The sequence below is a fragment of the Mesorhizobium sp. B2-1-8 genome, assembly GCF_006442545.2.
GTDB lineage: Bacteria > Pseudomonadota > Alphaproteobacteria > Rhizobiales > Rhizobiaceae > Mesorhizobium.
Genome location: NZ_CP083953.1, coordinates 452,208 through 494,461 on the forward strand (window position 1 = coordinate 452,208; position 42,254 = coordinate 494,461).

Genomic DNA, 42,254 nt, shown 5'->3' on the forward strand with positions numbered 1-42,254 from the left:
ACATTGCCCGCGTTGCGCCCGTCGATCCTTGTCGCACTTCTACTTCGTACCATCTTTGAGTTCCGTAGTTTCGAGAACGTCTACGTGCTGACGGGTGGGGGGCCTGGTGGGTCGACCAACCTGATCTCGATGTTCACCTATGCGCTCACGTTCAGCCAATTCGATTTCACGCTCGGTGCTGCCGCATCATGGGTCATGCTTGTCGCGTCGCTCTGCCTGTGTGCTATTCCGATCATGATATTCCGCCTGCGGGAGAAGGTCTGATGTCCGGCGTCAATGGGCGTTCAGCTATGCGCAAGTACAGAAAGACACTCGGTCAGGCGGGCGTCTATGCGGGGTTGCTGTCGATGACCGTGATCTTCCTGTTCCCGATTCTCTGGATTCTCGGAATCTCGTTCAAGACGCGCCAGCAGATCTTCACCAACCCGCCGTTGTTCTTCTGGGAGCCGACGCTCCAGAACTACCAGCAGGTGCTTAAGACCGCAGCCTTCTTTCCCGCCCTGTTTCAGAGTCTTCTGATCTCCGGCGGAACGGTTCTTCTGTCGCTCGTCGTCGGCGCTCCGGCCGCCTATGCAATGGCGCGAATTCCGTTCCGAGGCCGAACCACGGTATACTACTCGCTGCTGATGATGCGGATGCTGCCGCCAATGGCCGTGCTGATCCCGATGTTCTTCCTGTTTGATGCCTTCGGGTTGAAGAACAGCAGTCTCGGCGTGATCCTGGCCTACACGACTTTCAGCCTTCCGCTGGTGGTCTGGGTGATGCGAAACTTCTTCGAGGAACTCCCCGTAGAGATCGAGGAGAGTGCCGCTATCGATGGGGCCAGCCGCTGGACGACTTTCCTTCGTATTGTCCTTCCGCTGTCGCGGCCCGGCCTGGTGGCTATCGGTCTGCTCTCGCTCCTGATGGCATGGAATGACTTCTTGTTTGCGGCTGTTCTCACAAATAACGCGACTCAGACACTACCCGTACTGCTTGCAAGTTACTCAACTGCCGACAGTGGCGTTGATTGGGGGCAGCTTGCTGCCGCAGGAATGTTGGTAGTTTCGCCGGTGTTGTTGATATCTGTATTGGCACAACGGCATCTCGTTGCAGGATTGTCTGCAGGTTCAGTGAAAGGGTGAGGAGGATAAATTGGAAAAGCTCGGAAAATCATCGATAAATATTACCCGTCGTAGGTTCTTGCATGGATCGGCTGCGGCCGGTGCAGGCCTTCTCGCGGGCTCGATGCTCTCGACTTCGGCGCTGGCGCAGGCAAAGCCAGACAAGCTCGTGGTCGCCGCACTGATGATTAAGTGGCGCCGCACGCTTGAAGAGGAAGTCGGCCCGGCGTTCGAAAAGGAGACGGGCATAAAGGTCGAGTTCGAGTTCCTGCCGTACGACGCTCTTGCGACGCGCATCAAGACGCAGCTTGACGCGAGCGACGGTAGCCTGGATGTGGCACAGTTCGACACCGTCATGGTCAACTGGGCGGCACCGCAGCTGGCGGACTTCAACCAGCTCATCAAGGAATACGGCGCGGACGGCTACAACTGGGACGATTTCCTCCCGGCGGCCAAGGATGCCTTTACAGTGGATGGGAAGATCGTTGCGGCGCCGTACCGGTTCCTCTCGACGATCCTCCACTATCGCCCCGACTTGCTCGAGGCAGCTGGCATCACCGCCGCTCCGAGCACCTTCGAGGAGTTCCAGAACGCCGCGATCGCGGTCACCGAGAAGTTCGGCGGTGAGAAGTTCGGCCTTGGCATCTACGGTCGCGAGTCCGAAGCCATGGTGCGCGGCTGGAACCCCTTCCAGCTCTCCTCTGGTGGACGCGACTACAATCTGGCCACGAAGGAAATCCTCATCAACAAGCCAGAATCGGTGAACTCGCTGCAGTTCTATGCCGATCTCGTCAATAAGCACAAGGTAACCCCCCCCGAAGCATCGACCTGGGAATATGACGGCCTTGTCGCCGGCGGCCAAGCCGACCGGTTCGCTATGATGGTCGCGCTTGCTCCCAACGGCACCCTGCTTGACGATCCGGAAGTCTCGAAGACGGCTGGCAAGTGGGCCTGGTCAACCGTCCCCGGCGCGACCGACCCATCCCAGAGCATGGGCTGGAGCGGCGGTTGGGGTATCGGCGTTGCCGAAGCTTCGGCAAACAAGCGCTGGGCGTTCGAATTCGTCAAGATGGCGACGAACGCGATCAACCTCAAGAAGTCGGCATTCGACGGCAACTCGCCGCCTCGCAAGTCGAACCTTGCTGATGCCGAAATCGTCTCGAAGCTGAAGTGGAGCAAGGCCTTCTCCGAGCAGAACGCTGTGCCAATTCCGATGCCAAACGACCCCGTATTCGCGACCTGCGATCAGCAGATACGGCCACATATCTCGCGCGCACTCTTGGGGCAGGCAACTGCCCAGGAAGCGTTGGATGCAGCTGCGAAGGAATGGCACAGAACATTCCAGCGGGCCGGATTGCTCTAAAGGAACGCAGCCATGCTAGCTAAGATCAAACCCGTCATCGATTGCGACATCCACCCGGCAGTTCCGGGTACTTCTGCGCTCATACCGTTCATGGATGAGTACTGGCAGGAGCAGTTCCGCAATCGTGAAATCGACGGCTTGGAGCTCGCCAGCTATCCGCCAAATTCGCCGTTGGCGTGCAGGCCCGACTGGCGGACTCCAGGTGAAAAGCCTGGTCTTAGTCTCGAACGGTGCCGCGAGGATGCTCTCGACACGTTCACCGTCGAGTTCGCGATCTGCAATCCATTGTATGGCGGGCAGGTGGCCATGAGCGATCTCATGGCTGCCGCCCTCTGTACCGCAACCAATAAATGGATGGCGCAGGAGTGGCTCGACAGAGAACCGCGCTTGCGCGCATCCATTGTCGTCCCGACCCAGAATCCCGAACTGGCGGTTGAGGAAATCGAACGTTGTGCGAGCGACCATCGCTTCGTGCAGGTTCTACTGCTTGCGGGCAACGAACTCACGCTCGGCAAGAACCGGTACTGGCCGATCTATAAAGCCGCTCAGCGTCACGGCCTGCCTATCGGCATCCACGCGGGCAGCATGTACCGCTATCCGACCACCTCCTGCGGCTGGCCATCCACCTTCACGCAGGACTACGCCCACGGAACGCAGTTGTTCTCGGCACAGCTTCAGAGCCTCATAATGGAAGGCGTTTTCGGGAAATTCCCGGACCTGACCTTCGTCATGATCGAATCGGGCGTGGGCTGGGTTCCGTCCTATCTCTGGCGCGTTACCAAGACCTGGCGGGGCATTCGCGGCGAAGTGCCTTGGGTCAAACGTTCGCCTTCCGCGGAGGTGCGTGATCGTGTTCGCTTCACGATCCAGCCTTTCGACGGGCCGACGAACGCTGAGGATGTCGAGCGCCTTGTCAATCAGCTGGGCTCAGAGGACATGTTGCTGTTCTCGTCGGACTACCCGCACTGGCAGTTTGACGGTGATAGTCCGATGCCCCAGGGAATTCCCGCCCGCCTGCACGAGAAGATTACCCGCGAAAATCCGCTCAAGACCTATACAAGACTAAAGGGATAAAAAGATGTCCAGCACACCTGCAGTTGACCCCAAGGGGTCAGTAGTGATGGCGGATAATGGCGTCGTGGACTGCGACATCCATCCGTCTCCCCGGGACGGCAACGCGCTTAAGCCCTACCTGCCGCAGCGCTGGCGCGACCATCTCGACGTTTTCGGCGATCCCCAAAACGGCCCGTATGCAGCACAAAGCGATGCCTATCCGCGGTACGTGCCGCATACGGCGCGCCGCGACGCCTGGCCGCCGGTCGGCGGGGCTCCGGGCTCGGATGTGAACTTCATGCGCGAGCAACACTTAGACAAAAACAACATAACGCTAGGCATCCTGGAGCCGCTCGGCCTCGGCAACTCGGCGCGTAACCTTGATCTCGGAAACGCGGTTTGCACGGCCGTCAACGACTGGCAGGTTGCGGAGTTCGTTGATCGGGAGCCGCGCCTCCGCGCGTCCGTCCTCATCGTGCAGGATGACGCCGATGCCGCTGTCGCGGAAATCGAGAGGCGTGCGTCGGACTCGGCTTTCGCTCAGGTGCAACTGCCGTCCCTGACCACGGAACCGCTGGGGCACCGTCGCTACCGCAAGATCTTCGGTGCGGCTGCCCATCACGGTTTCCCCGTAGGCATCCATGTCGGTGGCCCGAGCGGCGCGCGTACGTCGAGCGGCTGGGGCTCCTATTACAACGAAGAACATTTCGCGCTAATCTTCTCGATGCAGACGCAGGTCATCAGCATGATACTGGAAGGCGTATTCGAGGATTTCCCCGACCTTCGCGTCATCTTGATCGAAGGTGGCGCAGCCTGGTCGATCAGCCTCGGTTATCGTCTGGACCGGCTCTGGAAGACGCTACGCTCCGAGCATCCGCAGATCAAGCATCCGCCGTCCTCCTACCTGCGCAAGCACTTCTATTTCTCATCTCAGCCCGTCGAGGAGCCGGATGATCCGAACGATTTGCTCGGCCTCTATGAGCAGATCGGCTGGGATCGTGTGCTGTACGCTAGCGACTACCCGCACTGGGATTTCGACGATCCCAAGTATGCATTCAAGGCAGACATCCCGGACGACAAGCGGGCCATGTTACTGCGCAAGAATGCCAAAGGCCTCTACCGGTTGCTCTGACGCGCCTCAGTGCGGATCTGAGGACGCCCGACGCATTGATGCGTCGGGCCGGTCTGCAGTGACCCCGACGAGCGCGGGCGTTGTCGGTTTATGGTGACTAGGGGGCGGAGCTGGCACCTTTCACATCTGCCTCGTGGTTAGCTTAGAAGGAAATCTTATGAACTGGGTTCGCGTCGCATCTATTGACGATGTACCGGCAGGCGAGATGTTGGGCCTTACCGTCCAGTCGCGACGGGTCGCGATCTTTCACCTGGAAACAGGCGAGTTGCGCGCAACCACGAATGTCTGCACGCACGAATTTGCAGTTCTTACGGACGGCTGGTTCGAGGGGTGCGAAGTCGAATGTCCACTTCACGCTGGCCGGTTCGACGTCCGGACCGGGAAGGGACTTTGCCCTCCGATCGCCAGGGACCTCATTGTCTATGAAGTAAAGCTTGAGGGCAGCAATATCTATGTCGCGTTGCCCGAAGCCGAAGCGTGATTGGCACCTAATGAAAACGCATATTGTGATCGGCGCCGGCCAGGCCGGAGCGCACGCTGCCGTCTCGATGCGGCGGGCAGGCTTCGACGGGCGCATCGTTCTGCTGGGAGACGAGCTCGTCCATTCCTATGAACGCCCTCCTCTCTCAAAGTCGTTCATCACGGAACTGGAAAGCGAGCGGATCGCAAACTTCTTTCCACTTTCCCACTATCTCAACGAGAAAGTACAAGTCCTCGCGGGTGTAGCCGCGGAAGCCATCGACCCAGCGGCCGGCGCAGTCAGCCTGGCGTTTGGCGGCAAGATACCCTTCGACAAGGTGATCCTCGCGACCGGCAGCCGGCCGCGCACGCTGTCGGTGCCGGGCAGCGATCGCGTCCTGACCCTCAGGACGTTTGCGGATGCCGTACAGATTAAGAAGGCCTTCACCTCCGGCCGCAAGGTAGTCTGCATCGGCGCGGGGGTAATCGGCCTGGAACTGGCCTCGGCGGCCATTTCGCGCGGATGTCAAGCCACCGTTTTGGAAGTCGGTGACCGCGTCATGGCCCGCTCTCTCGACAAGGCCGCTTCCAGGACAATCGAAGCGATGCACCGCGATGCAGGTGTCGAGTTTGCCTTCGGACACTCGGTTGTTGCCGTCGAGCCACACGCTGTGGTCACCGATGTCGGTCTAAGGATACCGGCTGACGTCGTCGTTGCGGGGATTGGTGTCGATCGCAATGTCGCGCTTGCTCAATCGGCGGGAGTCTCTGTCGGCAAGGGCGTTTTGACAGACGCATCGGGACGGACGAACATCGATTGTGTTCTCGCTGCTGGTGAGGTCGCGGAGTTCTACTCGGAGCGCGAGGGCGCGCATGTTGTCCTAGAGACGTCGCGTCATGCCCAAATGCACGGCACGCTCGTTGGCCAGGTCGCGGCGGGCCAGGAACTAGCCTATGACGACGTTCCGTGGTTCTGGAGCGATCAGCATGGTGCAAACATTCAGGTCGCGGGCAGCCATCGGGCGGCTGGGTCGACGGTTTATCGCGGCGATCCGCTGAGCAAGAGCTTCTGTGCGTTCTACCTGAATTCGCAATCTGCGGTCGTCGGCGCTTTCGGCCTTAATGCGGGCCGCGATGTCTCCGCCGCCCTTCGACTGATACGCAGTGGAGCTGCCGCGGATCCGGAGATACTTGCGGATATCACCATTACGTCTGGGAAGCTCGTGTCGGCGCCCCGCGCCTGAGCGTCGTGCACTTGCGCATGGCCAGCGGAAAGAGAGAACGATAGATGGCAAGTGTTGCAGCAAAGAACGTTGTCAAGAAGTATGGATCCGTCAACGTCCTGAAGGGCGTATCCCTTGACGTATCCGACGGCGAGTTTGTCGTCCTCGTTGGTCCATCGGGATGCGGAAAGTCCACACTGCTTCGTATGATCGCCGGACTGGAGGAAATTAGCGAAGGCGAAATTTCCATCGGGGGGGAAATTGTGAATGACTTCCTCCCGAAGGAGCGCAACATAGCGATGGTTTTCCAGAGCTATGCGCTCTACCCGCACATGTCCGTACATGAAAACATGAGCTTTTCGCTGAAGCTGAAGGGGGGCTCCAAGAACGAAATTGACCAGAAGGTCGGCCGTGCGGCGCAGATCCTCGGGCTTGAAAAGCTCTTGCACCGGCGACCGCGCGAGCTGTCCGGGGGACAGCGCCAGCGCGTGGCGATGGGTCGGGCAATCGTTCGTGACCCGCAAGTCTTCCTGTTCGATGAACCTCTGTCGAACCTCGATGCAAGCCTGCGCGTCCAGATGCGTTCGGAGATCAAGGAGTTGCACGAGCGGCTCGGCACGACGATGATCTACGTAACACACGACCAGATTGAGGCGATGACGCTCGCCGACAGGATCGTTGTCATGCGCGACGGCCTGATCGAACAGATCGGCACGCCGCTCGAATTGTACGATAGCCCGAACAACAGGTTTGTTGCTGGATTTATAGGCTCGCCGGCGATGAACTTCATCAGCGGCGAAATGACCGATGGCGGCTTCAAGACCAGTTCGGGCATCTTCTTGCCGTGCGATACGTCAAAGCGGTCTGCGGTCACCTATGGCATTCGTCCGGAACATCTGCATCTCCATCAGGAAGGCGTCGAGGTCAGCGTAAGCCTCATCGAGCCGACTGGCGCGGAAACCCAGGTTGCCGCCCATCTGGGCGACGATCCCATCATAGGCGTGTTCCGGGGGCGGGTCTCCGCGCAGCGCGGGAGCGTCATGTGGGTCAAGGCTGATCTGGAATGCGTCCACCTGTTTGACAGCGCCGGGAAGCGGGTCTGAGGCAGCACGCCAGCCTTGCCGGGGCGATCGGGTCTCAGGGCCGGCAATGCCCATCGACCCTGACTACTCGCGCGTGCCCCATCCGGTTCTGACACCCAGCCGACGAGCACCTTAAACGGTGCCAGCCTTTGTCAGTGGTCGCTTCTCATGATCGATCCGTTGCGTGCTTGATATTCAAGAAGGTCGGTTCGGTACTTTTCCGAATGTTCGAGATGGCGCGCCATTTCGTTGGCCATAGCTTCCGGCTCGCCGCGTTCCAACACATCAATAAGCTGACGGTGTTCTTCGACCTCCTCTTGCCAGTTGGCGATGAAAGGCAAGAACGGAACCTGATTTCGTTTAAGCACTTGCATTATCAGCTCATAGATGGATGACAGCAGGCGGTTGCGTGCTGCCTGAACAATCAGGAAATGAATCTCAAGGAACCTGGGCCAGGGCAAAGCGGCGTTTGCTTTCGCCTGACTCTCAATGTGCTCGAGATTAGTACGCATCCGCTTGATCTCGCGCCGCGTGACGCTCTCGGCCGCAAGCTGACAGGCTGCAAGTTCTACGATACGCCGGACTTCATGTACCTCCTCGTGCGAAGGATCCCGCAAGGCGCGAAGAACGGCATCGAACTCGCCGGATGCTGTTGGATCAGCAACAAATGCTCCAGCGCGACCTCTGGCAATCAAGAGGCCTTTGGTCATCAAGATCTGCTTGGCCTCTCGAACCGTCGATCTGCCTACATGAAGCGCTGACGCAAGCTCTGCCTCGGATGGCAGCTGGTCGCCGGGCGAAAGCAGGCCGTCGAGGATAAGTTTTTCAAGCCGTTCCGCAACTTTATCAGACACCGATTGAATGCGTACCGGTGTGATTAGATCGAGCGCGATCTTCGCCATGCTCCCTCCAGGTCCACCCTTGTCTGAAAATCAGACAAGTGCTGCAATTGACGCTAATATCAGACAAGGCGTAGGAATTGCCAATCCAAAATGGACCAAAGGAGGAAAAAATGACCAGAAGCTTATTGAAGGTCGCGCAATTGGCGTTTGCCGGCATGGCGTTGTGCTTCGCAGCCGTGTCGTCGTCCTCAGCGCAATCGCAAGAACCGTCGTCAGACATTCTCCAGCAGGTGCTGGGACATGGGACGTTGCGCGTGGGCGAGTGCATGGGACTCGCGCCGTTTGCTGTCTACAACGCAAACAACGAACCAGAAGGATACGACATCGATATTGCGAACGAACTCGGTGCTGGCCTCGGCGTCAAGGTCGAGATTGTCAATGTTGACCCGGCAGCACGCATTCCCAGCCTGGAAACCGGCAAGGTTGACGTTGTTTTCTGTGACACAACCAGGACGCTCGATCGTGTGAAGAAGGTCTCGTTTACCGACACCTACGATGTGACCGGCACTGTCATTATGTCGGCGAAGGATGCTCCGGTAAATTCGCTTGCAGAGTTGAACGGGAAGTCGGTCGCAATCGTTAAAGGCACGCCCTATAGCGACGTTGTGAAGAAGGCAGCGCCTACTGCGCAGATCATTTCCTTCAATTCTCCGGCTGATATTGTCACAGCCGTGAAGCAGGGCCAGGCGGCGGCAGCGATCGAGAACTCCGCATTCCTGAACTACGCGGCCAAGCTTGATCCGAGCTTCCATGTTACCAGCGACAGCGTAATCGAGCTCTACTACAACAGCTTCGCAATCCCGCAAGGGCAACCGAACTGGCTGGCGTTCCTGAACGAGTTCATCTTTGAGCTTAACACCTCGGGAAAGAACGCGCAGCTGTATAAGAAGTGGTTCGGCGTAGAGCCGCCATTTCCTCTGAATCCGAAGTTCTAAAAATCAAAATCCGGTCTACTCTCAGAACCGGACGAAATTGCTGCGCATCATATAGGTGGGGACGTGAACGACTTTTATTACTTGTTGTCGCGATACCTGCCTATGTTTTTTGATGGCATGAGGACAACCGCGGCTGTATCGGTATTTGGGTTCATGCTCGCGTTCGGTGTCGGACTAGGTGGTGCCGCAGCTCGGCAGTCGAACTCCCGGATTTTGACGACGGTCGCGGCCGGATATGTCGAAATCATCCGTAATACGCCGATGCTTCTTCAGGTGTTCATAATCTACTTTGGACTGCCGTCGATAGGTTTGAAGTTCTCGAACTATCAAGCGGCCATTATAGCCCTGGGGATTAGCGGGGGCGGCTACCTCATTGAGATTTTCAGGTCCGGGTTCGCGGCAATTCCACGAGGGCAGCGGGAGGCGGCAAGCACGCTCGGTCTATCCCCTGCAGACACGTATTTCAGCGTCTTGCTCCCTCAGGCGATGAGGATCGTCTACCCGCCCACCGTAGGACAGTTTCTTCAAATGGTGCTCGGCTCGAGCCTGCTGTCGGTAATCGGACTGACGGAGATTACAGGTCAGGCGCAGGTCATCAACGAAGAAACGTTCATGTCGATGCCGACCTTCATCATTGCTCTTTTCGCCTATCTGGTCCTCACGAACGCGATCTCGCTTTGCGCGACTATTGCCGGGCGATTTCTATTCAAGCCGCCGCTCCACGTGGTTCAGGGCCAAATGAAGAGCCCTCGAAATTTTCTGCGCCGGGTCAAAGGATAGCAAGCAATGATTTGGGCTGAAATTTGGGGAAGCCGCGTACAGATTCTGGCGGGTCTCGAAGGAACGATCAGGATCTCGATCATTGCCCTGGTAACAAGCACGCTGTTTGGGGGGCTTGTCGGCATACTCAATGCGCGTGGTCCAAGGTTGCTCAAGCGGTTTCTCAGAATCTACATTGAAATCTGTCGTGGTTCCCCGCTCCTTGTTCAGCTGCTGCTTGTCTATTTTGGGTCGGCCTATCTTGGGTTCGGCGGGGTCACAGCCCTCGCGGCCGTTATCGTGACGCTGACCCTTTACGAAGGCGCCTACATCTCGGAAATTGTGAGGTCTGGCCTGGAGGCGGTACCCAAGGGGCAGGAGGAGGCCGCAAGGTCCGTCGGCCTCAACACTTTTCAACGCTTGCGATACGTCCTTCTGCCGCAAGCAGTACGCATAGTAATGCCAGCTCTAGTCGGACAGTGGATTTCCTTGGTGAAGGATTCCGCTCTGTCCTCGATCATCGGATACAGCGATCTCATCCAGCAGGGCCAAGCTATCTACGCGCGGCTAGGCCATCCATTTGCAGTGCTGTCTGTGATCGGCGCCGCTTATTTCTTGATCTGCTCGCCATTGACGATGCTGGCACGCCGGCTTGAACGCAGGAGAGTTCGGACATGATTGTCACTATGAACAATGTTCACAAGGCGTTCGGTCCAACAGAAGTCTTGAAGGGTATCGACCTTGAGGTGGACCAGGGCGAAGTCGTGGCAATCATTGGTGCCAGCGGATCGGGCAAAAGCACCATCCTCAGGATCGTCAACAATCTTGAGACGGCCGACAAGGGCCAAGTCTGGATCTGCGACGTGCCGGTTCACGATCCCAAGCTGGCTCACAAGGTCCATGGTCGTGTTGGCATGGTCTTTCAGCAGTTCAATCTGTTCCCGCACCTGGACGCGGCTGAGAACGTCATGCTCGCGCTGAGGCGCGTGAAGAAGATGTCCAAGGCCGAAGCTGAAAGTGTCGCGAAGGAGGTCCTCCGCAAAGTTGGGATGGCGGATCATTGGAGCAAGTATCCAATTCAGCTCTCTGGAGGCCAGCAACAGAGAGTAGCGATCGCGAGGTCCCTGGCCCTTGAGCCTCGCCTGATGCTGTTTGACGAAGCGACCTCAGCCCTAGACCCGGAACTGGTCGGCGAGGTCACAGGCGTCATGCGTCAATTGGCTAAGGACGGCATGAGCATGATGATCGTCACTCACGAGATGCGGTTCGCCCGGGAAATCGCCGACCGGGTTCTGTTTATCGACAAAGGCATAATCGTCGAACAGGGGCCGCCGAGCGCTGTCTTTGGCTCGCCTCAAAACGAAAGAACGCAGCGCTTTCTTTCGAGTGTTTTCAACATTTAATTGAATCCGGAGAAACGTCTATGAGCAGTGTGAGCGGCTTGCCTGCCATGGCCCTGCCTTGGGCGCCAGCGAGGGTTCAGGAACGTGTCAAGGCCATCAGCGAAGCCATTCCGATCGAGTCTCCGGCTCAGCTTTTTGAATATCTGTCTCATGCCACCGAGCTGGCAATCAGGACATATGAGAAGTCAGCGGGCCTTTATGCAGGCGCAAACGTCCTCACCAGCTATTCAATTCGACTGTCCTCCGCTGAATTGAGCAGCAGGCCGACGCTCGGCTTGCCTGGGGAGAAATTTCCTGCGGGCGCGAGCTTGCTCGACGCATTGGAGATTGCTGCTACTGACGCGGTTCGAACAGTGATGAATGCGAGCTTTGCCGATGTTCGAATGCCCACGGCAACCATGGCGAACCTTGCCGTGCTCGTGGCACTGACTGAACCTGGAGATACGATCGCGGCACTCCCGGAACCGGCTGGCGGCCATGTCAGTCATCGCTCGGGCGCCCCGCGTGTCAGGGGCCTCAGGGTTGCTACCGTCCCGTACGACTACCAGAAGTTCGATGTCGACCTGGACGCGCTACCGGCTTTCCTCGAGAAGGAGACGCCGCGCCTGCTTATCCTTGGCGGGTCCATGATGTTGCGGGCGCACGATGTACCCGCCATCTCGCGCATCGCGCGCCATCATGGCGTGCGTATAATGTACGATGCCTCGCACGTGGCGGGCTTGATCGCCGGCGGGCGTTTCCAGAAGCCTTTGGAAGAAGGAGCCGACGTGCTCACCTTCTCCACGTACAAGTCGTTCGGCGGGCCAGCCGGCGGCGTGATATGCACCAACGACGTGGAACTCGCCGAGGAGCTCAGCAACATCGCGTATCCCACGCTCACGGCAAATTACGACGCCTCCCGGCTCGGCCCACTGGCGATGGCCGCGAGCGAGCTTCTGGCTCATGGAGCGGAATACGCCGACAAATGCATCGCGCACGCACGAAGCCTTGGCCAATACCTGACCGAGGAGGGCCTGTCCGTAGTGGGTCACTCGCAAGGTTTCACTGACACGCATCACCTCGCCCTGGACGTTCGTGAGTTCGGAGGAGGGCATCTCGCAAGTGAAAAGCTCGCCACGGCCGGAATGATCGTGTCACCCTCGCTTTTGCCGATAAGCAATGACGAGAACAAATGGCATGGCCTTCGGATCGGAACACAGGAACTGACGCGTCGCGGCCTGAGCGAGGCAGGCTACAGGCGGCTTGCTCAACTGATGGCCGGTGTTTTGAACGACGGAATCGAGTTGGCGGATGCGGCCGCCAGCGTGGCCGGGCTGGTCAAATAACCAAGCCGATTAAGGCGTCGTCAGGGCGGTCGATTGCTAGAGGATCGCAACGGCCCTCGGCGCTGCGTGGCGGCATGCCGAGACGATCACAATCGCACATGGACGAGAGGATTAAGATGAAGAAGCTGATAAATCGCACCTCCGACTACGTGGATGAGATGCTTCAAGGCCTGGTGCTCGCGCACCCCTCGATGTCACTGGATGGCGAGGCGAGGCGGGTTGTGCGAAGGACGCAAAGCGCTCGCCCCGGCAAGGTCGGGATTGTGTCTGGCGGCGGCTCGGGACACTTGCCTCTGTTTACAGGGTATGTCGGCGAAGGTCTTCTGGACGCCTGTTCGATCGGCAATGTTTTCGAAGGGCCTAATGTAGCCTCGTGCATCGAGGCTATCAGGACGGCTTCCGGCGGCGTCGGCGTTCTTCTTCTTTATGGGAATTATGGCGGCGATCGCATGAACTTCGACATGGCGTCGGAGGTGCTGGATTTGGACGGGATTGAAACCCGCACGGTACTTGGCACGGACGACATTGCCAGCGCCCCGTCCGAGGAAGCTCATAAACGGCGTGGCGTAGCGGGCATAGTCTATGCATACAAGGTTGCCGGAGCTTATGCGGAAGAAGGAGCGGATCTTGGCGAGGTCGTGCGCGTCGCCCAAAAGTCCGTTGAAGCCACGCGCACCATCGGCATCGCGCTGTCCGGCTGCCAGGTTCCCGGCGCGGAAACCCCGTCATTCGCCATTGGCGATGGCGAAATGGAGATGGGGATCGGCATTCATGGCGAGCCAGGTATCTGGCGTGATGCACTGCGCCCCGCCGACATCGTAGCCAGCGAAATGATTGACAGGCTTCTCGCAGAGAAACCGACGGACGCAGGAAATAGAGTTTCCATTCTGGTGAACAGCCTCGGCGCGACACCGCTCGAAGAGCTTTTCATTCTCTACCGCAAAGCGGCATCGCTCCTCGAGGAACGCAAACTGGAAATCGTGCAACCTCTTGTCGGGCCTTATGCAACCTCAATGGAGATGGCAGGAGCCTCGATCAGTCTCTGCTTCCTTGATGACGAGCTGGAGCGCCTGCTTGCAGCGCCGGCAGAATGTCCATTCTGGAGAGTTGGTAAATGATCGGCGCGAGCGCCTTGCAGGACGCAGTTGCGCGCGCTCGCGCCGCGATGGCTGATTTGGAACAGGAACTGAATTCGGCCGATGCGAAGCTGGGAGACGGCGATACGGGAGGCATGCTGTCCTGTGTGATCGAACGTCTCGCCTCGGTCGAGGCCGGCGAAGGCGACGATCTTGGAAAAACCTTCAGCGCCTACGCGCAAGCCGCGACTGCCGCGACTGGTTCGAGCCTTGGCACGCTATTCGCAACCGCCTTGCTGGTCTTTGGAAAGGCGACCAAGGGCAAGACGACGCTGCCGCCCTCTGAGTTTGGCCCAATTCTCGGCGAGGCTCGAGACGCCATGCTCCGACGCGGTCAGTCGCAGCTCGGCGACAAGACGGTCGTCGACGCGATCCATGCGGTTTCGAAAGCCACGATCGGAAAGTCCGATTGGGCGGATATAGCAGCGGCCGCGCATGCGAGCGCTTCCGCGACACTCGTCTCCTTCCGCCACCAACCCTGCAGGATTGGCCGGGCCCGCATGTTCGGCGACAAAAGCCGCGGTCTCGACGATCCTGGGATGCTTGCGTTCGTCCGCTTGCTGCCGGCCATATCAAGCAAATCCTCCGGAGAATAGTGGTGAAGATATTCGTTGTCGGCGCTGGGATCGGCGGACTGTCGCTTGCCTGGGCTTTGCGGGAACGCGGCCATTCGGTCAGCGTTTTCGAGAAAGGGGCAATACCAAATCCTGTCAGTTCGTCATGGGACGAGCACAGGATGACGCGGCACGCGTATGGAAGCTTGACATCCTACGCGAGGATGATGCCGCAAGCATTCCGGCGATGGGACCGCATATGGCAAGCGATCGGAAACGCGCATTACGACCCAGTCGGCGCGGTCTATATCATCAGGGAGGAAAACGACTGGTGCCGGGAAACGTCAGCCTCTCTAGACGAACTGGGGATTGGATACCGATATCTGACGCAGGCGGAGTTTCGGGAGAGGTTGCCAATGGTGTCGTCTCAGAATGTCTCAAAAGTGCTTGCAACGGAAGGGGCAGGCATGCTCCACGCTAGCCGTATCCTCAATGGTCTTTGCGTGTGGCTTTCCCAGAATGACGTGCGTCTCGCGGCCTACACGCCAGTGGAAGAAATCGACGCCGACCACGGTCGAATTCGGCTGTCTGATGGTTGGGTCGAGGCAGATCTTGTCGTTGTCACCGCAGGCGCGTGGGTCCTGGATCTCATCCCGGAGTTGCGTAGCGATCTGAACCCTTCGCGCCAGAGCGTCCTCTATCTGGCTCCCCCCAAACAATACGCGTCAGCCTGGACGAAAGCCCCTGTCATCGTCGACACCAGCAAGGAATGCGAGAACTACGCCCTGCCGCCTCGGAATGGGACACGCTTGAAAATCGGCGACCATGTGTTCACATATCGTGGCCTTCCAGACGATCCGCGATTGGCCAGCGATGAAGATTTGACTCGGCTTCGTCGAGCCATAGCTGGTGGATACAACGATGCCGCCGAGTATGCCGAGATCGAGCGCAAGGCATGCTATTACGCTGTGAGGGACGACGAGCGTTTCATTGTTAAGTCAATTGGGGACAAGGCTCATGTGGTAAGCGCTTGCTCGGGGCACGGATTCAAGCTGCAACCGTTGATTACCGAGGGGCTTGCAGATGCCATTGACGGAAAAAGAACGTTCGATGATGTCCGGAGTTGGGCGTATGGGTCGGACATTGCGCGGTGAACTGTCCGCTGGCACGCAAACAACCTTCGACGACCGTATCTTCGTACTCCGCGGGCCGCGAGCGCGGAGGCCAGCTTAACACGCGGAGGGCGCTTCGAGCGCCGGAAAACCAATGAACGTTTGCAACAAGGCCAACATCTCAACCTTATGCATCAACAGATGTGAAGTTTCCGGCTGCTTCTTCTAAAAGAGATCTGCTACCAGGAGGGCGGCATTCATCTCCGCGATCATGCCGAATGCCCGAAAGCAGGCGCGAGCGGCCGGGTCGGTGACCTGATCATATTTCGGCGCCAGGTCGCCGCAGTCGTTTCCGCACAGTGCCGTGTCGTCGCGATGTTATCGTGGCCAAGAAAGCGCTGCACATCGGGGATATCCATGCCAAGCCATAACAGCTTCGTCGCCATGGTGCAGCGAAGCAGATGGGATAGACCCTCTTGTGATCCCGGCCTTTCCAGCGACCGATTTCCGGATCGCTAACTGACGAGAGATAACGTTTCGGCAAAAGGAGGGTGGAACACGCGGTTCAGCCGCGACGGTTTTCCACTCCGGTCATTCTGGAAAACTCGATGCCGGAAGACGACATGCGGGCGCGACTGGTACTGCAAATGCTGAATGACGACAGCGAGATCGTCGCAACCGAAACGGTCGCCGATCTGGTGAAGGTGACGAAAGGGCCCGAGGATCTCGGCCTGTCGTTGTCCGAGGCGAAGACCCTCCTTGCGAAACTATAATGGTGGCGACACAGGTGGATTCGTGGCTCAGGGAAAATCGCGACCGGGATGGCCGCCGTCTACACAGCATGGGCAGCTACCCCGTCACCTTCCATACCCTGTTCGGCAACGTGCGCCTGAAGAGCCCGCGTTATTGCCAGCCGTGAATTGACGGTGCTAACGGCCCTGCAACAATCTCGCCATTGCGCACACTGATCCCCCATCACATCGCGCCCGAACGCCTCTATCTGGAGACCCACTCGTGCCCTACGCCGCGGCCGCGGAGCTGTTGGCCGACGTGCTGCCGATCGATTGCGGCGCTAATGCCACGACGATCCGGCAGTTGCGCGCGGCCCGCCGTATCGAGCTGGAGCTGACGGAAGAAAGGGTCTCCTTCATGCAGGATGCTTGCCCGCGCGACTGGATGAACTTGCCCCTTCCGGATGGCCGCATCGTCATCGGCCTGGATGACGGATACATCCGCGACCGCAACGACCGGAAGAAGAACTTCGAGCTGATCGTCGGCCGCTCGCTGTCCGAAGACGGTGACCCGCGCTACATCGGTTTCGTCCACGGCTACGACCGCAAGCCGCAGCGGCGCATACTCGACCATCTCAAAAGGCAGGGCGTGCAGGCCAATCAGGATATCACTTTCATCACAGAGGTCCGCTCGCTCGCCGAGATGATCGCGCCGGCGAGCGAGCATTGTCCTCGACTGGTTTCATATCACCATGCGCATCACCGTCCTTCGCCAGTACGCGCGGGTCTCGAGAACTACGACGAGCAGGCCGGGCAGGATCTGCTTGAAGCCCTCCGCAGGATCAAATGGCATCTCTGGCATGGTAACGTCTATCGTGCCCGTGACGAAATTGCCGACCTGCAATTCGATGCGGAAAGTCTGGGAACAGACTATCCAAACATGCGCAAGTTCCTGACCGCCATCGGCGACGTCCGGGCCTACATTGCTCCAACAGTGCGAGCCTTATCAATTACGGCGAGTGCTATCGGTCCGGTGAGCGCATCTCCTCGGCCTTCGTCGAGGCCACCGTCAACGCCGTCATCTCCAAGCGCTTCGCCAAGAAACAGCAGATGCAGTGGAGCACGATCGGCGCGCATCTTCTGCTGCAAACCCGCACGCAGACCCTTGACGGTTCCCTCCGCTCGACCTTCCGGCAATGGTACCCTGGCATGGCCAACGACAATCACGAGCAGAGAGAAACGGCCCGCGCCGCATGACCGCCCCACAAATCCTCATGCTCCCCTCAAAGCCGCGCCCGAAAGGCTGGCTGAAACCCTCACAAAAACCGCTGACCTACCTTTGTGCCGCCCAACGGCTGGTTCTGCTCCGCCGTCGACACACAAGCCTGTCACGGCCTGATATCGATCAGGCTGCTCGTCACCGGTTCTGACCATATTTCGCCAGAACGGAATCGATGAAGACTTCAGCCAGATAGCTGAGAGGCCGCGAGGCGGATGTCAGCATCTGCACATTCAGATGGATGATCGGATGGAACGGCAAGACTTTGAGGTGCTGGTAGTTCTCGGGCATGCGCAGCCGTTTCGTGCCGCTGAAGCTTTCGGCGAAGAACGAGTCGACCAGGGCAATTCCAGTGCCCGTCGCCACCAGATTGATCGCCGGCAGGGTTTGCCCGATCTGCAGGGCGCAGTTCGGCCTGATTCCGGCGCGGGTAAAGGCCATCATGATACGCCTGCCGGTCAATTCCGCTTCTGAAAAGGTAATGAGCGGCTCATGGGCCAGATCGGAGACGGAAATTTCCATTTTCGTGGCCAGCGGATGATCCTCGCGCAGCACGCAAACCACCGAGCCGCTAAAAGATATGTGGTTGACGATGTTGTTCTCCATGCCGTGCAACTGGCAAAATCCGAGCTCCACATCTCCCTTGGCGACCAGGTCCACGACGCCCGTGGTGCGGGCGGTCACAATGTCGAGCGAGGCATAGGGCGCGGCTTGCGTGAATTCCTTGTAGCCGGCTTCGACGACCGCCGTCACGCTTGAAGGCGCGCTGGCGATCCGCAAAATGCCGCGCTTGCCGTCGCGGAGATCTTCCGCATGGCGGGCGAGGCCGTCGATTTGGCCCAGGACACGGTTGATGCCGGGAAGCAGGGCGTTGGCATGCAGCGTGGGCACGAGGCGACCGCTCACTATCTTGAAGAGGTCGAGGGAAAGCTCCTCTTCGAGCTGGTGGATTGTTCGGCTGACTGCAGGCTGCGAAACCCGAAGGTGAGCCGCCGCCTGTGTCACGGATCCGAACTGTACGAGTGCAGCGACCGCGCGCATTTGATGGATCTTCAAGCCATAACTCTCAATTATAGTTGCATGACATTTTTATGGATACAAAAGACGGCGATTTGGCAGCAGGCTAATTTACTGGGAACATACAAACAATAAAAACCCGCAATTCAATGAGGGCAAACTGCCCTGTCAGGGCCGGGAGTATTCCATGACCGTAAGTTATGCCGTCAAGGACGGGATCGCTCATATCGTGCTGGACAATGGAAAGATGAATGTCCTGACGCCAAAGATGCACAAGGCGTTTTTCGACATTCTCGAACGTTTTGAGCTGGATCGGGAAGCGCGCGTCGGTCTGCTCTATGGCGCCGGATATGACCAGGGACGGTCGTTCTGCGCCGGTGACGACATCAAAAACCGCTACAAGCCGGAACGCACTAAACAGCAGGAAATCGAGGCCCTGCTGTTCCTGCATCAGGATGAAAAGGAACCGACCCGCCCCGGCTGGGAAGAGGATGTTTACCGCAAGCGCCGTTACAAACCCATTGTCTCGGCAATAGGCGGCTACTGTCTCGGGGCCGGGTTCGCCTATGCCATGCAGCATTCCGACCTGCGGATTTGCGACCATTCGGCGAAGCTAGGATTTCCCGAAGTGGCGTTCGGTGCCGCCGGCCTCTCGGGGGTGGTGCGGTTGATGCAGCAGATCAGCCATGTGGATGCCGCATGGATTGCGCTCACGGGCGAACACATTTGTGCCGGGCGGGCAAGAGAGATGCGGCTGGTCAACGAGGTCGTTTCGCCCGAAGCGCTGATGCCGCGTGCGCTCGAAGTGTGTTCGATGATTGCAGCGCATCCGCCGACATCCGTTCGGGTCGAGATGGAGGCGCTGGAGATCGGCCTGGAAATGAACCGCCATGAAGCGGCACATTTCGGACAACGCCTCTTTCGCCTGCACCGATTGAATTACCAAGGCTACGGCTCGGTAGAGGGCTTTTTCGCAGATCGTAAAACTGATGGCAAAAAATGAACATTCGGTCCGCGACTGATCCTCATCACGAGTCATATGAGAAGCTGAGACAGGCGATAGAGGCCGCCGGTATTGCCCCTGATCTCGGCACGCTCCTCGATATTGCCGTCGCCCAGCACGCGGACCAGCCGGCATGGGTCCATGTGGAGCAGGACCTTCCCGATATTTCGTGGGCACAACTGGGCGCGCGGGTTTCGCGTGCCGCAAATGCGCTGCGTAGCCTGGGCGCGAGGAAAGGGTCGCATGTGGGAGTGATGCTGCCCAATGTCCCCGACAGCCTGATTTCATGGCTGGCGATTGCGCGGTTGGGTGCGCGGATGATCCCGATTAATCCCGGCTACACGCCGCGCGAAATGCACTATTGGCTGACCGACGGCGATGTCGATACGCTCGTCATCGACGTCACGTGTTTCGCCGCCTACGAGGCCGTCGCTGCCGAGGCGCCGCTCCTGAAGAAGGAGCGCGTGATCACCTGGGGCGATGGGTCGGTGCCGGAATTCCAGCATTTCGACGAGCTTGTGGCGAATGCCGCGGCGCAATTCACGCCGCCGGCTTCGATCGAAACCGACGAAATCGTCAACATCCAGTATACGTCCGGTTCCACGGGCCTGCCCAAGGGTTGCCTGCTCTCGCATCGCTACTGGATCCAGTGCGGCGCGGTGATGAACGCGGCATGGCCGAGCCTCAAGCGCATCCAATGCGACCTCCCATTTTATTATATGGGCCCGTTGTGGCGCTTTGCTATGGCCGCGCATTCGGGCGGCGCGCTTTGCGTGCCGCCTTCATACAGCCTGTCGCGCTTCCGGGAGCGTTTGCGCTCGGGTCGCTACGACATGTCCTGGATGACGAATCCGGTCGCTATGCTTGATCCTCGCCCGGACGAGCGCGACCATGAGCTTACCATGATCGCCACCTTCGGAATGACCCCCGAATTGCAGACGTCCATTGCCCAGCGCTATGGAGTTCCGGTGCGCGATGCTTTCGGAATGACGGAAATCGGCTTCGGCTCCGCCGTTTTGTTGAGCGATGACAGCGTCACGGGAACCGGCACCTGCGGAAAGCCCTTGCCATGGCGTGAAATGATGATTGCCGACGAGAAGGGCAACGCGCTTGGCGACAATGAGCTTGGCGAGTTGTGCGTCGCCGGACCCGGCATGCTGCAGGGCTATCACAAGAAACCGGAGGCGACGGACGCCGCATTCCGCGGCAAATGGTTTCGCACCGGCGACCTCGCGCGGCGCGACGAGCGCGGTTACTATTTCATCGTGGGCCGGGTCAAGGAAATGATCCGCCGAAGCGCCGAGAACATCTCCGTCACCGAGGTTGAAGGCGCCCTGAGCCTGCATCCCGATGTGAAGAGCGTGGCGGTGTATGGCGTCAAGGATGCGCTGCGGGGCGAAGAGGTCAAGGCCTGCATCATCCTGCGCCCGGAACTCGATCCGACAGAATTTGACCCCAAGGTCCTCATTGGGTTCGCCCGCCGCAATCTGGCGAAGTTCAAGGTGCCGCGCTACGTCCAGCTTTACGGTGGCTTCCCGATGACGCCGTCGAACAAGATTTCGCGCAAGCGGCTGCAGGAGGGCGAGGGCGAATCCCTTTCGCAGACCTATGACGCACAGGAAGGCGTCTGGATCGACGATCCCGCCACGAGAGACGGGGTGGCTCCATGACGTCGTTCGAAGAGCACCTGAAGATCGAGATCTCGTCCGGCGTCATGCGCCTGACGATCAATCGCCCCCAAAAGCTCAATGTGCTGACACCCGACATCTATCGGCGCATCGGCGACGCGGTTTTGAGCGCGCAGAATGACGACGCAGAGCAGGTCATCGTGCTTTGCGGGGCGCGGCGGGCGTTCTCGGCGGGGTTCGATCTGAAAATCGAGGTTTCGGATACGAACCATGCGGCGAAGATCGATAACCTGCAAAATGGCGCGAACCGAACGCGCTGGCTGATCTGGGACAGCGTGAAGCCGGTTGTCGCCGCAATTCACGGCTACTGCCTTGTCGGTGCGTTTGAATTGACGATGCCCTGCGGCCTGACGATCGCCGCGAAGAGCACCATCTTGGGCGAACCGGAAATCCTTTTCGGTTCGGGAGCGGCATTCATGATGGAGCGTCTTCTGGGCCGCAACTTACTCGGAGTGACTACGATGCCGCCGCGGCCGATCAGAAGCCGCGGCATTTCCCACAACTATAAATCCACCTCACATAGAAGGGATATACACGGAAATGCTTAGGATCCATTCAGGGATGAGTCTGGCTGCGACCCGCACGCTAGCTCTCGCAGTCGCCCTCGCACTCACCGGGTACGGCGTCGACACGGCCGCAGCGCAGGAGACGTCAGGCGCCATCAAGGGTGATGGACAGCCATTTCTCATGTGGACGGAAGGCGGCAGCCAAGACTTCCAGAACGCCCTCATGGACACTTACCTCAAGGGCTTCGCGAATGACACCGGGTTCGTTCCGGCCACGGACGCCTTCTGCTGCGGCACGAGCAACCTGCAGCAGCAGGTGGACTCGGGCAATGTCAAGTGGAGTGTGCTGCAGTTAGCCAGCCAGGCGGAGTTCGAGGCGGCCAAGAAGGCCGGCCTGCTCGCGAAACTCGACCCGAAGGTCGTCCCGACGAACAAGCTTGAACCGGGCACCTACGACGACCACGGGTTCCAGGCGTTCCTGAACTCCTTCGTCGTCGGTTACTTGCCAGCGTCTTATCCGGACGCGAGCACTGCTCCGCAGAAGTTCGAGGATCTCTTCGACACGAACAGCTTCCCCGGCAAGCGTTGCCTGTTCAAGTACCCCGAGTTCGCCGGCCTGCTCGAGGGTGCACTCATGGCGGACGGCGTTCCCCCGGCTAAGGTGTACCCGATCGACATCAACCGCGCCTTCGCCAAGCTCGCGCAGATCAAGTCGGATATCGTTTGGTACGACTCGGGTTCGCAGGCCACTCAGCTGCTGGCCAACGGCACCTGCAAAATGGCAGAGATCCTCAACGGGGTCGCGCAAAGCGCACACGCGAACGGAACCGAAATCACGATCAAGTGGGACCACACCGTCCTAGTACCTGCTATGATGGCCCTCCCGAAGAACGGGCCAAACCAGGCCGCTGGCCAGGCGTTCCTCGGCCGTATGATCTCGAACTCCCAAGAGGGCGTGAACTTCCTCAAGCACGTGGCTTACCCGCTGCCGATGAAGTACGAGAGTGTGCCGGAGGATGTCCTCAAGTGGGCTCCGCTCGAAAAGAACCTGAACGGGACGATAGTCGAAGACTGGAAGTGGTACGCCGACAACATCAAAGAAGTGACCGACAAGTTTAACAACTTCCTGGTTACCGGACAGTGATGATGCGCGCGGCTTCCGCCTATCTCGACGGCCAAGCTGGTAACAGCGCATGACCAGCATGCGCGTGATTGGAGGCCGGCGCTGCGGAGTGCGCCGGCTCGCACTCTGGCAGTGGTTCGCTGTGACGCCCGGATTCTTGCTCGTCGTCGTGCTGTTGATCTACCCCTTGGTCAACATCGCCCTTCGCAGCTTCAACCCGGCCGGCGAGGCCGCGATCTCCAGTCACGGCATGACGTGGGCGAACTATATCGGCCTGTTTAACGATCCTGCAGCGCGCATCATCCTCCGCAATACCTTCGTCGTCGCCGGCATCGCCGCCCTCATCTCGCTCGTAGTCACCTACCCCGTGGCGATGTTCATATGCCAACTGCCGACGCGGTCTCGCCGTATCGCCCTATGGTTCCTGTTGCTCCCTCTGTGGACGTCGGTCGTGGTGCGGATGTACTCGCTGCAGCTGATCCTGGGACAGGTCAATATTCTCTACACGCAAACCGCGGCGATCATCGGCATGACCTCCTACCTAGTGCCGTACCTCGTCCTCATCCTTTATAGCGGGATGTCGCGCATCGATCCGACTCTGATGGTAGCGTCCAGGGTTCTCGGTGCGAGTCCACTGCGGACGCTGTGGCTGATCTTCATGCCTCTCGCCAGTTCTGCGACATGGGCCGGTCTCATGCTCACATTCGTCATCGGACTTGGCTTCTTCATCACCCCTGCGCTGCTCGGCGGCAGCGGCGACATGACCGTCGCGATGTACATCCTTCAGCAGGTCCGCATCAACGACTGGGGCTCCGCGAGCGCGATGGGTATGTGCCTGCTCGTGATCGCCGTCGTCCTCTACCTGGCGATCGACCGACTGTTTGGAATCGATCGACTCGCGACGGTCGGAGCGGACGGGAGTGGGCTCGGGACGAGTTCCGGCACGTACCGCTGGATGCCACGCTGGATGCGGTTGTTCCTCGGCTGGTGGTCGGGTGTCGCTTTCGCCGCGCTGACCCTTCCACTCGTCTACGTGATCGTCGTCTCGTTCTCATCGAAGTCCTATCTGAGCTTTCCACCGCCCGCGCTTTCGACGAAGTGGTACGCGGCGCTGTTCTCTGACCCGAGCTGGCAGAACTCGATCATGCTCAGCCTGCGGGTCGGGCTCTGGGCGACCGTGATCGCGACAATCGTCGGGCTTCTCACAGCACTCGCGGTCACCCGGTCCCGCGTGCTCAACAAAGGTCCGGTACGGGTGGTTCTGATCCTCCCGGTGATCGTTCCGGTGACTCTGCTCGCCGTCGGCATCTATGATGTCGTGCTGCGCACGCGGACCTCCGGAACGCTCCTCGGATTCGCGCTGCCACACGCGCTCCTCGCGCTTCCCTTCACTGCACTGATCCTCGTGGGCGCACTCGCCCAGGTCGGTCAGTCGTACGAGCTCGCGGCGAGAACCCTCGGAGCCCGACCGCTGCGCGCGTTCGCGTCGGTTACGCTACCGCTGATTGTGCCCGGCCTCGCTGCGGCGGCCGCGATCGCATTTGTTACGTCGTGGGACGAAGTAGTGATAGCAATGCTGGTGCAGTTCATCACGCCGACGCTGCCCGTGAAGCTCTTCACCGTCGTCCAGGCGAGCTTCACACCTGTCGTGGCCGCCATGTCGAGCCTCATTCTCGTCGGGCTTGTAGTGTTGGTCGCGCTGGCCGAAATTGCGGGCTGGGCGCGACGTCGAGGTGAATTGCGCGGCACGCCGAGGTCCGCGGTGGATGGGTCGATCCCCGAGTCCGAGAACACGCATGCAGCTAAGGAGCTCGTCGATGTCGAATGAGGCGTCACATTCGGTTGATGACCAGGCCTTCGTAGAGATCTCGAACGTCACCCATTATTACGGCGACGTGCGCGCTCTCCGCGACGTCAGCCTGGGTGTCGCTCGCGGCGAGTTCCTGACGCTGCTCGGGCCGAGCGGGTCGGGCAAGACCACGCTGCTACGCATCCTCGCCGGAATCGAGCTTCCACGCGCGGGCGCCGTCCGGATCAGAGGACGCGACGTCACGCTGCTCCCACCAGAGGCACGGGGGATCGGTGTCGTCTTCCAGAACTACGCGCTCTTCCCACACATGTCTGTGAGCGCGAACATCGGTTATCCACTGCAGGTCCGGCGGCTGCCCAAGGCGCAGATCCGAACGCGTGTGGATGAGCTACTGGATCTCGTCGACCTCACCGGCTACGGCCCGCGGCGCCCGAGCGAGCTCAGCGGCGGACAGCAGCAGCGCGTAGCGCTGGCGCGCGCGCTGGCCTTTAACCCGGAGCTCCTCCTGCTCGACGAGCCGTTCGGCGCGCTCGATCGCCGTCTGCGTGAGCAGTTGGGCCTGGCTGTACGGCTGTTGCAGCGTGAGCTCGGCGTTACGACGATCTTCGTGACGCACGACCAAGATGAGGCGTTCACGATGTCGACCCGCATCGCCGTAATGCATGAGGGGGAGCTGATGCAGATCGCGGAACCGACGACCATCTATCGCACGCCGAGCGACATCCACAGCGCGCGGACGATCGGCACCCTCAATGAGTTTCAAGGAACAGTCATATCCGAACCGGGTGAGCGCGTCTCGATCCGGATTACTGACGGCTCGGTGCACCGGGATGCCCGCACCCATCCCGCCGAACTCCGCCGCGGGGCGTCGGTCAGCTGCGCTGTCCGTCCTGAGCACGTGCGCGTCTCGCATGAGCGCATGGGGGAGTCCGACTTCACTTCGACCGTGCTGGCGGCCATCGAAGGTGGCGGCTGGCGGAGATTCCAGGTCAAAACCGCACAAGGACTCGTCCTGATGTCGACGGACAGTGGCCGCTCGTCAGCTGTCTACGACGGAGACGATGCCTATGTCGGCTTCGCCGACAATAAGCTGATGATGTTCGACGCTGAGAGCGGGTCGCGACTTATCTGATCGAGGCAACTCCAGGGCAAGGAGGCCGGCCTCAAACTCGGCCTTCGCGAGTGCCGCCTGTGGGTAGAGCACTACGAGGTGGAGACCGCACTAATCTGCTTCACGGCGCCGATGCGCACCAAGGCGTCGCGGCATTCCTCGAAATGCGTGCGCCGCGCTTTGCGGATACACCCGCCCTTGGGAATCCATAGTCTGATTGCTCCAAGGCATAATGCAAGTATGGCTACGCCAACTGATCTGCCAGCAAGTCAGCAGTCACCTGATCATCAGACGAGAGTGGGAACAGATATGAACGAGATGACGGCCGAGGCACTGGCGAACGTGGACCGCGCGACGGAGGCGTTGCAGAGCGTATCCGAGCGCGCCCCGAACCTGCGTGCTCTCATCTCGTCCAACGAGAACATTCGTGAGGAGGCCGAACGTGTTGACCGCGGGTACGCCTCGCTGACCGGCCGCGTCATCGTGATCAAGGACAACATCGACACGATTGATCTCCCGACCACGTGCGGGTCGTTCGCGCTGGACCGGACCGCCCGCGATGCCGACCTGGTCGTCCGGCTGCGGCGTGCCGGCGTGCTGACCCTCGGCAAGGCAAATCTGTCGGAGTGGTCCCACTTCCGGGCACCCCGCGCACCCCGCGGCTGGAGCGCGCGAGGAGGGCTTACCCAGAACCCGTTCGTCCTCGATCGAACAGCGGGAGGCTCCAGCTCCGGGTCAGCGGCCCTCGTCGCGGCGGGCGTGGTCGATCTCGCGATTGGCACCGAGACCGACGCATCCATCGTCGAACCCGCCGCGTTCTGCGGCGTCGTCGGGCTCAAGCCGACGGTCGGTCGAATTTCGCAGGACGGGATCGTCCCCATTTCGCACACCATGGACACGGCGGGCCCGATCACGCGTACGGTGCGGGATGCCGGAATCCTCCTGGATGTGATCAGCACCACGATGCGCGGCGAGCAAGGCGAAACGGCGGCTACCTTCGCCACCAGTTCTGCGGCGTCGGCCAGGGGAATGCGCGTCGGACTTCTGTCGCGCGACTACTGGACAGAGCGTGTGCCTGGGCTCGATGAGTTCGTCGACGCCGTAATCGAGGTGATTGGGGCGAGCGGGGCGGACATCGTCGACGAGCTAGCCGTGCCTAATCTCGACATCCTCGGCCAGTCCGGACTCCAAGGTCTCGTGCAGAACAGCGAGTTCGGCCCCGCTCTCGCGGGGTATCTCGCCGGTCGCGGCACTCCTGGCCCGCGGTCGCTGGAGGACCTGATCCGCTTCAACAACGAGCACCCCGAGCTTGAAATGGCCCATTTTGGCCAGGAGGCGTGGCTCGCATGCCTCGACGCGCCGAGCACCGAGTCCGCCGAGTACAAGGATGCCGTAGCGCGCATTATCGAGTTGGGTGGCGTGCACGGACTCGACGCGGCCCTCCGCGACGCAGCTGCGGACGTCCTCATCGCACCGTTATTCGGACTGCCGTGGAAGGCCGACGTCGACGGCGGGATGCTCTGCCGGGTAAGTTGGGCAGCCGATCCGCTGACGGCCGCGTCGACGGCGGGATATCCGGTCATGACTGTTCCGATCGGCAGCCGCTACGGGCTCCCGGTCGGGATGACGATCCTGGGTACGGCGTGGAGCGAGCGGAAAATGCTCGCCGTGGCGGCCTCGATCGAGCGCGGTCTCGACCTGGATCTACGACCCGGGTTCCTCACAACAGTTCCAGAGGAGGCGCCAGCATCGGTTCGCGATTACTCGGAGTGACCACGATGTCGCCGCGGGCCGCACCGTCGTGGCGTTGCCCCCCGCAGCTGATAGGGCAGCAACTCAGCTGCGGCCGCATATGGCACCAACGACCCCCAGCGAGTTTCGAGATAGAGGCGCTCGGGCGCGATATGATCGGGGACGAGTTGCCGTAGAGGTGAGTATCGTAATAGGCCCCGTTATTTTCTTCTTTTCGACTATTTGAGTCGCGCGACAGAGTCTGCCCTCGGGGCATATGAGAAATCGGCAAGTCTCTATGCCGGAGCCAACGTTCTCAGCAATAACTCGAAGCGACTGGCATTCGCGGAATTGAGCAGCAGGCCGACACTCGGGTTGCCGGGAGAGAAGTTCCCTGCGGGTGCGGGTTTGCTGGACGCATTGGAAGTTGCCGCCACCGATGCGGTCCGGACGGTAATGAACGCCAAATTTGCCGACGTTCGGATGCCGACAGCGACCATGGCAAACCTTGCCGTGCTCGTTGCCTTGACCAATCCGGGAGATACGATTGCGTCGCTTCCAGCACCTGTTGGCGGTCACGTCAGCCATCGCTCCGGCGCGCCTCAAGTCCGGGGCCTCAGGGTTGCTACCATCCCATTCGATTAGCCAGGATAAGATGATGACTGGTGCACTGCTGCAATACTGGCAGGCCTTCCTCGGCCAGAAACTGGCCCACCCTGCGAGCGTTGGCGATGCATTGGTCCGCGTATCTGCTCCACGAGCCAAGAGCTCGCTCGCGGCCGTGGCCAATGGACCCAGCCTCGAGGGAGTGCGGGATATACAATGTTGCTTAGCCTCGGCGAGCTTCATGTCGTTAGTGCATATCACACCGCCGGCCGGTCCCCGAACGACTTGTCCGTTGAGAAAGTGAGTACATCGGCCCCTTCCTCCAGCGGCTTCTGGAAAGTTCCTCCCGCGATCAGGCCGGTCACATGCGAGGCATCGTACAACAAATGAGCACCGCAGTCGTCGCGATCATGGATACCGCGGATACATCATTTGGTCGCAGCAAACGAACCCGCCGAGGATAACCAGGCGCGGCTTCTCCCTTTCGAGGAAGGCTGGCAACGCGTTCAGGTCGACATCAAGCTTCTCGCGCAAGCCGGAATAATTCTGTCGCCATCGCTGCTGCCCATCGGTGACGAGGAGACGGATTCGCAAGTTCTTCGATCGGAACACAAGAACTGACTCGGCGCCGCTTGGGCGTTGCTGAATTAAAGCACCTGGCCCGGCTGATGTCGGGCGTTCTAAAGCATGAGATTAATATTGAGGGTGCGACAACCAGCGTGGCTGACCTGCTTAAGCATCTCAAGGAAGCGTCCTCGTCGACGAGCTGAAAAAGAACTCGTCGAATTATTCCGCCCGACCAGCTTACATCATTGTACAGGCTGTTGGGGATCGCAATTGAAAACGGAAATCGAAGCGCCTCGCCGACCTATAACTCACTGCAACAGCAGTCTTTCCGACGCAGCCGGGCGACCGACAAGCTCAAATCGGCGGCGCAGTTGCCCGAATCCGATGCCGATCTTCGCACGGTCTTTCTCGAAAACGAGGAGAAACCGCTCGCGTGATGTCGGCGGCGTGCTTGCTCCTGGTCTATCGCGAACGTCTGTCAAACGGCCCTTAAATTCCGGGTTTTGTCAATCCAGACCAAGAATTCCATCGTCCGGGTCATGATCCTTTCCGAAGTCGAATGCCGCATGACGACGTTCGGGTCAGGCGCCTCAACGTTTCCAACGAGATGCAGATGAACTGCTGTCAGCCGTTTGACCGAGTTCGCCGGAACCACGTAGGGTCATCGCGCTCAGATCAGCGTTCGGACATGGGCTTCGCGGCCGTAGATCGAGACCAGTAGGAGAATGACTACACCCAGCGTGGCCTGCACCGTGGAAGGCGCAAGGCCGAGGCCGATCAGGAATGTGTTGAGCTCGATCAGGACCGCCGAGCCGGCAATCGTGCCGATCAAGCTGCCGCGCCCGCCGACGAGCGCGGTGCCGCCGATCACCACCGCGGCAATGGTCTGGAAAAGGTAGGGTTGGCCGACGTCGCCATAGGCCGAGCCGGTGAAGCCGAGCAGCAGGATGCCGGCGAGCGCAGCGAACAGCGCGCTCAGCGCGTAGCTGACAATGATGATCCGATGCGGATCAATCAGCGCCAGCGGCGCCGCCGTCGGGTTGCTGCCGAGCGCGTAGACCCGCCGGCCGAACGACGTGCGCTCAAGCATCACATGGACGATGATCGCCAGCACCGCAAAGCAGGGCACGACCCACGGCACGGGCAGGGGGCCGATCGTTCCACCGATCGAGACGAACTCGCTCAGATAGGCCGGAGCCGAGCCCGTCGGCAGGCCGCCGTTCCACATCAGCACGATGCCCTGTACGGTGGTGCCGACGCCGAGCGTCACGATCAGCGGGTGGATCTTGAGGAAGGACGACAGCGCGCCGTTCAGCGCGCCGATCGCCATGGACAGCGATGCCACGACGAGGCAGACCAGCCAGAACGCCACCCCGTCGCCATAGAGCGAGGCGGCAACGACATTGGCGAAGCCGATGACGAAAGGGATCGACAGGTCGATTCCGCCAAGCAGGGCCACCAGCGTCTGGCCGATGGACGCGACGGCGATGAAGGTCGCCAGAACGAGCATGGAGCGGATGGCGAACGGCGCGCCAAAACCTTCGATCGCCAGCGAGCCGACCACGAGCAGCACGAGGGCCATGAGGATGGCGCCCGAGGTGCGGCGGGTGTTGGCGCCGAGGCCCGAAAGAACGCTCATCTTGATCCTCCCGCCATGCGGCCGGTCAGCGCGTTCAACGACACGGATGCGACCAGGATGATGCCGTATAGGGTATGCAGCAGGAAGCTCGAGACGTTGAAATAGGTGAGCGCGCTCTGCAGCAGAAAAATCACCGCCGCGCCGAGCGCCGCAGCCGCGAAGCCGCCGCGGCCCCCGGCAAGGCTGACGCCGCCGAGCGCCACGCCGGAAATGGCGACGAGCGTGAAGGTGGGGCCGACATTGGGATCGGCCGAGCCGAGCAGCGCGCTGAGCAGAAGCCCTCCGGCGCCGGCGAACAAACCGCCGAGCGCGTAGGCGAAGACGCGCACGCCGGTGACGGGAACGCCGGCGGTGTAGCAGGCGCGGTCGTCGCTGCCGCATGCCATCAGCCAGTCATAGACGGTCAGGCGCTTTGCCAGCAGCCAGAGCGCCGCCATGCCGGCGAGCGGCACGATGGAGTAGGGCCCGGCAAGGGTTTTCAGCCAGGCGGGCGCGGCGCCCTCGGGCGCCGGCAAAAGGGTCAGCGTCACGCCGCTGAGCACCAGATAGGTGCCGAGCGTTGCGACGATCGGCTGGATGCGCAGCACCGCGGAGAGCAGCCCGTTGCAAAGCCCGACGAGCGCGCCGATCCCGAGCGCGACCGGCACCAGCACCCAAGGCTGGTCGATGCCGAGATCGCCTGCCAGCGCGTTGACAAGGATGATGTTGATGAAGCCCATCAACGGGCCGATCGACACGTCGATGCCGCCGCGCCCGGCCAGGATCGCCGGCATAGAGGCGATGGCGGCCGCCAATGTCGGACCGGCGAGGCCGATGACGGTGCCCCATGAGCCCGGCAGCACCCAGGCCCGGTTCAGCCACAGGTTGACGATGAGCAGGACGACGAGGAGGGTCAGGGCCGGTGCCGACTCGCGACGTCCCGACAACAGCGCACCGATGCCGCGGGCGGCAACTGACGCGGCGGCGCTCATGCGACGCGCCCGAACATTGCTGCGATCACAGTGCTGCGGCTCCCGAAAAGGTGGCGACGAGGCCATGCTCGCGGACCACCAGAAGCCGGTCGCAGAGGCGCAAGATCTCCTCGAGTTCCGAAGACAACACGACAAGCGCCATGCCATCCTGGCGCGCGAGGTCGCGGAAGGTCTGGTAGAGTGTTTCACGGGTCCGCTGATCGACGCCGCGCGTCGGGTTGTTGAGAAGGAGGATCTTGGGTTCGCGCGCCAGCCAGCGCGCCAGCAGCACTTTTTGCTGGTTGCCGCCCGAAAGCGCAGTGATCGGCTTGTTGCCGCTGGGCGCGACGATCGACAATCGCTCGCGGTAGCGCTCGAAGCGCTCGCGCCTGGCGCGCGCGCTGATCATTCCGAAACGACGGTCGCGTTCCAGCGTCACCATGCTGAAATTATCTAGAATCGACAGCGAGGGGAAGATGCCGTTGGCTCTGCGGTCGCGAGCGAGATACGCAATGCCAAGCCGTGTCGCGTGGCGGAAATCGTCGATTTCGACATAGCCGGCAGCGTCATGATGGACGAGGACGCGCCCGCCGGCCGGGGCACGCAAGCCGGCAAGCGTTTCGAGGAAGGCGTCCTGGCCATGGCCGTCGAGACCGGCGAGGCCTACGATTTCTCCCGGATGGATGAGCTCATCCAGCCCCGGCGTGTTGTGGGCAAGGGATACGCCTTCGACGCGCAGGGCCGGCTCAGACGGCATGATCGAACTCCCGGGCGGCGGCGGGCGCCGTCAATTGCAGCAGCCGCTCGGCCGAAACCGAGGCGGTTTCCAGCGTGTCGACCAGTTGCCCGTTGCGCAGCACGGTGACCCGATGGGCGAGTCGCATCACCTCGTCCATCCGGTGCGAGATGAACAGCACCAGGCCGCCCGCCCGGGCATGGCCCTCGATCGTCTCGAACACCGCGTTGCGGTCGCCGAGATCGAGCGCGGCGGTGACCTCGTCAAGCACAAGGATTTTTGGGCGGCGGACCAGGGCCCGCGCCAGCACAACCAATTGGCCTACCGCTAGCGACAGCGACCCGGCGGGCGCATCGAGATCGATCGGCAGGCCGGTGATGCGGGAGAGAGCCGCGGCGGCGATGCCGTGACGCGCCGAGCGGCTGGCGGGCCAGCCGAAAGCCGAGCCGGTGCCGAGCACGATGTTGTCGGCCACGGAGCGTTGGGGGGCGACCAGCACTTCCTGGAAAACGGTCGCCAGACCGAGTTGCTGGATACGCGCCGGATTGGAACCGGTGACCGGCCGGCCAAGCATGCGGATGCTCCCGGAGGAGGGCGCGACGATCCCCGAAAGCAATTTGACCAGCGTGCTCTTGCCGCAGCCATTCTCGCCCAGGATGGCGTGGACCGAGCCTGGCTGGAAGGCGAGGTCGACGTTCGACAGCGCCAGTGTCTCCCCATAGCGCTTCGACAGACCGCACACTTCGAGCATCGGGGCGCGCTCGCCGGTCATCTCATTGGCCGTCCGCGCCGACGCCGTTGCTGCCGGCGCCGCAGATAAGCGTCGCGACCCTTGCGCGCGGCGGTAAACGGAGCTTACCCGAGCGCAGGGCCGCGATGCCGGCAGCGCCGCTGAGGTCGGCCGCGATGCCGAATTCGAACCACAGCCAGCGAGCAGCCGCCAGCATGTCCTCGTCGGTCACCAGGACGATCTCGTCGACATGATCGCGCACGATGCCGAAGATGCGCTCGTCCGTTCGTCCGCAAGCCATGGTGGCGATGCGGGTGGTCACAGCGGGCAGGGTGACCACATGGCCGGCGGCAAGAGAGGCCTGGAGCGTCGGCGAACCGGTGGGCTCGATGCCAATGATACGGATCGAAGGTTTCAGCGCCTTGAGGGCTACTGAAATACCGGAGATCAATCCGCCGCCCCCGATAGCGACCAGCACGACGTCGAGTTCCGGCAGCGCCGCGATGAGCTCAAGCCCGATCGTGCCCTGGCCGGCCACGACCTGGGGATCGGCAAAGGGGTGGAAATAGGCTGCGTCGCGCTCCCTGGCGAACGCCAGGGCCGCACGGCTGGTGGCGTCCCAGACGGCGCCCTCGACGCGGACCTCGGCGCCCCACGCCCGGAGCTTTTCGATCTTCGCCTGCTCGGCCGTCTCTGGCACGAACACCGTCGCCTGCACTCCGGCGATCGTCGCCGCCCGCGCCGTCGCGAGGCCGTGATTGCCCCCCGAAGCGGTCACGATGCCGGCGGCGAGCTCTTGCCGGGGCGTGGTCAGCAGGCGGTTGGTCGCCCCCCTGGCCTTGAAGGAACCGGTCGGCTGCAGCGACTCGAGCTTCATCCAGACTTCGGCATCCGCCAATGGCCGCCGGGTCGCCGTCGCTTTCACGACCGGCGTGCTTCTGATGTATGGGGCTATGCGTTCGGCCGCCGCTTGCACATCGTCGAGGCCGATCACGGCAGTTGACCGCGATAGGGCGTCGCCACGACCATGCAGACGTTGCCGGGCCTGACCTGGCCCGGCTGGCGGCGGACGTAAACGATGCCGTCGGCCCGGTAATAGAGCGTTTCGGGGGCGCGGCCGGGATTGGCAAGGAAATGAATGCGCCCGGCCGGCTCGCCGGCATGCACCTCAACGCCGTTGAGATGCAGCGGTTCGAACACGCCTGTCTCGGTGGCAAGCACGTAGGCATCGGGAGTGATCTCATAGATGTCAGGCCGCGTCATGGAGGGCGGCCCATCTTTTCCGGGCGGCAGCACGCCAAAATGCGCCAGCAGGTTGCGCAGGCCTCGCCGAACGACCGCCAGCGCCTCGATGGACACCGCGCCGCCGCCGGCGAGCTCGGTGCCGACCACGGTCAGTCCCGCGCGCACCGCCGTGGCCGTCGAGGTTCGTGGATCGCCGCGGTTGGAGATGACCACGACCATGGGCGCGCCGAACGCCACCACCGCATCGATGTTGCGCTTGAAATGCGCCGGATCGGCGGCTGGCTCGATGGCGACGCTCGGCACGTTCACCGATGATGAACCGCCGGAATGGAGGTCGACGAAAACATCGGCCATCGGGAACAGGACATCGCTGATGTAGGCGGCGATCTGGGCGGTGATGGTGCCGCCGTGATCGCCCGGGAACATGCGATTGAGATTGAGGTCGTCGACCGGCGAGGTCCGCCGACCCGCCACGACCGCGGGCAGATTGATCGCCGGCACGATGATCAGCCGGCCCGAGATCGAGGCCGGATCGAGATCGCGGATCAGCTCGCCGAGCGCGATCGGCCCCTCATATTCGTCACCATGGTTGCCACCCTGCAGCAGGATGGTCGGCCCCTTGCCGTTCTTGATGACGGTGAGCGGAATCGGCACGACGCCCCAGGCATCCTCATGAACGGAAAGCGGGAGGTTGACGAAGCCGATCTGCTTCCCGTCCTTTTCGAATTCGATATCCGTGCTGGCCGTGCTGACGAGCTTCATGCTGGTTCTGCCAAAAATTTTCTGGTGGGAGGAAGGGCCCTCCGAGGAGGGCCCTTGGGAGGTCTCGACGGGTGTTACTGAGCGCAGGGATCCGGCGTCTTGGCGTAGTCGAATTCCGGGGTCGGCGCCGGCTTCTTGAAATACCCGTTCATCAGGTCCTCCGGCATCGGATCCTGCGGCGCGACCGGGAAGACCGACACGGCATCAGCCGTCATGCATGAGCGGTACCATGAACCGAGGTCGCCGATCTTGACGTCGGGGACCGGGATTTCCACCAGGCTCACCTTGGGCTCCTGGCCCAGCAGCATCCGCACGCCGACGCGCACGGCCGTCTGCGCGGTCCATGACGGCAACAGCGCGCCGCCGGTGAACTTGAAGTCTGGGTGCGCTTTCCAGTAGCCGAGCGCATCGCCCGAAACGCTGCCGGTAATGACGGGCGCCGGCCGGCCTGCTTGCGCGAAAGCCTCGGCCACGACGCGCGCCTCGCTGCCCGAGGTCCACACGGCGTCGACCGGACCCGGATGGGTGGCGAGCGCCTGCAGCACCACCGTCTTGGTCACCGCCGCGGTCCAGTTGCCGTTGACGCCGCGCACGACCTTCACGTCGGGCGATTCCGCGAACGCCTTGTCGGCTCCGGTGCGCTGCTCGGCGACGAGCGGGCTGCCGGCAATGCCCTCGACCCTCAGCACATTGTGTCGGCCTGGAAAGCGCCGACGAGGCTCTTGAAGTGGTTGGTCAGCGCCACCCGCCAGGGATTCCCCTGATACGATTCCGAATGGCACCACTTCCACGGCTTCACCGGCATGGCGAAGCCGTGGAAGGTCGAGGCCTGCACATTCTGTTCAGCCCCCACATAGAGGCCGCGCAAATTGTCCGGCAGCGTCGCAAGCGCCGCCTTGCCGTCGGCGAGAGCGGGAGTGGCCAGCCCGGCGAGGAGAAGAGCTGAAAGAAGTAGGCGCGAGGCATGCTTATCCATGGTCGAGTTCCCCTGTTGATTTCATATATGATAGCATGTTTTAATAGGTAATAGAAACGTTACGCGCTTGTCAATCGCCGCCGACATCAGCAAATTCCTGCGGGACCGAAACGAAAGAGACGAGAATCGGAATGGGTGGGCCAAGGAAAGGCGATGTGGGCGCGCGGGCGGACAAGTCGCCCAAGGAGGGGCAGGCAGCCTATCTCGCGCCTGCGCTGGAGAAGGGCCTGGACGTGCTCGAATTGCTTGCGCGGCAATCCGAAGGACTGACCCAGAGCCAGATCGCCCAGCAACTCAGCCGCTCGCTGCAGGAGGTCTACCGCATGGTCGTCTCGCTGGAGCGCCGTGGCTACATCCGCAGAGGACCGCAGGACGATTCGTTCCGGCTGTCGATGAAGCTCTACGACCTGGCGCTCGCTTTCCCGCCGATCGAGATGCTCACCACGGCGGCCAATCCGATCCTGCTGCGGCTCGCGGCCGAGACGCAGCAATCGATCCTGCTGACGGTGCTGGAGGGGGCGTCCATCCGCACCGTCGCCTATGCCGACAGTCCGGCGCCGCTCGGCTTCAGGGTGCGGCTCGGTACATCGGGCCCGGCTGAGCATACCGCCTCGGGCCGGGTGATCCTCGCTTTCCACCCACCAGCGGTGCGCAAGTGGAATTTCGACGCGTTGGCCGCCAACGGCATCGATCGGGCGGAATTGCGCCGTGTGCGCCAGCGCGTCGAAGCCATCGCTGCGCGACACTACGAGCTTATCGCGGGTGAAAACATTGCCGGTATCACCGATGTGAGTTTTCCGATCCTGGACGGACATGGAAAGGCATTGGCGGCGCTGACCATGCCTTTCCTTCAGTCGGTGCGCGGCCGGGTGCCGATCCAGCAGGCGGCGGCTTTGCAATTCAAGGCCGCCTGCGAGCTCTCGAACATCCTGGGCGGCACGCCGCCGGCACCCGAGTTCCCGCTGTCGGACCCATTGACCCTAGCTTCGCATCCCGAATGAGGATTGCCGATGCCCAACTCCTATTGCGGCCCCGTTATCGATCCGCACCATCATCTTTGGGATATCGGGTCGGGCAAGCACCCCTTGCTCGATCCTCCGGCAACGGGCGTGGACGCCAATGCCCCATTGCGGCGCAACTACCTAATCGACGACTATCTTACCGACTCGAGAGACCAGAACGTCGTTGCAACGGTGCATGTCGAAGCGGCATGGCTCGACGCCGACTGCGTCGGCGAAACGCGTTGGCTTGACGGGCTCGCCCGCCGCGCGGGCGTTGCGCGTCGTTACGTCGCCCATGTCGCGCTCGACCGCCCGGATGCGCCGGAGCTCCTGGCGCGGCAGGCGGTATTTCCCGACGTCGTCGGCATCCGCGATATACTGAGCTGGCACCGCGACCCCGCCAGATCTTTCCGCGCGCGACGCGACGTTATGGACGATCCGGCGTGGCGGCGCGGGCTGGCGCGGTTGCGCGACCACGGGTTGAGCTTCGATCTGATGATCTTTGCTGGCCAATTGGCCGATGCAGGCCGGCTTGCCGCGGCTTTCCCCGACCAGCAATTCGTGCTGAACCATAGCGGCAGCCCGATCGACCGCGAGGCCGACGCGATGGTCGCCTGGCATCGAGGCATCGCCGAACTGGCGAGTGCCGGCAATGTCGCCATCAAGATCTCGGCCCTGACCGGTTACGATCCCGACTGGACTCTCGCTAGCATCCGGCCGCTAATTCTGCATTGCATTGAGGCTTTCGGCCCCGAACGGACCATGTTCGCAAGCGATTTCCCGGTGACGAGTCTGCATGCGACCTATCGCGAAACCTATGCCATCTATCGGGCTGTCGCCGCCGAATTCACCGCCGCCGAACAGCGAGCGCTGTTTCACGACACGGCTCGGCGCATTTATCGAATCCCGGATGTCGCATAAGTAAACTGATACCTCTGAACAGAGGCTGTGACTCTTTGGAATTGGGCTTTGGATAGGCTTGGCCATGCGGATCGCCTAACGGCCAAGGGCCCGGCCAGATGCATCTTGCCTGTGCCGGGCGGCCCGAGGAACAGAAGCGTGTCGATCCAACGGCAGGTGACAACTCTGTAATCTGCCACTGATCCAGCGACGGCTGGGCAGCGAGTGGAAGCCATCCAGCTCGCGCACGAAGGGCAACTGGGCGATTTTGCTCGACATGGAGATACGCCGTTCGTCGCGCCGGGCGATCTCGCGCGACACCGGGGCTTCGCGCAACGTCATCTTCGAGCGGGCGGCTTCGACCAGCAGCGTGTCGAGCTGATCGCGGATCGCCGTCAGCTTCAGCCAGTCGAGCGTTGCGATGAGCAAGTCGCCCCTTCATACAGCCGCCTGGTAATCCGCAAGCGGCCGTAGCAAGGCGGCTGGATCGATCTCGATGGATCTGCGCGCACCGGCCCGCCAAAGTCGAAGACGCCAACAAAATGCGCCCGGGCCCCGATCCGTTGTCGCCGCCCCCGTAAAAGGGGCGTGCTCGGCCACCACCTGGCAGAACAGCTAGTCGGTGCCCTGAGGTCTCGGACTGGCCGCGAGAACTGCGGTGCCGTGGCTCGCTATCTCCGCATAGGATCCGGTTGAGACCGGGCCGTGGCGTAGGGATTAGTGACGGCGGCCCTGAGATTGTCGCAGACTGCGCGATCGACCTGAACACGGAGAAGCGGCCGGCCCGGTGCTGCGGAACACGTAGCAAGCTTGCCCACTCGCGTGACTAGTTTGCGGCCGCAGTAACCCGAGGGATAACCCAGCCGCTATGGCGTGCGTTCGCTCTTCGAAGCCTCACGGCCTCTCTATCTCCGCCTCGAACACCTCTTGCATCACCGTGCGGATCACTTCGGGCAGCCCATCGGCTCGAAGAAGAAGCGGCAGCGCTGGCAGTCCTGCTTTCACTACCATTCGGCTGGCCCGTGCCTTGCCGGCGACCTGGAGGTCAGCATGCAAGCTGACCCTGCGTTCGGGGCAGGAAGGAGCCATTCCACCGGTGTCCTTCACTCCGCCCAGATGTCGCGACAATCCTCGACTGGCAAGGAAGCCTCGAGCCAGGAGCTGGCGGCTCCTACAGAGACGTGAGGGCGCGGTTCCAATACGGGTTCTTAAGAATTGAGCGCAGGCGCATCTGCTTCCAAGCGCCATATTTGTAAAAGTCGAAGTCGATGCTCGAGGTCATGTTCTGGATCATGCACCACAGCGACCATTTCAGATCACCCAGCATCTGGTAGATAAGCATGCGCGCCTTCATGCTGGCCTCGACACGACCGAAATAACATTCGATCGCCTCATCTTGCATCGCGTCGCTCAGGACCATTTCCCCGCACCAGGTGGCGAGATCGCAGCAGCGGTCGTTGTTTGACGCGTATTCGAGGTCGACGATGATGATCCTGCCGTCCTCGCTCAGCAGGAAGTTGCCGGGCGCCGGATCGTTGTAGCAAGGGACGATATCCAGCCCTGACGCTTCCAGCGCCGCGCGCGCGGCGCGGTACTCCGCGTGAATGGCAGGAAAATCGCGCGAGAACGCGCCGCCGAGCTCACGCAATTGGACAATATGCTCCTCGATCATATCAAACAGGGTCTTGGTCAAGCCGAGCGGAGGGGAATCGTTGAAGGTTCGGAATAGGCTGATGGTGCGGGTCCTGATCTCCGCGGAATGGAAGTCGCGCGTCGTGCAGGGGCGAGACCGCTCGACAAAGTCGCAGATTTCGACGCCGCAGTGGCTGAGATCATTGTAGATGCGAGGCCCGATGCCGAGCAGGTGGGCGCGCCTGCCGGCCTCGAGCGAGGCGCTGCGATCGATGAACTTCTCGGTTCCGGGGCCGGGCATCTTCACGAAAAAGGCCTGCCGTTCACCTCCGATCCTGACGTGCCAATTGGAATTGCTGAAGCCGCCGAAGATCGGCCGGTAATAGATGTCCCTGCCCAGCCATGCCGGTACCATGGAGAGCATTGTCTCCAATTGTCGCTCGGAGGGTGAATGGCCTTCCCCGCACTTCCGTTCCATGACAGGTTCTCAGATGGCGTACGAGCCGAAATCGACGCTTCCGAGCGCAGCGCGGCAGCGGATGAAGCGCCAGAACCCGTAGCGGTAGAACTCGACATCCTTGCGTTGCGAGGTAGCGTCCATGACGAGACCCCAGAGACCCCATGCGAGATCGTCGGCGATCGCGTAGAGACGCGCGCGACGGAGACTTGCCGGCCTAGGCGTGCCTTCGAACATTTCGAGGGCCGGGAGGAAATCATTCTCGTCTTCGAAAACCTCGTTGACCAGCATCCCTATCTCATAATAGGGGTCGACGTTGCCGGCACCGTCGAAATCCACGAGCTCGATCCGACCATCTGGTCCGATGAGGATGTTCGAGGCTAGGCCGTCGGCATGGGAGGGCACACTGTCGACCCCTGACGCGGCGATCATGCGTTCAAAGCGCAAGACCTGCTCGAACAGGACCGGAAGGTCAGGAGGAGCCTGGGCCACGACCCGATCGCATTCCAGCTTCAGCGCGCGGATCCGGTCGAACGGCGACACCGGGATCGTGAAGCGTGGTCCGCCGTGGATCCTGCGCTTGAGGCCTATCACGTCATTGAGGACGTCCAGCTTTTTTAGGTCGCTGACACGGGCGGTCGCCCAGCCGTCGCGATATTCCATAATGCAGGTCGCGCGCCGCGCATCGATGGCAAGGATTTTGGGCGCGCAGCCGAGGCTGGCCGCTTTGTGCTGCGCATCGAAGGATGCGGCCGCATCGATGAAGCGGCGCTGGTCGGGCTGGATGGTTTTGAGCAGGAGCGACGGATGCTGGCCATCGACCGAGACAAGCAGGCGGGTGCTGTCCACGCCGCGATGCGACGGGACGAGAATGCCCGGCTCCATCTCCAGTGCCGATCTGCACAGCTGCGGTCCGGCACCAAAGGAGCCGGGCTCGTCAGGCGTTTCAAGACACAGGTCGGCCGGCACCGTGCGGTCGTCCGCAAAAAGGGGGCGGAGTTCTTTCGTTGCGGGCGTGAGGCGATGAACGTTCATCGGGCTTGTGTGGCGATCCATACCCTTTCGCGACAGAGCAATTTCCATGAAGCCAGCGGAACCCGTGTAAAATCCAAGTAAACACAACCCGCCCGGGACGGCCCGTCCACGAAAGGGAGCGGGGGACAGGCGCGCGAGCAGGAAACGCAATGCTACATCTATGCGGGGGTGAGTAAAGTGCCGACGTGCCTATCGGCGCCGAGACGCTCTTAAACGCGGATGAGGTCGACGCGCAGTTCGGCGAAGCGCTGGACGAATTCTTCGCCGACGCCTTTAGTTGTGATGACATGGTGGGCGTCGCCGAGCCCGAAGGCTCGAACCGAGCCGAAGCGCCCAAACTTCGATGGATCGGCCACCATGACGGTGGTGCCGGCCTGACGCCTCGCCTCGTCGTGAAGGGCGACCTCGTCCTCGCCGAAGCCCATGAAGCCGTGATCGACATGGACGGCGCTAGCGCCCATCAAAGCGAGGTCGAACCTGTGCCCGTTCAGCGCCATGATGGTGGAGTGCCCGAACGTTGCCTGATATTCCGGCACCATTGGACCACCTAGCACGCGGACGCTGGTGCCCCAGCCGTGGGCGAAGAAATGCGCCGCGATAGCGATGGAGTTCGTGAAGATCGTCAGGTCCTGATGCTTGTGAAGGTGCTTCACGCAGGCCAGCGTAGTGGTGCCCGAACTGACGAAGATCTTCATGCCGTTCTGGACCAGGCTGGCGGCTTTTTCGGCAATCAGGTTCTTTTCGGGCGCATTGACCCGGTTGCGCTCGCCGAACGGCTTGTCGCCCTCGGTCGGCGTCAGGACCGCGCCGCCATAGACGCGCCGGGCAAAGCCATTCATTTCGAGTAGACGCAGATCGCGCCTGATGGACTCGGGACTGACTTCGAGGCGATCGGCGAGCAGACTGACGCTCGCGCGTTCATTCGAGCGCAGTATTTCCAGAATCTTTTCCTGCCGAAACCCCGAAAATCTCATGGACCGAATCTGCCTTTAACCATTTGAGTCATTGCCCAACCGTAGTTAATCGCGGCCGCGCCGGACTACGACAACGTCGTTTGCGTCCTCGGCCCCAAAAATTTGCCGTGTCAAGCTAGGATACATCGGTAAACCAGTCAAATCCATCTTACATCGGTCAAATCAGCAAATGGGTCGTCGAACCCTTTCCCTACGTGCGTTTACACAGAAATGCGATTTTCATCGATATAGCCGATGTCGCCGCTTGACCCAAGACGAATGTGCCGATATTGCTCGTTTTGACCGATTTGTGTAATCTGAGAAACTGGTAAAATCGGTTGGACGGTCTTGTGTCCTCAGCTGTTCAGGGTTCTGGGCGGTCAAGGACTCGTCCGGCATGTGACGACGCGCGCAACGCAGCGCGCCAAACCATCGAGTACGTCTGATGAGCCGGCATCGACCGAGCCATCGAAGCAAACCGCACATTTGCAGAACAACTGACGGTCAAGAAGGGGAACAGGATCA

General features: G+C 61.1%; 42 protein-coding genes and 4 pseudogenes (1 of these 46 only partly in view). 29 read left to right on the forward strand and 17 right to left on the reverse strand.

Features of this window, described 5'->3' with window-relative positions; genetic code table 11:
* The 8 genes from FJ970_RS33335 to FJ970_RS33370 all read left to right on the forward strand — a co-directional run.
* On the forward strand, positions 1-264 hold the end of the coding sequence (locus tag FJ970_RS33335; RefSeq protein WP_140758404.1) for a carbohydrate ABC transporter permease. The gene continues 678 nt to the left of window position 1, outside the view; only the last 264 of its 942 coding nucleotides appear in the window; the start codon falls outside the window, past its left edge; it ends in the stop codon at positions 262-264.
* The gene (locus FJ970_RS33340) at positions 264-1,124 is read left to right on the forward strand and encodes a carbohydrate ABC transporter permease (protein WP_181178529.1); all 861 of its coding nucleotides are present in this window, start codon (positions 264-266) and stop codon (positions 1,122-1,124) included. Before FJ970_RS33335 ends, FJ970_RS33340 begins: the two co-directional genes overlap by 1 nt.
* Positions 1,125-1,134: 10 nt before the next feature.
* A complete protein-coding gene (locus FJ970_RS33345; protein WP_140758402.1) occupies positions 1,135-2,466 on the forward strand; it encodes an ABC transporter substrate-binding protein in 1,332 nt (443 codons plus the stop codon).
* A gap of 12 nt (positions 2,467-2,478) precedes the next feature.
* Positions 2,479-3,540 carry an amidohydrolase family protein gene (locus FJ970_RS33350; RefSeq protein ID WP_140758401.1) on the forward strand — a complete coding sequence of 354 codons (1,062 nt, stop codon included), beginning with the start codon at positions 2,479-2,481 and terminating at the stop codon, positions 3,538-3,540.
* Between the two features lie 4 nt (positions 3,541-3,544).
* Entirely contained in the window at positions 3,545-4,651 is a 1,107-nt protein-coding gene (locus FJ970_RS33355) for an amidohydrolase family protein (protein WP_210243041.1), read from the forward strand.
* Positions 4,652-4,808: 157 nt separating this feature from the next.
* Positions 4,809-5,132, forward strand: a complete 324-nt coding sequence (locus FJ970_RS33360; RefSeq protein WP_140758400.1) for a non-heme iron oxygenase ferredoxin subunit — start codon at positions 4,809-4,811, stop codon at positions 5,130-5,132.
* Between the two features lie 10 nt (positions 5,133-5,142).
* Positions 5,143-6,354 (forward strand): NAD(P)/FAD-dependent oxidoreductase, encoded by a 1,212-nt coding sequence (locus FJ970_RS33365; protein WP_181178527.1) that lies wholly within the window; start codon positions 5,143-5,145, stop codon positions 6,352-6,354.
* Between the two features lie 44 nt (positions 6,355-6,398).
* Entirely contained in the window at positions 6,399-7,436 is a 1,038-nt protein-coding gene (locus FJ970_RS33370) for an ABC transporter ATP-binding protein (protein WP_140758398.1), read from the forward strand.
* A 131-nt stretch (positions 7,437-7,567) separates the two neighbouring features.
* On the opposite strand, the gene FJ970_RS33375 is transcribed toward FJ970_RS33370, so the two are convergent.
* A complete protein-coding gene (locus FJ970_RS33375) occupies positions 7,568-8,317 on the reverse strand; it encodes a FadR/GntR family transcriptional regulator (protein ID WP_140758397.1) in 750 nt (249 codons plus the stop codon).
* A gap of 110 nt (positions 8,318-8,427) precedes the next feature.
* On the opposite strand from FJ970_RS33375, the gene FJ970_RS33380 reads away from it, so the two are divergent.
* The 8 genes from FJ970_RS33380 (at position 8,428) to FJ970_RS33415 (ending at position 15,583) form a co-directional block, all read left to right on the forward strand.
* A complete protein-coding gene (locus FJ970_RS33380) occupies positions 8,428-9,252 on the forward strand; it encodes a transporter substrate-binding domain-containing protein (protein ID WP_140758396.1) in 825 nt (274 codons plus the stop codon).
* Positions 9,253-9,315: 63 nt separating this feature from the next.
* Complete coding sequence (locus tag FJ970_RS33385) at positions 9,316-10,032, forward strand: amino acid ABC transporter permease (protein ID WP_140758395.1); 717 nt, start codon at positions 9,316-9,318, stop codon at positions 10,030-10,032.
* A 6-nt stretch (positions 10,033-10,038) separates the two neighbouring features.
* Positions 10,039-10,689 (forward strand): amino acid ABC transporter permease, encoded by a 651-nt coding sequence (locus tag FJ970_RS33390; protein ID WP_140758394.1) that lies wholly within the window; start codon positions 10,039-10,041, stop codon positions 10,687-10,689.
* Positions 10,686-11,414, forward strand: coding sequence for an amino acid ABC transporter ATP-binding protein (locus tag FJ970_RS33395; protein ID WP_140758393.1), 729 nt, complete (start codon positions 10,686-10,688; stop codon positions 11,412-11,414). Before FJ970_RS33390 ends, FJ970_RS33395 begins: the two co-directional genes overlap by 4 nt.
* A gap of 20 nt (positions 11,415-11,434) precedes the next feature.
* Positions 11,435-12,739 (forward strand): aminotransferase class I/II-fold pyridoxal phosphate-dependent enzyme, encoded by a 1,305-nt coding sequence (locus FJ970_RS33400; protein WP_140758392.1) that lies wholly within the window; start codon positions 11,435-11,437, stop codon positions 12,737-12,739.
* Between the two features lie 116 nt (positions 12,740-12,855).
* Positions 12,856-13,857 carry a dihydroxyacetone kinase subunit DhaK gene (locus FJ970_RS33405; RefSeq protein WP_140758391.1) on the forward strand — a complete coding sequence of 334 codons (1,002 nt, stop codon included), beginning with the start codon at positions 12,856-12,858 and terminating at the stop codon, positions 13,855-13,857.
* Complete coding sequence (locus tag FJ970_RS33410; RefSeq protein WP_140758390.1) at positions 13,854-14,471, forward strand: dihydroxyacetone kinase subunit L; 618 nt, start codon at positions 13,854-13,856, stop codon at positions 14,469-14,471. The genes FJ970_RS33405 and FJ970_RS33410 overlap by 4 nt, the downstream gene beginning before the upstream one ends.
* Before the next feature lie 2 nt (positions 14,472-14,473).
* Positions 14,474-15,583 (forward strand): NAD(P)/FAD-dependent oxidoreductase, encoded by a 1,110-nt coding sequence (locus FJ970_RS33415; protein WP_181178525.1) that lies wholly within the window; start codon positions 14,474-14,476, stop codon positions 15,581-15,583.
* Between the two features lie 227 nt (positions 15,584-15,810).
* Here the strand turns inward: FJ970_RS33415 and FJ970_RS33420 are convergent, their stop codons facing one another.
* The gene (locus tag FJ970_RS33420; RefSeq protein ID WP_140758388.1) at positions 15,811-15,987 is read right to left on the reverse strand and encodes a hypothetical protein; all 177 of its coding nucleotides are present in this window, start codon (positions 15,985-15,987) and stop codon (positions 15,811-15,813) included.
* A gap of 177 nt (positions 15,988-16,164) precedes the next feature.
* Here FJ970_RS33420 and FJ970_RS33425 point away from each other — a divergent pair.
* Positions 16,165-17,529: pseudogene (locus FJ970_RS33425) on the forward strand (ISKra4 family transposase).
* 160 nt (positions 17,530-17,689) lie between these two features.
* Here the strand turns inward: FJ970_RS33425 and FJ970_RS33430 are convergent.
* The gene (locus tag FJ970_RS33430; protein ID WP_140758387.1) at positions 17,690-18,592 is read right to left on the reverse strand and encodes a LysR family transcriptional regulator; all 903 of its coding nucleotides are present in this window, start codon (positions 18,590-18,592) and stop codon (positions 17,690-17,692) included.
* Between the two features lie 163 nt (positions 18,593-18,755).
* On the opposite strand from FJ970_RS33430, the gene FJ970_RS33435 reads away from it, so the two are divergent.
* From FJ970_RS33435 to FJ970_RS33465, 7 genes are all read left to right on the forward strand, one after another.
* Positions 18,756-19,571, forward strand: coding sequence for an enoyl-CoA hydratase/isomerase family protein (locus FJ970_RS33435; protein WP_140758386.1), 816 nt, complete (start codon positions 18,756-18,758; stop codon positions 19,569-19,571).
* Positions 19,568-21,241, forward strand: coding sequence for a class I adenylate-forming enzyme family protein (locus FJ970_RS33440; protein WP_140758385.1), 1,674 nt, complete (start codon positions 19,568-19,570; stop codon positions 21,239-21,241). The genes FJ970_RS33435 and FJ970_RS33440 overlap by 4 nt, the downstream gene beginning before the upstream one ends.
* The gene (locus FJ970_RS33445; protein WP_140758384.1) at positions 21,238-21,807 is read left to right on the forward strand and encodes an enoyl-CoA hydratase/isomerase family protein; all 570 of its coding nucleotides are present in this window, start codon (positions 21,238-21,240) and stop codon (positions 21,805-21,807) included. Before FJ970_RS33440 ends, FJ970_RS33445 begins: the two co-directional genes overlap by 4 nt.
* Before the next feature lie 13 nt (positions 21,808-21,820).
* Positions 21,821-22,909: an extracellular solute-binding protein gene (locus FJ970_RS33450; protein ID WP_181178521.1), complete on the forward strand. Its 1,089-nt coding sequence runs from the start codon at positions 21,821-21,823 to the stop codon at positions 22,907-22,909.
* A gap of 49 nt (positions 22,910-22,958) precedes the next feature.
* A complete protein-coding gene (locus tag FJ970_RS33455; protein ID WP_140758382.1) occupies positions 22,959-24,716 on the forward strand; it encodes an ABC transporter permease in 1,758 nt (585 codons plus the stop codon).
* On the forward strand, positions 24,706-25,830 hold the full coding sequence (locus FJ970_RS33460; protein WP_140758381.1) for an ABC transporter ATP-binding protein: 1,125 nt from the start codon (positions 24,706-24,708) through the stop codon (positions 25,828-25,830). The genes FJ970_RS33455 and FJ970_RS33460 overlap by 11 nt, the downstream gene beginning before the upstream one ends.
* 297 nt (positions 25,831-26,127) lie before the next feature.
* Positions 26,128-27,582 carry an amidase family protein gene (locus FJ970_RS33465; protein ID WP_415752068.1) on the forward strand — a complete coding sequence of 485 codons (1,455 nt, stop codon included), beginning with the start codon at positions 26,128-26,130 and terminating at the stop codon, positions 27,580-27,582.
* On the opposite strand, the pseudogene FJ970_RS33470 reads toward FJ970_RS33465, so the two are convergent.
* Positions 27,571-27,758: pseudogene (locus tag FJ970_RS33470) on the reverse strand (ISKra4 family transposase); the annotation flags it as partial. The gene FJ970_RS33465 and the pseudogene FJ970_RS33470 overlap by 12 nt on opposite strands.
* Before the next feature lie 25 nt (positions 27,759-27,783).
* Between FJ970_RS33470 and FJ970_RS34065 the strand changes: the two are divergent.
* From FJ970_RS34065 to FJ970_RS33490, 3 genes are all read left to right on the forward strand, one after another.
* Positions 27,784-28,185, forward strand: a complete 402-nt coding sequence (locus FJ970_RS34065) for a hypothetical protein (RefSeq protein WP_140758379.1) — start codon at positions 27,784-27,786, stop codon at positions 28,183-28,185.
* 393 nt (positions 28,186-28,578) lie between these two features.
* Complete coding sequence (locus FJ970_RS33485; RefSeq protein ID WP_140758378.1) at positions 28,579-28,767, forward strand: hypothetical protein; 189 nt, start codon at positions 28,579-28,581, stop codon at positions 28,765-28,767.
* A 191-nt stretch (positions 28,768-28,958) separates the two neighbouring features.
* Positions 28,959-29,150 (forward strand): hypothetical protein, encoded by a 192-nt coding sequence (locus FJ970_RS33490; RefSeq protein ID WP_140758377.1) that lies wholly within the window; start codon positions 28,959-28,961, stop codon positions 29,148-29,150.
* 233 nt (positions 29,151-29,383) lie between these two features.
* Here FJ970_RS33490 and FJ970_RS33495 read toward each other — a convergent pair whose 3' ends face one another.
* The 8 genes from FJ970_RS33495 to FJ970_RS33530 all read right to left on the reverse strand — a co-directional run bounded on the left by FJ970_RS33495 (position 29,384) and on the right by FJ970_RS33530 (position 35,751).
* The gene (locus tag FJ970_RS33495) at positions 29,384-30,352 is read right to left on the reverse strand and encodes an ABC transporter permease (RefSeq protein ID WP_140758376.1); all 969 of its coding nucleotides are present in this window, start codon (positions 30,350-30,352) and stop codon (positions 29,384-29,386) included.
* A complete protein-coding gene (locus FJ970_RS33500) occupies positions 30,349-31,323 on the reverse strand; it encodes an ABC transporter permease (protein ID WP_140758375.1) in 975 nt (324 codons plus the stop codon). The genes FJ970_RS33495 and FJ970_RS33500 overlap by 4 nt, the downstream gene beginning before the upstream one ends.
* A gap of 25 nt (positions 31,324-31,348) precedes the next feature.
* Positions 31,349-32,059 (reverse strand): ATP-binding cassette domain-containing protein, encoded by a 711-nt coding sequence (locus tag FJ970_RS33505; protein ID WP_227792292.1) that lies wholly within the window; start codon positions 32,057-32,059, stop codon positions 31,349-31,351.
* Complete coding sequence (locus FJ970_RS33510; RefSeq protein ID WP_140758374.1) at positions 32,049-32,810, reverse strand: ATP-binding cassette domain-containing protein; 762 nt, start codon at positions 32,808-32,810, stop codon at positions 32,049-32,051. The genes FJ970_RS33505 and FJ970_RS33510 overlap by 11 nt, the downstream gene beginning before the upstream one ends.
* Position 32,811: 1 nt before the next feature.
* Positions 32,812-33,762 carry a threonine/serine dehydratase gene (locus tag FJ970_RS33515; RefSeq protein ID WP_140758373.1) on the reverse strand — a complete coding sequence of 317 codons (951 nt, stop codon included), beginning with the start codon at positions 33,760-33,762 and terminating at the stop codon, positions 32,812-32,814.
* On the reverse strand, positions 33,759-34,775 hold the full coding sequence (locus tag FJ970_RS33520; protein ID WP_140758372.1) for a succinylglutamate desuccinylase/aspartoacylase family protein: 1,017 nt from the start codon (positions 34,773-34,775) through the stop codon (positions 33,759-33,761). Before FJ970_RS33520 ends, FJ970_RS33515 begins: the two co-directional genes overlap by 4 nt.
* A 74-nt stretch (positions 34,776-34,849) precedes the next feature.
* A complete protein-coding gene (locus FJ970_RS33525; protein ID WP_227792294.1) occupies positions 34,850-35,464 on the reverse strand; it encodes a substrate-binding domain-containing protein in 615 nt (204 codons plus the stop codon).
* The gene (locus FJ970_RS33530; protein ID WP_227792296.1) at positions 35,458-35,751 is read right to left on the reverse strand and encodes a hypothetical protein; all 294 of its coding nucleotides are present in this window, start codon (positions 35,749-35,751) and stop codon (positions 35,458-35,460) included. Before FJ970_RS33530 ends, FJ970_RS33525 begins: the two co-directional genes overlap by 7 nt.
* A gap of 155 nt (positions 35,752-35,906) precedes the next feature.
* Here FJ970_RS33530 and FJ970_RS33535 point away from each other — a divergent pair, with 155 nt between their 5' ends.
* Both FJ970_RS33535 and FJ970_RS33540 read left to right on the forward strand, forming a co-directional pair.
* On the forward strand, positions 35,907-36,752 hold the full coding sequence (locus tag FJ970_RS33535) for an IclR family transcriptional regulator (RefSeq protein WP_181178513.1): 846 nt from the start codon (positions 35,907-35,909) through the stop codon (positions 36,750-36,752).
* A 9-nt stretch (positions 36,753-36,761) separates the two neighbouring features.
* Complete coding sequence (locus FJ970_RS33540; RefSeq protein ID WP_140758370.1) at positions 36,762-37,673, forward strand: amidohydrolase family protein; 912 nt, start codon at positions 36,762-36,764, stop codon at positions 37,671-37,673.
* A 68-nt stretch (positions 37,674-37,741) separates the two neighbouring features.
* Here the strand turns inward: FJ970_RS33540 and FJ970_RS33545 are convergent.
* The 5 genes and pseudogenes from FJ970_RS33545 to FJ970_RS33560 form a co-directional block, all read right to left on the reverse strand.
* Positions 37,742-38,081, reverse strand: a pseudogene (locus tag FJ970_RS33545) (ATP-binding protein); the annotation flags it as partial.
* A 340-nt stretch (positions 38,082-38,421) separates the two neighbouring features.
* A pseudogene (locus FJ970_RS34070) lies at positions 38,422-38,658 on the reverse strand (transposase); the annotation flags it as partial.
* Between the two features lie 165 nt (positions 38,659-38,823).
* Complete coding sequence (locus FJ970_RS33550) at positions 38,824-39,708, reverse strand: choline/ethanolamine kinase family protein (RefSeq protein ID WP_227792298.1); 885 nt, start codon at positions 39,706-39,708, stop codon at positions 38,824-38,826.
* Positions 39,709-39,771: 63 nt separating this feature from the next.
* Positions 39,772-40,797 carry a phosphotransferase family protein gene (locus FJ970_RS33555; protein WP_181178511.1) on the reverse strand — a complete coding sequence of 342 codons (1,026 nt, stop codon included), beginning with the start codon at positions 40,795-40,797 and terminating at the stop codon, positions 39,772-39,774.
* Between the two features lie 188 nt (positions 40,798-40,985).
* Positions 40,986-41,750, reverse strand: a complete 765-nt coding sequence (locus FJ970_RS33560; RefSeq protein WP_140758367.1) for a DeoR/GlpR family DNA-binding transcription regulator — start codon at positions 41,748-41,750, stop codon at positions 40,986-40,988.
* Between the last annotated feature and the right edge of the window lie 504 nt (positions 41,751-42,254).

Bases quoted from the DNA above. Each gene is read 5' to 3' on its own strand.
- FJ970_RS33340 (WP_181178529.1), top strand. From the start codon at position 264: ATGTCCGGCGTCAATGGGCGTTCAGCTATGCGCAAGTACAGAAAGACA.
- FJ970_RS33350 (WP_140758401.1), top strand. From the start codon at position 2,479: ATGCTAGCTAAGATCAAACCCGTCATCGATTGCGACATCCACCCGGCA.
- FJ970_RS33355 (WP_210243041.1), top strand. From the start codon at position 3,545: ATGTCCAGCACACCTGCAGTTGACCCCAAGGGGTCAGTAGTGATGGCG.
- FJ970_RS33360 (WP_140758400.1), top strand. From the start codon at position 4,809: ATGAACTGGGTTCGCGTCGCATCTATTGACGATGTACCGGCAGGCGAG.
- FJ970_RS33365 (WP_181178527.1), top strand. From the start codon at position 5,143: ATGAAAACGCATATTGTGATCGGCGCCGGCCAGGCCGGAGCGCACGCT.
- FJ970_RS33370 (WP_140758398.1), top strand. From the start codon at position 6,399: ATGGCAAGTGTTGCAGCAAAGAACGTTGTCAAGAAGTATGGATCCGTC.
- FJ970_RS33375 (WP_140758397.1), bottom strand. From the start codon at position 8,317: ATGGCGAAGATCGCGCTCGATCTAATCACACCGGTACGCATTCAATCG.
- FJ970_RS33380 (WP_140758396.1), top strand. From the start codon at position 8,428: ATGACCAGAAGCTTATTGAAGGTCGCGCAATTGGCGTTTGCCGGCATG.
- FJ970_RS33390 (WP_140758394.1), top strand. From the start codon at position 10,039: ATGATTTGGGCTGAAATTTGGGGAAGCCGCGTACAGATTCTGGCGGGT.
- FJ970_RS33395 (WP_140758393.1), top strand. From the start codon at position 10,686: ATGATTGTCACTATGAACAATGTTCACAAGGCGTTCGGTCCAACAGAA.
- FJ970_RS33400 (WP_140758392.1), top strand. From the start codon at position 11,435: ATGAGCAGTGTGAGCGGCTTGCCTGCCATGGCCCTGCCTTGGGCGCCA.
- FJ970_RS33405 (WP_140758391.1), top strand. From the start codon at position 12,856: ATGAAGAAGCTGATAAATCGCACCTCCGACTACGTGGATGAGATGCTT.
- FJ970_RS33410 (WP_140758390.1), top strand. From the start codon at position 13,854: ATGATCGGCGCGAGCGCCTTGCAGGACGCAGTTGCGCGCGCTCGCGCC.
- FJ970_RS33420 (WP_140758388.1), bottom strand. From the start codon at position 15,987: ATGGCGACGAAGCTGTTATGGCTTGGCATGGATATCCCCGATGTGCAG.
- FJ970_RS33430 (WP_140758387.1), bottom strand. From the start codon at position 18,592: ATGCGCGCGGTCGCTGCACTCGTACAGTTCGGATCCGTGACACAGGCG.
- FJ970_RS33435 (WP_140758386.1), top strand. From the start codon at position 18,756: ATGACCGTAAGTTATGCCGTCAAGGACGGGATCGCTCATATCGTGCTG.
- FJ970_RS33440 (WP_140758385.1), top strand. From the start codon at position 19,568: ATGAACATTCGGTCCGCGACTGATCCTCATCACGAGTCATATGAGAAG.
- FJ970_RS33445 (WP_140758384.1), top strand. From the start codon at position 21,238: ATGACGTCGTTCGAAGAGCACCTGAAGATCGAGATCTCGTCCGGCGTC.
- FJ970_RS33450 (WP_181178521.1), top strand. From the start codon at position 21,821: ATGAGTCTGGCTGCGACCCGCACGCTAGCTCTCGCAGTCGCCCTCGCA.
- FJ970_RS33455 (WP_140758382.1), top strand. From the start codon at position 22,959: ATGACCAGCATGCGCGTGATTGGAGGCCGGCGCTGCGGAGTGCGCCGG.
- FJ970_RS33460 (WP_140758381.1), top strand. From the start codon at position 24,706: ATGTCGAATGAGGCGTCACATTCGGTTGATGACCAGGCCTTCGTAGAG.
- FJ970_RS33465 (WP_415752068.1), top strand. From the start codon at position 26,128: ATGACGGCCGAGGCACTGGCGAACGTGGACCGCGCGACGGAGGCGTTG.
- FJ970_RS33495 (WP_140758376.1), bottom strand. From the start codon at position 30,352: ATGAGCGTTCTTTCGGGCCTCGGCGCCAACACCCGCCGCACCTCGGGC.
- FJ970_RS33500 (WP_140758375.1), bottom strand. From the start codon at position 31,323: ATGAGCGCCGCCGCGTCAGTTGCCGCCCGCGGCATCGGTGCGCTGTTG.
- FJ970_RS33505 (WP_227792292.1), bottom strand. From the start codon at position 32,059: ATGCCGTCTGAGCCGGCCCTGCGCGTCGAAGGCGTATCCCTTGCCCAC.
- FJ970_RS33510 (WP_140758374.1), bottom strand. From the start codon at position 32,810: ATGACCGGCGAGCGCGCCCCGATGCTCGAAGTGTGCGGTCTGTCGAAG.
- FJ970_RS33520 (WP_140758372.1), bottom strand. From the start codon at position 34,775: ATGAAGCTCGTCAGCACGGCCAGCACGGATATCGAATTCGAAAAGGAC.
- FJ970_RS33530 (WP_227792296.1), bottom strand. From the start codon at position 35,751: ATGGATAAGCATGCCTCGCGCCTACTTCTTTCAGCTCTTCTCCTCGCC.
- FJ970_RS33540 (WP_140758370.1), top strand. From the start codon at position 36,762: ATGCCCAACTCCTATTGCGGCCCCGTTATCGATCCGCACCATCATCTT.
- FJ970_RS33550 (WP_227792298.1), bottom strand. From the start codon at position 39,708: ATGCTCTCCATGGTACCGGCATGGCTGGGCAGGGACATCTATTACCGG.
- FJ970_RS33555 (WP_181178511.1), bottom strand. From the start codon at position 40,797: ATGGATCGCCACACAAGCCCGATGAACGTTCATCGCCTCACGCCCGCA.
- FJ970_RS33560 (WP_140758367.1), bottom strand. From the start codon at position 41,750: ATGAGATTTTCGGGGTTTCGGCAGGAAAAGATTCTGGAAATACTGCGC.